This is a genomic window from Streptomyces sp. NPDC001100, from assembly GCF_053598575.1.
Map to the genome: position 1 here is coordinate 1 of NZ_JBSFKO010000006.1, position 56,863 is coordinate 56,863.

General features: G+C 70.6%; 48 protein-coding genes. 21 read left to right on the plus strand and 27 right to left on the minus strand.

All coding sequences use genetic code 11. The features are described 5' to 3' along the window. Window positions 1–299: 299 nt before the first annotated feature. The 4 genes from ACWDEW_RS10200 to ACWDEW_RS10215 form a co-directional block, all read right to left on the minus strand. On the minus strand, window positions 300–1,589 hold the full coding sequence (locus ACWDEW_RS10200; protein WP_450511408.1) for a citrate synthase: 1,290 nt from the start codon (window positions 1,587–1,589) through the stop codon (window positions 300–302). A 180-nt stretch (window positions 1,590–1,769) separates the two neighbouring features. Further along, window positions 1,770–4,058, minus strand: coding sequence for an SF1B family DNA helicase RecD2 (recD2, locus tag ACWDEW_RS10205; protein ID WP_450511410.1), 2,289 nt, complete (start codon window positions 4,056–4,058; stop codon window positions 1,770–1,772). A gap of 41 nt (window positions 4,059–4,099) precedes the next feature. Further along, entirely contained in the window at window positions 4,100–4,297 is a 198-nt protein-coding gene (locus tag ACWDEW_RS10210) for a DUF397 domain-containing protein (RefSeq protein WP_450511412.1), read from the minus strand. A gap of 8 nt (window positions 4,298–4,305) precedes the next feature. Continuing rightward, window positions 4,306–5,157: a helix-turn-helix domain-containing protein gene (locus ACWDEW_RS10215; protein WP_450511414.1), complete on the minus strand. Its 852-nt coding sequence runs from the start codon at window positions 5,155–5,157 to the stop codon at window positions 4,306–4,308. 232 nt (window positions 5,158–5,389) lie between these two features. Between ACWDEW_RS10215 and ACWDEW_RS10220 the strand changes: the two genes are divergently transcribed. After that, a complete protein-coding gene (locus tag ACWDEW_RS10220) occupies window positions 5,390–5,809 on the plus strand; it encodes an ATP-binding protein (protein WP_450511416.1) in 420 nt (139 codons plus the stop codon). An 88-nt stretch (window positions 5,810–5,897) separates the two neighbouring features. Here the strand turns inward: ACWDEW_RS10220 and ACWDEW_RS10225 are convergent, their stop codons facing one another. Then, complete coding sequence (locus tag ACWDEW_RS10225) at window positions 5,898–6,992, minus strand: ABC transporter substrate-binding protein (protein ID WP_450511418.1); 1,095 nt, start codon at window positions 6,990–6,992, stop codon at window positions 5,898–5,900. Window positions 6,993–7,373: 381 nt separating this feature from the next. On the opposite strand from ACWDEW_RS10225, the gene ACWDEW_RS10230 reads away from it, so the two are divergent. From ACWDEW_RS10230 to rbsD, 5 genes are read left to right on the plus strand one after another with little or no spacing between them, the layout of a single operon-like run. Then, on the plus strand, window positions 7,374–8,426 hold the full coding sequence (locus ACWDEW_RS10230; protein WP_450511420.1) for a LacI family DNA-binding transcriptional regulator: 1,053 nt from the start codon (window positions 7,374–7,376) through the stop codon (window positions 8,424–8,426). Continuing rightward, window positions 8,423–9,970 carry a sugar ABC transporter ATP-binding protein gene (locus ACWDEW_RS10235; RefSeq protein WP_450511422.1) on the plus strand — a complete coding sequence of 516 codons (1,548 nt, stop codon included), beginning with the start codon at window positions 8,423–8,425 and terminating at the stop codon, window positions 9,968–9,970. Before ACWDEW_RS10230 ends, ACWDEW_RS10235 begins: the two co-directional genes overlap by 4 nt. Further along, window positions 9,960–11,915: an ABC transporter permease/substrate-binding protein gene (locus ACWDEW_RS10240; protein WP_450511424.1), complete on the plus strand. Its 1,956-nt coding sequence runs from the start codon at window positions 9,960–9,962 to the stop codon at window positions 11,913–11,915. The genes ACWDEW_RS10235 and ACWDEW_RS10240 overlap by 11 nt, the downstream gene beginning before the upstream one ends. Window positions 11,916–11,962: 47 nt before the next feature. Beyond that, complete coding sequence (locus tag ACWDEW_RS10245; RefSeq protein WP_450511426.1) at window positions 11,963–12,865, plus strand: ribokinase; 903 nt, start codon at window positions 11,963–11,965, stop codon at window positions 12,863–12,865. Further along, a complete protein-coding gene (gene rbsD / locus ACWDEW_RS10250) occupies window positions 12,862–13,251 on the plus strand; it encodes a D-ribose pyranase (RefSeq protein WP_362969950.1) in 390 nt (129 codons plus the stop codon). The genes ACWDEW_RS10245 and rbsD overlap by 4 nt, the downstream gene beginning before the upstream one ends. 74 nt (window positions 13,252–13,325) lie before the next feature. Here rbsD and ACWDEW_RS10255 read toward each other — a convergent pair whose 3' ends face one another. The 3 genes from ACWDEW_RS10255 to ACWDEW_RS10265 form a co-directional block, all read right to left on the minus strand. After that, a complete protein-coding gene (locus ACWDEW_RS10255) occupies window positions 13,326–14,204 on the minus strand; it encodes a hypothetical protein (RefSeq protein WP_450511429.1) in 879 nt (292 codons plus the stop codon). A 75-nt stretch (window positions 14,205–14,279) separates the two neighbouring features. Then, a complete protein-coding gene (locus tag ACWDEW_RS10260; RefSeq protein WP_450511431.1) occupies window positions 14,280–14,690 on the minus strand; it encodes a hypothetical protein in 411 nt (136 codons plus the stop codon). A 250-nt stretch (window positions 14,691–14,940) separates the two neighbouring features. After that, window positions 14,941–15,936 carry an ArsR/SmtB family transcription factor gene (locus ACWDEW_RS10265; protein WP_450511433.1) on the minus strand — a complete coding sequence of 332 codons (996 nt, stop codon included), beginning with the start codon at window positions 15,934–15,936 and terminating at the stop codon, window positions 14,941–14,943. Between the two features lie 385 nt (window positions 15,937–16,321). Here ACWDEW_RS10265 and ACWDEW_RS10270 point away from each other — a divergent pair, with 385 nt between their 5' ends. Next, window positions 16,322–16,702 (plus strand): DUF937 domain-containing protein, encoded by a 381-nt coding sequence (locus ACWDEW_RS10270; RefSeq protein WP_450511435.1) that lies wholly within the window; start codon window positions 16,322–16,324, stop codon window positions 16,700–16,702. Between the two features lie 401 nt (window positions 16,703–17,103). On the opposite strand, the gene ACWDEW_RS10275 is transcribed toward ACWDEW_RS10270, so the two are convergent. From ACWDEW_RS10275 to ACWDEW_RS10285, 3 genes are read right to left on the minus strand one after another with little or no spacing between them, the layout of a single operon-like run. After that, window positions 17,104–17,904 carry a sugar phosphate isomerase/epimerase family protein gene (locus ACWDEW_RS10275; protein WP_450511911.1) on the minus strand — a complete coding sequence of 267 codons (801 nt, stop codon included), beginning with the start codon at window positions 17,902–17,904 and terminating at the stop codon, window positions 17,104–17,106. Window positions 17,905–17,939: 35 nt separating this feature from the next. Beyond that, the gene (locus ACWDEW_RS10280) at window positions 17,940–19,091 is read right to left on the minus strand and encodes a dihydrodipicolinate synthase family protein (protein WP_450511437.1); all 1,152 of its coding nucleotides are present in this window, start codon (window positions 19,089–19,091) and stop codon (window positions 17,940–17,942) included. Then, window positions 19,088–20,245, minus strand: a complete 1,158-nt coding sequence (locus tag ACWDEW_RS10285) for a Gfo/Idh/MocA family protein (protein ID WP_450511439.1) — start codon at window positions 20,243–20,245, stop codon at window positions 19,088–19,090. The genes ACWDEW_RS10280 and ACWDEW_RS10285 overlap by 4 nt, the downstream gene beginning before the upstream one ends. A gap of 227 nt (window positions 20,246–20,472) precedes the next feature. On the opposite strand from ACWDEW_RS10285, the gene ACWDEW_RS10290 reads away from it, so the two are divergent. Next, a complete protein-coding gene (locus ACWDEW_RS10290; RefSeq protein WP_450511441.1) occupies window positions 20,473–21,519 on the plus strand; it encodes a LacI family DNA-binding transcriptional regulator in 1,047 nt (348 codons plus the stop codon). Between the two features lie 239 nt (window positions 21,520–21,758). On the opposite strand, the gene ACWDEW_RS10295 is transcribed toward ACWDEW_RS10290, so the two are convergent. Beyond that, window positions 21,759–22,946 carry a serine hydrolase domain-containing protein gene (locus ACWDEW_RS10295; protein WP_450511443.1) on the minus strand — a complete coding sequence of 396 codons (1,188 nt, stop codon included), beginning with the start codon at window positions 22,944–22,946 and terminating at the stop codon, window positions 21,759–21,761. Between the two features lie 567 nt (window positions 22,947–23,513). On the opposite strand from ACWDEW_RS10295, the gene ACWDEW_RS10300 reads away from it, so the two are divergent. The 5 genes from ACWDEW_RS10300 to ACWDEW_RS10320 all read left to right on the plus strand — a co-directional run bounded on the left by ACWDEW_RS10300 (window position 23,514) and on the right by ACWDEW_RS10320 (window position 27,571). Beyond that, a complete protein-coding gene (locus tag ACWDEW_RS10300; protein WP_450511445.1) occupies window positions 23,514–24,563 on the plus strand; it encodes an NAD-dependent epimerase/dehydratase family protein in 1,050 nt (349 codons plus the stop codon). Between the two features lie 80 nt (window positions 24,564–24,643). Next, window positions 24,644–25,459 carry a DUF4253 domain-containing protein gene (locus tag ACWDEW_RS10305; RefSeq protein WP_450511447.1) on the plus strand — a complete coding sequence of 272 codons (816 nt, stop codon included), beginning with the start codon at window positions 24,644–24,646 and terminating at the stop codon, window positions 25,457–25,459. 30 nt (window positions 25,460–25,489) lie between these two features. Then, on the plus strand, window positions 25,490–25,720 hold the full coding sequence (locus ACWDEW_RS10310) for a zinc-binding dehydrogenase (RefSeq protein WP_450511913.1): 231 nt from the start codon (window positions 25,490–25,492) through the stop codon (window positions 25,718–25,720). A 97-nt stretch (window positions 25,721–25,817) separates the two neighbouring features. Next, entirely contained in the window at window positions 25,818–26,753 is a 936-nt protein-coding gene (locus tag ACWDEW_RS10315) for a bifunctional helix-turn-helix transcriptional regulator/GNAT family N-acetyltransferase (RefSeq protein ID WP_450511449.1), read from the plus strand. A 17-nt stretch (window positions 26,754–26,770) separates the two neighbouring features. Further along, on the plus strand, window positions 26,771–27,571 hold the full coding sequence (locus tag ACWDEW_RS10320; RefSeq protein WP_450511451.1) for a sugar phosphate isomerase/epimerase family protein: 801 nt from the start codon (window positions 26,771–26,773) through the stop codon (window positions 27,569–27,571). Window positions 27,572–27,590: 19 nt separating this feature from the next. Here ACWDEW_RS10320 and ACWDEW_RS10325 read toward each other — a convergent pair whose 3' ends face one another. From ACWDEW_RS10325 to aroA, 3 genes are read right to left on the minus strand one after another with little or no spacing between them, the layout of a single operon-like run. After that, window positions 27,591–28,160 carry an RBBP9/YdeN family alpha/beta hydrolase gene (locus ACWDEW_RS10325; protein ID WP_450511453.1) on the minus strand — a complete coding sequence of 190 codons (570 nt, stop codon included), beginning with the start codon at window positions 28,158–28,160 and terminating at the stop codon, window positions 27,591–27,593. Continuing rightward, window positions 28,157–28,786 carry a GNAT family N-acetyltransferase gene (locus ACWDEW_RS10330; RefSeq protein WP_450511454.1) on the minus strand — a complete coding sequence of 210 codons (630 nt, stop codon included), beginning with the start codon at window positions 28,784–28,786 and terminating at the stop codon, window positions 28,157–28,159. The genes ACWDEW_RS10325 and ACWDEW_RS10330 overlap by 4 nt, the downstream gene beginning before the upstream one ends. Window positions 28,787–28,796: 10 nt before the next feature. After that, window positions 28,797–30,038: a 3-phosphoshikimate 1-carboxyvinyltransferase gene (aroA, locus tag ACWDEW_RS10335; protein WP_450511456.1), complete on the minus strand. Its 1,242-nt coding sequence runs from the start codon at window positions 30,036–30,038 to the stop codon at window positions 28,797–28,799. A 421-nt stretch (window positions 30,039–30,459) separates the two neighbouring features. On the opposite strand from aroA, the gene ACWDEW_RS10340 reads away from it, so the two are divergent. Beyond that, window positions 30,460–32,244, plus strand: coding sequence for a glycoside hydrolase family 3 protein (locus ACWDEW_RS10340; RefSeq protein WP_450511458.1), 1,785 nt, complete (start codon window positions 30,460–30,462; stop codon window positions 32,242–32,244). Window positions 32,245–32,356: 112 nt separating this feature from the next. Next, entirely contained in the window at window positions 32,357–32,983 is a 627-nt protein-coding gene (locus ACWDEW_RS10345) for a hypothetical protein (protein WP_450511460.1), read from the plus strand. A gap of 36 nt (window positions 32,984–33,019) precedes the next feature. On the opposite strand, the gene ACWDEW_RS10350 is transcribed toward ACWDEW_RS10345, so the two are convergent. From ACWDEW_RS10350 to ACWDEW_RS10370, 5 genes are all read right to left on the minus strand, one after another. Then, entirely contained in the window at window positions 33,020–34,435 is a 1,416-nt protein-coding gene (locus ACWDEW_RS10350) for a S28 family serine protease (protein WP_450511462.1), read from the minus strand. Window positions 34,436–34,531: 96 nt separating this feature from the next. Beyond that, window positions 34,532–34,924, minus strand: coding sequence for a hypothetical protein (locus tag ACWDEW_RS10355; RefSeq protein ID WP_450511464.1), 393 nt, complete (start codon window positions 34,922–34,924; stop codon window positions 34,532–34,534). Between the two features lie 95 nt (window positions 34,925–35,019). Then, complete coding sequence (locus ACWDEW_RS10360) at window positions 35,020–38,754, minus strand: ABC transporter ATP-binding protein (protein ID WP_450511465.1); 3,735 nt, start codon at window positions 38,752–38,754, stop codon at window positions 35,020–35,022. A gap of 165 nt (window positions 38,755–38,919) precedes the next feature. Next, window positions 38,920–39,972: an esterase-like activity of phytase family protein gene (locus ACWDEW_RS10365; RefSeq protein ID WP_450511467.1), complete on the minus strand. Its 1,053-nt coding sequence runs from the start codon at window positions 39,970–39,972 to the stop codon at window positions 38,920–38,922. A 46-nt stretch (window positions 39,973–40,018) separates the two neighbouring features. Continuing rightward, on the minus strand, window positions 40,019–40,864 hold the full coding sequence (locus ACWDEW_RS10370; protein WP_450511469.1) for a serine hydrolase: 846 nt from the start codon (window positions 40,862–40,864) through the stop codon (window positions 40,019–40,021). Window positions 40,865–41,009: 145 nt separating this feature from the next. On the opposite strand from ACWDEW_RS10370, the gene ACWDEW_RS10375 reads away from it, so the two are divergent. Next, window positions 41,010–43,298, plus strand: a complete 2,289-nt coding sequence (locus tag ACWDEW_RS10375) for an ArnT family glycosyltransferase (RefSeq protein ID WP_450511471.1) — start codon at window positions 41,010–41,012, stop codon at window positions 43,296–43,298. 226 nt (window positions 43,299–43,524) lie between these two features. Continuing rightward, on the plus strand, window positions 43,525–44,316 hold the full coding sequence (locus ACWDEW_RS10380; protein WP_450511473.1) for an endonuclease I family protein: 792 nt from the start codon (window positions 43,525–43,527) through the stop codon (window positions 44,314–44,316). 56 nt (window positions 44,317–44,372) lie between these two features. Here the strand turns inward: ACWDEW_RS10380 and ACWDEW_RS10385 are convergent, their stop codons facing one another. After that, complete coding sequence (locus ACWDEW_RS10385) at window positions 44,373–44,915, minus strand: HXXEE domain-containing protein (RefSeq protein WP_450511915.1); 543 nt, start codon at window positions 44,913–44,915, stop codon at window positions 44,373–44,375. Between the two features lie 88 nt (window positions 44,916–45,003). Between ACWDEW_RS10385 and ACWDEW_RS10390 the strand changes: the two genes are divergently transcribed. Beyond that, window positions 45,004–45,846: a carbon-nitrogen hydrolase family protein gene (locus tag ACWDEW_RS10390; protein WP_450511474.1), complete on the plus strand. Its 843-nt coding sequence runs from the start codon at window positions 45,004–45,006 to the stop codon at window positions 45,844–45,846. Between the two features lie 227 nt (window positions 45,847–46,073). Next, window positions 46,074–46,856: a VOC family protein gene (locus tag ACWDEW_RS10395; protein WP_450511476.1), complete on the plus strand. Its 783-nt coding sequence runs from the start codon at window positions 46,074–46,076 to the stop codon at window positions 46,854–46,856. A 40-nt stretch (window positions 46,857–46,896) separates the two neighbouring features. Here ACWDEW_RS10395 and ACWDEW_RS10400 read toward each other — a convergent pair whose 3' ends face one another. The 3 genes from ACWDEW_RS10400 to ACWDEW_RS10410 all read right to left on the minus strand — a co-directional run bounded on the left by ACWDEW_RS10400 (window position 46,897) and on the right by ACWDEW_RS10410 (window position 51,079). After that, a complete protein-coding gene (locus ACWDEW_RS10400; RefSeq protein WP_450511478.1) occupies window positions 46,897–48,582 on the minus strand; it encodes a thiamine pyrophosphate-binding protein in 1,686 nt (561 codons plus the stop codon). Beyond that, window positions 48,579–49,547, minus strand: coding sequence for an agmatinase (gene speB, locus ACWDEW_RS10405; protein ID WP_450511480.1), 969 nt, complete (start codon window positions 49,545–49,547; stop codon window positions 48,579–48,581). The genes ACWDEW_RS10400 and speB overlap by 4 nt, the downstream gene beginning before the upstream one ends. Window positions 49,548–49,609: 62 nt before the next feature. Next, on the minus strand, window positions 49,610–51,079 hold the full coding sequence (locus tag ACWDEW_RS10410) for a sodium:solute symporter (RefSeq protein ID WP_450511482.1): 1,470 nt from the start codon (window positions 51,077–51,079) through the stop codon (window positions 49,610–49,612). A gap of 126 nt (window positions 51,080–51,205) precedes the next feature. Between ACWDEW_RS10410 and ACWDEW_RS10415 the strand changes: the two genes are divergently transcribed. Both ACWDEW_RS10415 and ACWDEW_RS10420 read left to right on the plus strand, forming a co-directional pair. Continuing rightward, window positions 51,206–52,723 carry a PucR family transcriptional regulator ligand-binding domain-containing protein gene (locus ACWDEW_RS10415; RefSeq protein ID WP_450511483.1) on the plus strand — a complete coding sequence of 506 codons (1,518 nt, stop codon included), beginning with the start codon at window positions 51,206–51,208 and terminating at the stop codon, window positions 52,721–52,723. An 80-nt stretch (window positions 52,724–52,803) separates the two neighbouring features. After that, complete coding sequence (locus ACWDEW_RS10420; protein ID WP_450511485.1) at window positions 52,804–53,592, plus strand: phosphatase; 789 nt, start codon at window positions 52,804–52,806, stop codon at window positions 53,590–53,592. A 22-nt stretch (window positions 53,593–53,614) separates the two neighbouring features. On the opposite strand, the gene ACWDEW_RS10425 is transcribed toward ACWDEW_RS10420, so the two are convergent. From ACWDEW_RS10425 to ACWDEW_RS10435, 3 genes are read right to left on the minus strand one after another with little or no spacing between them, the layout of a single operon-like run. Next, complete coding sequence (locus ACWDEW_RS10425) at window positions 53,615–54,586, minus strand: cation diffusion facilitator family transporter (RefSeq protein ID WP_450511487.1); 972 nt, start codon at window positions 54,584–54,586, stop codon at window positions 53,615–53,617. A gap of 5 nt (window positions 54,587–54,591) precedes the next feature. Next, window positions 54,592–55,464, minus strand: a complete 873-nt coding sequence (locus tag ACWDEW_RS10430; protein WP_450511488.1) for an acyl-CoA thioesterase — start codon at window positions 55,462–55,464, stop codon at window positions 54,592–54,594. Window positions 55,465–55,499: 35 nt separating this feature from the next. Next, the gene (locus ACWDEW_RS10435; RefSeq protein ID WP_093627016.1) at window positions 55,500–56,657 is read right to left on the minus strand and encodes an acyl-CoA dehydrogenase family protein; all 1,158 of its coding nucleotides are present in this window, start codon (window positions 56,655–56,657) and stop codon (window positions 55,500–55,502) included. Between the last annotated feature and the right edge of the window lie 206 nt (window positions 56,658–56,863).

The following is a 56,863-nucleotide window of genomic DNA, read 5'->3' on the forward strand; positions in this document are numbered from 1 at the left end:
GGGTGACGACGTCAAGGCCGGTCGTCGGTTCGTCGAGGACCAGGACCTTGGGGCGTCGTGGATCAGGCCGAGAGGCCGACCGTGCTCCGCCCTGCGAGCCTCCGCGCGCTCGGCCTCTCGACAACGACGCGCCCCTTCGGCTCACTCGCCGCTCAGCGGCAGGGAGTCAAAGGGGCGCCGTGTTGCAGCAGACCTGTCTTTTCAGGGGCGCGGGGCTGTGACATGTGCGGCTCCGCCGCGTGGGCGCGACCAGCCCCCGCCGGGCCCGCAGACAACAACCGGCGGGCCCGGCGGAGCGTCTAGCGACCCTCGACCGGCACGAAGTCCCGCTCGACAACCCCCGTGTAGATCTGGCGCGGGCGCCCGATGCGCGATCCGGGCTCCTTGATCATCTCGTGCCACTGGGCGATCCAGCCCGGGAGGCGGCCCAGGGCGAACAGGACCGTGAACATCTCGGTCGGGAAGCCCATGGCGCGGTAGATCAGGCCGGTGTAGAAGTCGACGTTCGGGTAGAGGTTGCGCGAGACGAAGTAGTCGTCGGAGAGCGCGTGCTCCTCCAGCTTCAGCGCGATGTCCAGCAGCTCGTCGGACTTGCCGAGGGCCGAGAGGACGTCGTGCGCGGCGGCCTTGATGATCTTGGCGCGCGGGTCGAAGGACTTGTACACCCGGTGGCCGAAGCCCATCAGGCGGACGCCGTCCTCCTTGTTCTTCACCTTGCGGATGAAGGAGTCGACATCGCCGCCGTTGGTCTGGATGCCTTCCAGCATCTCCAGGACCGACTGGTTGGCGCCGCCGTGCAGCGGGCCCCACAGCGCGTTGATGCCGGCCGAGATCGAGGCGAACATGTTGGCCTGCGAGGAGCCGACGAGGCGGACCGTGGAGGTCGAACAGTTCTGCTCGTGGTCCGCGTGCAGGATCAGCAGCTTGTCGAGCGCGGAGACGACGACCGGGTCGAGGTCGTACTCCTGGGCGGGGACCGAGAAGGTCATCCGCAGGAAGTTCTCGACGTAACCGAGGTCGTTGCGCGGGTAGACGAACGGGTGCCCGATCGACTTCTTGTACGCGTACGCCGCGATCGTCGGAAGCTTGGCGAGCAGCCGGATCGTGGAGAGGTTGCGCTGCTTCTCGTCGAACGGGTTGTGGCTGTCCTGGTAGAAGGTGGACAGCGCCGAGACGACCGACGACAGCATCGCCATCGGGTGGGCGTCGCGCGGGAAGCCCTTGTAGAAGTTCTTGACGTCCTCGTGCAGCAGGGTGTGCTGCGTGATGTCGTTCTTGAACACGGTGAGCTCGTCGACGGTCGGCAGCTCGCCGTTGATCAGCAGATAGGCGACCTCCACGAACGTGGAACGCTCGGCCAGCTGCTCGATCGGGTAGCCGCGGTACCGGAGGATGCCCTGCTCACCGTCGAGGTAGGTGATGGCGGATTTATAGGCGGCGGTGTTCCCATAACCGCTGTCCAGCGTCACCAGACCGGTCTGAGCACGGAGCTTCCCGATGTCGAAGCCCTTGTCGCCGACGGTGCTGTCGATCACCGGGTAGGTGTACTCGCCGTCGCCGAACCGCAGTACTACAGAGTTGTCGCTCACGTCATCCCTCACCGACGTTGTGCCTCTTCTTCGAGGTTGCCCTGACTGTCTCTACCATCCCCCATTTGGCGCAGGAGAGTGCACTCGGGGTCGACCATTGGGCCTATTGGCGGCACTCAGTGCCGCCAACTTCCCCATCCTGCCCCCTCCACCCCGGCAACTGGAAGTGCTGTGTGACCTTCACGACTCATTTGATCGATCATTTTTTACGGTCAGTCTGAAGTCCAGTGCCGTGCAGCGCCGCCCGGCCGACACGGTACGCACGGCCTGTCCGATCGCCTTGCGCGATCCGACCAGCACGACCAGCTGTTTGGCCCGGGTGACGGCCGTATACAACAGGTTCCGCTGAAGCATCGTCCACGCGCTCGTGGTGACCGGGATCACCACCGCCGGATACTCACTCCCCTGCGAACGATGGATTGTCACCGCATACGCGTGCGCCAACTCGTCCAGTTCATCGAATTCGTACGGAACCTCCTCGTCCTCGTCCGTCAGCACCGTGAGGCGCTGTTCCACCGGGTCGAGTGAGGTGACGACGCCGACCGTGCCGTTGAAGACGCCGTTGGCGCCCTTCTCGTAGTTGTTGCGGATCTGGGTGACCTTGTCGCCGACCCGGAAGACCCGGCCGCCGAACCGCTTCTCCCCGAGGTCGGGCCGACCGGGCGTGATCGCCTGCTGGAGCAGCCCGTTGAGGTTGCCCGCGCCGGCCGGTCCCCGGTGCATGGGCGCGAGCACCTGCACGTCCCGGCGCGGGTCGAGCCCGAACCTGGCCGGGATCCGGCGCGCCACCACGTCCACGGTGAGCCGGCCGACCTCCTCGGTGTCGTCCTCGACGAAGAGGAAGAAGTCCTTCATGCCGTCGGTGACGAGGTGTTGGCCGGAGTTGATCCGGTGGGCGTTCGTCACCACGCCTGACTGCTGGGCCTGACGGAACACGCGCGTGAGGCGCACGGCGGGGATGGGCCCCCCGTCGGCCAGCATGTCCCGCAGCACCTCACCCGCGCCGACGCTGGGGAGCTGGTCCACGTCGCCGACGAAGAGGAGATGAGCTCCCGGGGGAACGGCTTTGACGAGCTTGTTGGCGAGGAGGAGGTCGAGCATGGAGGCCTCGTCGACGACCACGAGGTCGGCGTCCAGGGGGCGGTCCTTGTCGTAGGCCGCGTCGCCGCCGGGCTTCAGCTCCAGCAGCCGGTGGACGGTCGAGGCGTCGGCGCCGGTGAGTTCGGCAAGTCGCTTGGCGGCGCGGCCGGTTGGGGCGGCGAGGACGATCTTGGCCTTCTTGGCGCGGGCGAGTTCGACGATCGAGCGCACGGTGAAGGACTTGCCGCAGCCGGGACCGCCGGTCAGTACGGCGACCTTCTTGGTGAGCGCGAGCCGGACAGCGGCTTCTTGCTCGGGCGCGAGCTCCACACCCGTCTTCCCCTTCAGCCAGCCCAGCGCCTTGTCCCAGGCCACGTCGTGGAAGCCGGGCATGCGGTCGGCCTGCGTGTGCAGGAGGCGGCGGAGCTGGGCGGCGAGGGAGAGTTCGGCGCGGTGGAAGGGGACGAGGTAGACGGCGGTGACGGGTTCCGAGTCGCCGTCGGGGCCGGGGACCTTTTCACGTACGACGCCCGGGTCGCCCGACTCCTCGTCCGGCAGGGCGAGTTCGGCGAGGCACTCGATGACGAGGCCGGTGTCGACTTGCAACAGCTTCACCGCGTCGGCGATGAGCCGTTCCTCGGGGAGATAGCAGTTGCCCTGGTCGGTGGCCTGGGAAAGGGCGTACTGCAGCCCCGCCTTGACGCGCTCCGGACTGTCATGGGGAATCCCGACGGACTGGGCGATCTTGTCGGCGGTGAGGAAGCCGATGCCCCAGACGTCGGAGGCGAGGCGGTACGGCTGGTTCTTGACCACGGAGATCGACGCGTCGCCGTACTTCTTGTAGATGCGCACCGCGATCGACGTGGACACCTCGACGGTCTGGAGGAAGAGCATGACCTCCTTGATCGCCTTCTGCTCCTCCCAGGCCTCGGCGATCTTCTTGGTCCGCTTCGGCCCGAGCCCCGGGACCTCGATGAGGCGCTTGGGCTCCTCCTCGATGATCTGCAGGGTGTCCATGCCGAAGTGCTGGGTGATGCGGTCGGCGAAGACGGGACCGATGCCCTTGACGAGGCCGGAGCCGAGGTAGCGGCGGATGCCCTGGATGGTGGCCGGGAGGACCGTCGTGTAGTTCTCCACGGTGAACTGCTTGCCGTACTGCGGGTGCGAGCCCCAACGGCCCTCCATCCGGAGGGATTCGCCGGCCTGGGCACCGAGGAGTGCGCCTACGACCGTGAGCAGATCGCCGCCGCCGCGGCCGGTGTCGACACGGGCGACCGTGTAGCCGTTCTCCTCGTTGGCGTAGGTGATCCGCTCCAGGACGCCTTCGAGGACGGCGAGGTGGCGCTCGCCTGTGGGGTTCCCCGGGGGTGTCGGCTGCTGCGTGGGCATGGGTCGACGGTATCGGGTGGGTGTGACAGTGGGGTGGGGAGTCAGGAGTGGGGGTGCTCCCGCTTCAGGGCTTCGACGAAGGCGGTGAAGGCGGGGGTGGGGAAGGTGAGGGTCGCGCGGGTCGGGGTCTTGGAGTCGCGTATGGCTATGTGAGTGGGGCGGGGGGCGATCTCTACGCAGGAGTCTCCGTCGCCCGCACCGGAGTAGGACGACTTGCGCCAGTTGTCGAGGGGGTCCATGGGGTGCCTCACAGCTCTTTGGCCAGCCTGTGGATGAATTCACGCGACCGTTCGGGATCGAGTGACACGGTTTCCACTTTACGAAAGAGCGTTCGGAAGACGCCGAGTTGGGCCTCGGAATCGATGAACGCCGCGCCATGGGGTCCGTCGCGTACGACCGTGTCCAGCCTGGCCACGGCTCCGCCTGCCAGCATCATGGCTGTCCATGATCCGCCGAAGCCGTCGAGGTCGAAGGGGATCACGCGCACGGTGACGTGGTTCGCCTCGGAGAACTCGACGAGGTGGACGAGTTGGGCTCGCGAGGCCTGCCGGTCGCCGACCCGGATGCGCAGTGCGGCCTCGTGGATCACAGCCTCGTACGGAGTGGGATCGGGTCCCTCGATGACAACCTTGCGCTGCATCCGATGCCTGACCCGCAATTCCAGTTCCTCACGAGGGAGTTCAGGGACCCTGTAGGCATAGAGAGCGCGGGTGTAGTCCTCCGTCTGGAGCAGACCCGGGATGTAGAGGAACTGGATCTCCCGCAGGGACACCGCGTGCTGTTCCAATTCGGCCAGGTCGCGGAACGGTGTTGGCAGCAGTCCTCGGTACTCCTCCCACCAGCCTCGGGTCCGGTCCGTCGCCATGGCCACCAGCGCCGAGATCAACTCCTCGTCGGTGCAGGCGTAGTGGACGGCGAGGCGACGCAGCCGCTTTTCGCTCACGCCCGCGAGGGCCGCCTCGATCTGACTGATCTGCGGAGGGCTCACGCCGAGCAGCGTCGCCGCCTCACGGGCCGAGAGGCCCGCCGAGTCGCGGAGCCTGCGCAACTCGACCGCCAACCGCATCTGACGTGCCGTCGGCTCGCTCCTCAGTGCCATTGACCGCTCCCCTCAACGCGCCTGGAAGCGCAACCCGTTCGAGGTCAGGTTACGCGATCAGCTTGCAGAGCCTTAATGATTAAGTCTACCTTCAGTGACGCGACGCACACACTGCGGAAACACCGGGACACCGGAAGCGCACCACTCCGTCCTGCCACGACGGCTGTGGCAATGCCACCGCCCGCAACCCCCGCGGCCCTCCGAATCCCCACCACCGAACCGGAGTTGACGCATGCCCGAAAGCCCGATCCCACCCAGCCCCTGGGAGTACTGCCTCCACGTCCCGAACGACCCGCGTGCCGTCACCGTCAGCCGCCGCACCCTCCGGCTGATCCTCACCATGCACGGCCTGATCCGGCTGGCGGACACCGCCGAGCTCCTCGCGACGGAGCTGGTCGCCAACGCCGTACAGCACACGAAGGGGCCCGCCGCCCTGCGAGTCGAATGGTCCGACGGAGTCCTCCGGCTCGGGGCCTGGGACGCCGACCCGGAACCGCCGGACCCGCCACGGTCGTTGGAGGAACTCGGCGACGCGGAGGACGGGCGCGGTCTCGCGCTGGTCCGAGCCTGCGCCGATCAGTGGGGCTGGCAGCCGGTGTCCAGAAACGGCAACCAGGGGAAGCTCGTGTGGTGCGAGCTCGGCGCGGCTTGAGGCGCTGGTCTGCCGGGACTGTCGGGACTGCCGCACAGGGCGCGCCAGTTCAGGGGACGGATCAGACGTTCACACCAGCCCGGCCTTCCTACAGGAGCGCACCCGAAGCCGGCCGGTATCCGCAACTCCGCGCCGCAGCGCGGTAATAGCCGAGGTCGTACAACCCGCCCCGCGGCGAGGCGAGCAGGTCGAGGTCCTCCGGAAGCTCGAAGCCGTTGAACTCGGCACGCAGTTCCAGCACGTTGCGGAAGCCCGCCGGGCTCAGGGCGGCGCGTCTGGAGAGACCGTCGGCGGCGACGTTGAGGTCGTAGATCTTCGCGGCGAGCTCGGGCGAGGTCTCGTCGTCCACCAGTAACTGAACGGCCGCGTCGCGGTGACGTCGGTCGAACACCCACGTCATGCCGCGAATGAAGGCGCGGAGGAAGCGGACGGCCGTGCCGGGGTTGTCCTTGAGCCAGCCGCGGCTCGACGCGAGCATTCCTCCCTGGTACGGCCGGATCGTGTCCGCCACGACCCCGATGACCGGCAGGCCGGCTTCCCGGGCGCGCACCACGCCTTCGGCGTTGATGACGGCCGCTTCCCACAGCCCGTCGAGCAGGCCCTGAAAACGTGCCGGCGTGCTACCGGCCGAGATCAGCGTGTAGTCGGTTCCGGCGACCAGACCGGCGTTGAGCATGATCTTCTCGGCGGGCAGTCCGAATCCGGAGTGCGGGACGTCGACCCCCACCCGCTGATGCCGCAGGCTCTCCGCCGTCGGATATCCGGCCGCCCCCACGAGCGCCAGCCCCAGGCCGAGGTCGTGCGCCGCGACGATGACGTTGTCCAGGATCCGCCCGGCCGGATTGCCCGGGTTCAGCTGGTAGTTGATGGCGTTGTCCGTCGCCGAGACGATGAACTCGATCTCGCGCTGGTCGACCTGGATGAAGGTGGGGCGGGACGACACGAACTGGGCGTAGTCGACGTCGAGGTTCTCCTCGACGAAGTACTGGTTGGCGATGGCGGCCAGAATCGGCAGCGATCTCGAAGCGGAGCGGACACGGACCAGGGGCGGGGGCGAATCGGCGAGTGCGGCCGGGTCGGCGGAGGGGCCGGCGGCCCATGCCTGCGAGCCCGGGACCAGGGCGCCCGCCGAAGCGGAGGCCAGCAGAACGAAGGATCGTCGCGAGAGATTTCCGAGCGCCATGCCAGCCGGCTCCTGTCGAGAGTGACTCCGCGATACGCGGAACAAATGCGCCCGTGCCAAGAAGGGATCGGGGGTGTCGCGCCCGTGTGTGCCCGCCAGGTTAGGAGAGCGGTTCGCCCCGGACAACAGGGCTGATTCGCCGTTCTGTTGGGCAAGTGGCGGCGCCGTTCCGGGCAGCCCGATCCGCACGACCGATCAGCACGACCGACCACCGCCGTGAGACACCCCGCAGGCCACCCCCGCGAGCCATCGGGCTCCACAAGGCTCCACCGAACTCCACCCGACACCGTTCATCACAATCCGGTCACGCCCCCTTGTTAACTCGCATGTAATCGATTCCAATCCTCCGTGTAATCGATTCCACGAGGAGGTGGAACGGCGATGGCGAGCATCAAGGACGTCGCCGCCGAGGCCGGGGTTTCCGTCGCCACGGTGTCGCGTGTCCTGAACGACCATCCGTCGGTCAGCGACGACGCACGAACCCGCGTCCTGGCCGCCGTAGAGGCGCTGGACTACCGTCCGAACGCCGTCGCCCGGTCGCTGCGCACCGATCAGACCCGCACCCTCGGGCTGGTCATCAGCGACGTGCTGAACCCCTACTTCACCGAGCTGGCCCGCTCCGTCGAGGAGGAGGCCCGCGCGCTGGGGTACAGCGTGATCATCGGGAACGCCGACGAGCGGCCGGAGCTCCAGGACCACCACGTACGGACGCTGCTGGACCGTCGTATCGACGGGCTGCTCGTGTCCCCCACCGACGGCGGGTCCCCGGGCATGCTGGACGCCGCGCGGGCCGGGACGCCCATGGTGTTCGTGGACCGGTGGATCCCGGGGCTCGATGTGCCCGTCGTGCGGGCCGACGGGCGGGCCGCCATCCGGGATCTCGTCGCGCATCTGCACGGGCTGGGGCATCGCAGGCTCGCCATCATCGCGGGACCCGCCGCCACCACGACCGGCAGTGAGCGCGTCGACGCCTTCCGGGACGCGCTCGCCGAGTTCGGCCTCCCCCTTCCTGAGGACTACATCGGGCAGGGCGACTTCCAGGCCGAGAGCGGGCGGCGGGCCACCGAGGGGTTCCTCGATCTGCCCGAGCCGCCCGAGGTCGTCTTCGCCACCGACAACCTGATGGCACTCGGGGCCCTGGACGCCGTACGGGCGCGTGGGCTGCGGGTTCCCGACGACCTCGCGCTGGCCGCGTTCGACGACATCCGGTGGTTCGTGCACACCGATCCGCCGATCACCGCGATCGCCCAGCCGACCCCCGAGCTGGGGCGGGCCGCCGTGCGCGCCCTGGTCGACCGGATCGAGGGGCGGGTGCCGGAGTCCGTCACCCTTCCCGCCCGGCTCGTCGTGCGCCGCTCGTGCGGTGAGCCGGGCCCCGGGCAACCCCCGGTTCCCACTGCCCCTGTTCAAACTGTTCGAAGGAGCAAGTCGTGAGCAACGACGACGAGTTGCTGCGCATCGAGGGCATCCGCAAGACCTTCCCCGGTGTCGTCGCGCTGGACGGCGTCGACTTCGATCTGCGCCGGGGCGAGGTCCATGTGCTGCTCGGTGAGAACGGCGCCGGCAAGAGCACCCTCATCAAGATGCTCTCCGGTGCCTACCGTCCCGACGGCGGCCGCATCCTGGCCGGTGGCGAGGAGGTGCGCATCCACAGTGCGCAGGACTCCGCCCGGCTCGGGATCGCCACCATCTACCAGGAGTTCAACCTCGTTCCCGATCTGACGGTCGCCGAGAACATCTTCCTGGGGCGGCAGCCGCGCCGGCTGGGGATGATCGACCGGAAGCGGATGGAGGCCGACGCCGCCGTTCTGCTGGAGCGGGTGGGTGTGCAGGTGTCGCCGCGCGCCCGTGTGCGTGAACTCGGTATCGCGCGGCTCCAGATGGTCGAGATCGCCAAGGCGCTCAGCCTCGACGCGCGTGTGCTGATCATGGACGAGCCGACCGCCGTGCTCACCTCGGAAGAGGTCGAGAAGCTGTTCTCCATCGTGCGTCAACTGCGCGCCGACGGGGTCGGGATCGTCTTCATCACCCATCACCTGGAGGAGATCGCCGCCCTCGGCGACCGCGTCACCGTCATCCGGGACGGGAAGAGTGTGGGGCAGGTGCCCGCCTCCACCCCCGAGGACGAGCTCGTGCGGCTCATGGTCGGGCGGTCCATCGAGCAGCAGTATCCGCGCGAACGGGCCGACACCGGGGCCGCGTTGCTCGCCGTCGAGGGGCTGACCCGGGACGGGGTCTTCCACGACATCAGCTTCGAGGTGCGGGCCGGTGAGGTCGTCGGTATCGCCGGGCTCGTCGGGGCGGGTCGTACGGAGGTCGTACGGGCCGTCTTCGGGGCCGACCCGTACGACCACGGGGCCGTGAAGGTCGGCGGCTCCGCGTTGCGCGGGCACGACGTCAACGCGGCGATGACCGCGGGGATCGGGCTCGTGCCCGAGGACCGCAAGGGGCAGGGGCTCGTCCTCGACCAGTCGGTGGCGGAGAACCTCGGGCTCGTCACCATGCGGGCCGCCACCAAGGGTGGTCTCGTCGACCTCAAGGGGCAGCGCGAGGCCGCGGCGCGGATCGCGAAGCAGCTGGGCGTGCGGATGGCCGGACTCGGGCAGCAGGTGCGGACGTTGTCCGGCGGCAACCAGCAGAAGGTCGTCATCGGCAAGTGGCTGCTCGCCGACACCAAGGTGCTGATCCTCGACGAGCCGACGCGCGGGATCGACGTCGGCGCCAAGGTCGAGATCTATCAACTCATCAATGAACTCACGGCCGCTGGTGCCGCCGTGCTCATGATCTCCAGCGATCTGCCCGAAGTCCTCGGCATGAGCGACCGGGTGCTCGTCATGGCCCAGGGGCGGATCGCGGGCGAACTCTCCGCCGAACAGGCCACGCAGGACTCCGTGATGGCGCTCGCCGTCAGCACACCCAGCACACCCAGCACATCAACCCAAGCAACTACCGCTGTGGAGGGCCACCGTGGCCACTGACACGCTCAAGAGCACGCCGGGGGCGAGTGGCGTCTCCGGGATCCGCCGACTCCTCCTCGACAACGGCGCGTTGACCGCGCTCATCGTCCTCGTCATCGCCATGTCGGCGCTCTCCGGCGACTTCCTGACCACCGACAACCTCCTCAACGTCGGTGTCCAGGCGGCCGTCACCGCCATCCTCGCCTTCGGCGTCACCTTCGTGATCGTCTCGGCGGGCATCGACCTGTCGGTCGGTTCGGTGGCCGCCCTGTCCGCCACCGTGCTCGCCTGGAGCGCCACGCAGCACGGCGTCCCGGTCGTCCTCGCCGTGATCCTCGCGATCGCCACGGGCATCGCGGCCGGTCTCGTCAACGGCTTCCTCATCGCCTACGGCAAACTGCCGCCGTTCATCGCGACGTTGGCGATGCTGTCGGTGGCGCGCGGGCTGTCGCTGGTGATCTCGCAGGGCTCCCCGATCGCCTTCCCCGACTCGGTCTCGCACCTCGGTGACACACTGGGCGGCTGGCTTCCGGTGCCGGTCCTGGTGATGATCGTGATGGGGCTCATCGCCGCCTTCGTCCTCGGGCGGACCTACATCGGCCGCTCCATGTACGCGATCGGCGGCAACGAAGAGGCCGCGCGGCTCTCGGGGCTGCGGGTCTCCAAGCAGAAGCTCGCGATCTACGCCCTGTCCGGTGTGTTCGCCGCCGCCGCGGGCATCGTCCTCGCCTCCCGGCTCTCGTCCGCGCAGCCGCAGGCCGCCGACGGTTACGAACTCGACGCCATCGCCGCTGTCGTCATCGGCGGCGCCTCCCTCGCGGGCGGCACCGGCAAGGCGTCCGGCACGCTGATCGGCGCACTGATCCTCGCGGTGCTGCGCAACGGCCTCAACCTCCTCTCCGTGTCGGCGTTCTGGCAGCAGGTCGTCATCGGTGTCGTCATCGCGCTGGCCGTCCTGCTGGACACCGTGCGCCGCAAGGCGGGCGCAACTCCCGTCGGCGGTACGGGCGTTGGCGGTGGTGGCAGCAGGGGCAAGCAGGCGACCACGTACGCCCTCGCCGCCGTCGTCACCGTCGCGATCGTCGGCGCGACCTCCTTCCTGCACAACGACTCCTCCACGACGGCCAAGCCCAAGCTCGGTCTGTCGCTCTCCACGCTCAACAACCCGTTCTTCGTGCAGATCCGCTCCGGTGCGCAGGCCGAGGCGAAGAAGCTGGGCCTGGACCTGACGGTGACGGACGCGCAGAACGACGCCTCCCAGCAGGCCAACCAGCTGCAGAACTTCACCAGTTCGAACTACGGCGCGATCATCGTCAACCCGGTGGACTCCGACGCGGCGAGCAACTCCGTGAAGGCCGCCGACAAGGCAAAGATCCCGGTGATCGCGGTCGACCGCGGCGTCAACAAGGCGGCCGTGGACACGCTGGTCGCCTCCGACAACATCGCGGGCGGTGAACTCGCCGCCAAGACCGTCGCCGAGAAGCTGGGCGGCAGCGGCAAGATCGTCATCCTCCAGGGCCAGGCGGGTACGTCGGCGGCGCGCGAGCGGGCCGAGGGCTTCGCCAAGGGGCTGAAGGCCTACCCGGGCATCCAGGTCCTCGCCCAGCAGCCGGCCGACTTCGACCGCACCAAGGGCCTCGACGTGATGTCGAACCTGCTCCAGGCGCACCCCGACGTCCAGGGCGTCATCGCGGCCAACGACGAGATGGCCCTCGGCGCCATCAAGGCGCTCGGTTCCAAGGCGGGCAGGTCCGTCTCGGTCGTAGGCTTCGACGGCACGCCCGACGGGCTGACCGCCGTGAAGCAGGGGACGCTGTACGCGTCCGTGGCGCAGCAGCCGAGCCAGTTGGGCAAAATCGCCGTGGACAACGCGCTGCGCGCGGCTCAGGGCAAGAAGGTGGAGACGACGGTGAAGGTGCCCGTGAAGGTGGTCACCCAGGAGAACGTGGCCGGTTTCACCGGCTGACGGCGGACCGGTCACCACACCAAGTCACCACTGTGGGGAGTCACTTCATGTACGACTACGACCTCCTGGTCGTCGGATCGGCCAACGCCGACCTCGTGATCGACGTCGAGCGGCGGCCGGGCGCCGGCGAGACGGTCCTCGGTTCCGACCTGGCCGTCCACCCCGGCGGCAAGGGCGCCAACCAGGCGGTCGCCGCCGCCCGGCTCGGTGCCCGTACGGTCCTGCTGGCCCGGGTCGGCGACGACGCGTACGGCAGGCTGCTGCTCGACTCGCAGCGGGCCGCCGGGGTCGACACGGTGGGCGTGCTGGTCGGCGGGGCGCCGACCGGGGTCGCGCTGATCACGGTGGACCCGTCCGGCGACAACAGCATCGTGGTGTCGCCGGGGGCCAACGGGAAGCTGTTCCCCGTCGACATCCAGGCCGCCGCCTGCCTCTTCCACGCCTCCCGCGTGGTCTCCGTACAGCTGGAGATCCCGCTGGAGACGGTCGCGGAGGTCGTACGGAGTCTGGCGCCCGACAGCAGGTTCGTGCTGAACCCGTCGCCGCCCCGGCCCCTCCCCTCCGAAGTCCTGGCCGCCTGCGACCCGTTGATCGTCAACGAGCACGAGGCGAAGGTGATCCTCGGGGACGCGTGTGTGAGCGAGCGGCCCGAGGACTGGGCGCGGATCCTGCTGGCGAAGGGGCCGCGTTCGGTGGTCGTGACGCTGGGCGCGGAGGGGGCGTTGGTGGCCTCCAAGGACGGGGTCACCCGGGTGCCGTCCGTGAAGGTGGACGCCGTGGACACGACGGGTGCGGGCGACGCGTTCACCGCGGCGCTGGCCTGGAAGCTCGGCACGGGCTCCGGCCTGGCGGAGGCGGCGGCGTACGCGGCCCGGGTCGGGGCGGTGGCCGTCACCAGGAAGGGCGCGCAGGAGTCCTTCCCGACGGCGGACGAGGTCTCGGCACTGTGAAGAAGGCAGGGATTCTCAACCGTCATCTCTCCGGCGCGCTGGCCGAGTTGGGGCACGGGGACGGGGTGCTGGTGTGCGACGCCGGGATGCCGATCCCGGCCGGGCCCCGGGTGGTGGACCTGGCGTTCCGGGCCGGGGTGCCGTCGTTCGCGGAGGTGCTGGACGGGCTGCTGGCCGAGCTGGTGGTGGAGGGCGCGACGGCCGCCCGCGAGATCCGCGGCGCCAACCGGGCCGCCACCGCCCTCCTCGACGCCCGCTTCCCCGACCTCGACCTCGTCTCCCACGAGAAGCTCAAGGAGCTGTCGGCGGGCGCGCGGCTGGTCGTACGGACCGGCGAGGCACGGCCGTACGCGAATGTGCTGCTGCGGTGCGGGGTGTTCTTCTAGAAGTGTGACAGTTCGGGCGAATGCGTAACGCTTTTGAATCCAAGGCCCCGCCGGTGAATCCAAGGGCCCGCCGGTCAGGGTTCCGGGAACACCAGGGTCAGCCCGTACTGGCGCTCGGCCCGGCGCACGGCCGGGAGGAGCTTCGTCCGGAGTGCGCGGATCTCGGCGGTGTGCTCCGTGAGAAATCCGGCGCGCAGGCGGAGCCGGGCGGGCGCGCGGACGGCCTCGACAGGGCGCATGCAGGTGGCGTAGATGCGACCCAACTCGCCTTCGACCGCGGGTAGTTCGGCCGCGGTGGCGGAGTTCTGACGGGAGTCCGCCACCGCCATGAAGGACTTCTCGTCGCCGGCTCGGACGCCATGCGCGGACAGGCAGCCGGAGAGCCCTCGTCGAGCCCGGACAGTGGCCGGATCGTCGTCCAGCGCGCCGAGTCGACCGAACCACCGCTGTTCGACCGGCAGGTAGATGTCACTCAGTGCGGCCGCGGCCTTCGCGCCCTCGGCCCGGCAGCGGCGTACCTCCGCCGCGGTCGCGGTGCGGGCCGTGGAGGGCGCGACCGCGGTGGCGGGGACGTCCGCGCTGGTGCTCAGGCCGTGCCGGGCGATGAAGTCCAGGTCGGGGAGGGCGAAGAAGCGGATGAACGCGAGGGGGATCTCCCGGGGCAGCGCGAACCCGCCCCGGCGCGCACAGCCGGCGGCGGCCTCGCGGGTCACCTGCTGCCCGAACACGTACAGCCCCTGGGTCCAGCGGGTCTCGGCGCCGGTGGCCGGCAGGACCATGCGCACGGGGTCGTCCGGCAGGGTGCGGCCGAGGCGGGCCGGGGTCACGGGAGCGGCGGCCCGGGTGCCGGACGGCTGACCGGCGACATCGGCGACCTGGGCGGAACACGCGGTGGCGAGCAGGGCGACGGCCGCCGCGAGGGCCGCACGCACCAGGACCGGGCGCCGGAGCATCCGGGCACTCCTCTCCTCCCGCCGACCGGCGGGCCGTCCGGTGCGGACGGCCCGGCGGCGGATGCGGGATCGGGGTCAGTGGACGACCTTGACGGTGTCGCCGCCGTTCGCGGCGCTGGCCACGGTGAACAGCGTGTTGTCGGAGACGTTGGTGCACAGCAGTTCGCTGTCGACGGGGTAGGTGCCGTCCTTCAGCCAGATGTAGCCCGCGTTGCAGGTGATCCACGAGCTGCTGGAGGTGTGGTAGAGACGGCCGGCGTAGCCGTCGTTGGCGTAGACCGTCTTGTCGTCGGTGTACACCAGGTTGAGGTCGCTGCAGCTGCTGGTCGACGACTTCCGTACCTGGGTGCCGACGCCTTCGTACGATCCGGTGGTCAGGGTGCTGGTCACACACGCGTCCGGCGCCGCGGACGCGGCAGGCGCCAGGACCAGACAGCCGCCCGCGGCGACGAGCGCGAGTGCGCCCGCCGCGATGGCGTTCTTCATGGGGTTCCCCCTTCGAGGGTGGTCACGGGCGGGACGGTTCGCTGCCCCGCCGGTGCTTCGCCGGACACGTTGGCAGCGCCGGCCCCCTGCGCACGACCACCTTCGAACCGGCTCGAAAGTCGCAGGCCGGGTGGCGGAGGCCGTTGCTCCGCCGGTGTCGGTGGGGCGTTCGGTACGGAGGAGGCGGGTGGCCCTCGGCGCGCGCGGGTGCCGGGTGACGCGAAAGCGACTGCCCGGGACCGGGACGGGACTACGACTCGACGGGTGCCGTGGGGACTCGCCGGCGCAGCAGTGCCGCGCCCAGCGGGGTGAGGGTGTGCAGGACGATGTTGCCAACGCGATGGCTGGAGGTCAGGCCGGAGTCGCGCAGGACCGTGGTGTGGTGGGTCGCGGTGGCGGGCGAGATGCCCAGGTTGCGCGCCAGTTCCGAGGTGGTCGCGCCGGACGCGACGCCACGCAGCGCCGCCGCCCGGGTACGGCCCAGCAGCGCGGCGAGGGAGGCGTCGGCGGGGCGGGCGGGGGCGGGCGGCCGTTTGTGGTGCAGGGGGTAGGTCAGCGTGGGCGGCAGCTCCGGGTCGGCCATGGAGACCGGCGACTGCCAGCAGAAGTAGGTGGGGACGAGGCGCAGTCCGCGGCCGGTCAGATACAGGTCCCGGTCCTCGACGTAGTCGATGTGGAGCACCGGCGGGTACCAGCGCATGGACGGTGAGAGGCCGGAGAGCAGTCCGTCGACACCGGTGTCGAGGACCTCGTGGGCGCGCAGGGCGCGTTCGCCGGTGAGTTCCGCGTGAATGCGGTCCTGGTGGGGTGCGATGACGGCGTCGTGGTAGGCGCGCAGGACCTTGGTCAGTTCCTCGCGGACCGGGCGTTCCACCAGACGCGCGGCCCAGTCGGGGGCGCCGCTCGAACTGCGCAGCAGGCCCAGCTCCCGGGCGACACGGATGGGCGGGACGTCGACGACCGCCGCGAGTCCGCGGTCCAGGCCCTCGGCCGATTCGGCGGGGGTGAGGAAGTCGGGCATGTAGCGCGCCCGCGGCAGCAGCGGGAGCAGCAGCCGGCGTACGGCCGCGCCGAGCGGGGTGCCGGCGAGGGTGGCCCGGGTGCAGCGGTGCCAGTCGGCGTAGGCCCAGCGTCCCTGGGTGGTCTGCAGCCGGTGCAGACTGGAGGCGATCTCCCAGAGCGGGTCGGGGGCGCTCGCGACGTGGAGGCGGGTCAGGTCCTCGGGTGTGAAGTGGATCCGCAGCATCGCTGGCGCTCCCGGCTCGGTCGTCCTTCGCCACACGATGGAGCGTGGGCGACGACCGTCACGGAATCAACGTGCGGATTCGGCCGCTCCGTCCTGTCACATTCGGCGCACGGGTTCCGGCCGGGCATCGGGCGGACGGGCACAGGGACCGCACAGGCTTGGCACACATTCGAGGGGGCCCGGTCCGTCGACCAAGCCCCCTCGGCTATTCCCCTCCAACATCAGGACCCCTCAAGATCCCCCCAGATCCCCCTCCAAGAGTCCTGATGCCAAGTAGGACCCGCGGACTGCGGGGAGGGTTGTACGCCGTCTTGAGAATTTTTCAAAACGGCTGTCGGCCTGGCTCCGGGTGCCGATGAAACGGGGCAGACGTAGCGTTTCAGGCATGAGCGAAGACTCTGCTACGGCCTTCCAGGGCGATGTCCTCGACGAGCTGGGCGACGACAGGGTCCAGGAGATCGCGGGCCTGCTGGGGACGGACGAGGCGGGCGCCAGGGAGGTCGTCGGTACGACGGTCTCGGCGCTGTCCGGCGAGGCGGCGGCGACCGTGGAGACGCCTCAGGAGGCTCCCCTCCAGGGCGTGGCCACGCTGGGCGGTTTCGCGACCGGCGGGCTCATGGCCGGGGTGCTGGCCAAGGCGGCCAAGCCGGTGGCGAACGCGGTGGCCAAGAAGACGGGGCTGCCGCCGGCGACCGTCGCGCGGGTCGTCGAGATGCTGGTCCCGGTGGTGCTGACCGTCCTGACCAAGCGGGCGGCGAAGAAGTAGGGCGGGCGGGTACGGCATACTCCTGACCTCCTGCCCCACCCCGGATCGAACGGGGTGGGGCAGGGCTCGCACATCGCACGGACCCTGATCTGCATGGATAAAAATGAGCTGTGTGAAGGTGATTCTCACATTCCGGCCGCGGCCGGACGCGGACATGAAACCGCCCCTTCGAGGACGAGGCGGGTCAGGGCCTGAGGCCGCCCAAGGGCCGCGCCTGGGGCCGCCGGGGCCACAGGCCGGCGCAAGGGCTTCACCGGGACCGATTACGGCCGCCCGCTCGATGTCCGGGACAACGCGAACACGCACGTCAGCAGCACCAAGCACGGCCTCGATCGGCTCGTACGAGCAGAACCGCGCGCTCACCGTTCCCGACCGGCGCGCGTGACCCCGCGAGGACGGGCTCAGCGGATCACGTGTTCGACGAACCTCGCGGCCGTCTCCGCCAGCACCTCCTGCCCGTCCCGTGCCCACAGCGCGTCGTTGAACAGCTCCACCTCGATGGGGCCGTCGTACCCGGCCGCCTCGACGTACGACTTCCACTCCCGCATGTCGATCGCGCCGTCCCCGATCTGTCCGCGGCCGTTGAGGACGCCCTCGGGCAACGGGGTGGTCCAGTCGGCGAGTTGGAAGGTGTGGATACGGCCGCCCGCGCCGGCCCGGGCGATCTGCGCCGGGGCCTGGTCGTCCCACCAGATGTGGTACGTGTCGACCGTGACGCCGACCTGCCGGGCGGGGAAGCGCTCGGCGAGGTCGAGGGCCTGGGTGAGCGTCGAGACCACGCAGCGGTCGGAGGCGAACATCGGGTGCAGCGGCTCGATGGCCAGCCGTACGCCCCGCTCCTCGGCGTAGGGCCCCAACTCCCCCAGCGCGTCGGCGATCCGCTCCCGCGCGCCGTGCAGGTCCTTGGAGCCGGCCGGGAGGCCGCCGGACACCAGCACGAGGGTGTCCGTGCCGAGCGTGGCCGCCTCGTCGACGGCCTTGCGGTTGTCCTCCAGGGCGCGGGCGCGCTCGGCCGGGTCGATGGCCGTGAAGAAGCCGCCCCTGCACAACGTTGTCACCGCGAGGCCCGCGTCCCGGACCAGCTTCGCGGTGGCCTCCAGACCGTACGACTGGACCGGCTCGCGCCACAGGCCGACGCCGGGGACGCCCAACTCCAGGCAGGCGTCCACCAGTTCGCGCATGCTCAGCTGCTTCACCGTCATCTGGTTGATGGAGAAGCGGGACAGATCCGGATTGCTCACTGGGTCACTCCGTACAGGGCGAGCAGGTTCTTCATCCGTTCCTCCGCGAGCTTCGGGTCGGGGAACAGGCCCAGGCCGTCGGCGAGTTCGTAGGCGCGGGCGAAGTGCGGGAGGGAGCGGGCCGACTGGAGGCCGCCGACCATGGTGAAGTGCGACTGGTGGCCCGCGAGCCAGGCCAGGAACACCACGCCCGTCTTGTAGAAGCGGGTCGGGGTCTGGAAGAGGTGGCGGGACAACTCGACCGTCGGATCGAGGAGTTCACGGAAGCCTGCCGTGTTCCCGGTGTCCAGGACGCGGACCGCCTCCGCCGCCAGCGGGCCGAGCGGGTCGAAGATGCCGAGCAGGGCGTGGCTGAAGCCCTGGTCGTCGCCCGCGATCAGCTCGGGGTAGTTGAAGTCGTCGCCGGTGTAGCAGCGGACGCCCTGGGGCAGCCGGCGCCGGATGTCGATCTCCCGCTGAGCCTCCAGGAGCGACACCTTGATGCCGTCCACCTTGTCGGGGTGGGCCGCGATGATTTCGAGGAACGTGTCGGTGGCCGCGTCCAGGTCGGACGAGCCCCAGTAGCCCTCCAGCGCCGGGTCGAACATCGGGCCCAGCCAGTGCAGGACGACGGGCTCGGTGGCCTGGCGGAGCAGATGGCCGTAGACCTCCAGGTAGTCCTCGGGGCCCTTCGCCACGGCCGTGAGCGCCCGCGAGGCCATCAGGATGGCCTGCGCGCCCGACTCCTCGACGAGGGCCAACTGCTCCTCGTACGCGGCCTGTACGTCGGCCAGGGTGCCGCCGGTGATCTGGTCGGTGCCGACCCCGCAGGCGATCCGGCCGCCAACGGCCTTGGCCTCGGCGGAACTTCGGCGGATCAGCTCGGCCGCGCCCGCCCAGTCCAGGCCCATGCCGCGCTGGGCGGTGTCCATCGCCTCGGCGACACCGAGCCCGTGCGACCAGAGGTGGCGGCGGAAGGCGAGGGTGGCGTCCCAGTCGACGGCGGCGGGCGAGTCGGGGCTCGTGTCGGCGAAGGGGTCGGCGACGACGTGCGCCGCCGAGAACACCGTACGGGAGGTGAAGGGGGTGCCGGTGGTGACGGCGAGGGGTTCGGACCGGGGCTCGTAGGCCCTCAAGGCCCCTCCGGCGTCGGGGAGTTGGATGGTCACAGCGAGATCTCCGGGACGTCGAGACGGCGGCCCTCGGCGGAGGACCTCAGGCCCAGCTCGGCGAGCTGGACGCCACGGGCGCCGGCCAGCAGGTCCCAGTGGTAGGGGGCGTCGGCGTAGACGTGACGCAGGAACAGCTCCCACTGCGCCTTGAAGCCGTTGTCGAACTCGGTGTTGTCGGGGACCTCCTGCCACTGGTCGCGGAAGACCTCGGTGGCGGGGAGGTCCGGGTTCCAGACCGGCTTGGGGGTGGAACTGCGGTGCTGGGCACGGCAGTTGCGCAGCCCGGCGACGGCCGAGCCCTCGGTGCCGTCGACCTGGAACTCGACGAGTTCGTCGCGGTTGACGCGGACGGCCCAGGAGGAGTTGATCTGGGCGATGGCGCCGCTGTCGAGCTCGAAGATGCCGTAGGCGGCGTCGTCGGCGGTGGCGTCGTAGGGCTTGCCGTTCTCGTCCCAGCGCTGCGGGATGTGGGTGGTGGCGATGGCCTGGACGGACTTGACGCGGCCGAACAGCTCGTGGAGGACGTACTCCCAGTGCGGGAACATGTCGACGACGATGCCGCCGCCGTCCTCGGCGCGGTAGTTCCACGACGGGCGCTGCGCTGCCTGCCAGTCGCCCTCGAAGACCCAGTAGCCGAACTCGCCCCGGATGGAGAGGATCCGGCCGAAGAAGCCGCCGTCGATGAGCCGCTTGAGCTTGAGCAGGCCGGGGAGGAACAGCTTGTCCTGGACGACGCCGTGCTTGATGCCGGCGGCGTCGGCGAGGCGGGCCAGTTCGAGGGCGCCCTCGAAGTCGGTGGCCGTCGGCTTCTCGGTGTAGATGTGCTTGCCCGCGGCGATCGCCTTCTTGAGCGCCTCCTCGCGGGCCGAGGTGACCTGGGCGTCGAAGTAGATCTCGACGGTCGGGTCGGCGAGGACCGCGTCGACATCCGTGGAGACGTTCTCGGGGTCCAGGCCGTGCTGCTCGGCAAGCGCCTTCAGCGCGTGCTCGCGGCGGCCGACGAGGATCGGTTCCGGCCACAGCACAGTTCCGTCGCCGAGGTCTAGACCACCCTGCTCGCGAAGTGCGAGGATCGAGCGGACGAGGTGCTGTCGGTAGCCCATGCGCCCGGTCACGCCGTTCATGGCGATACGCACCGTCTTGCGTGTCACGTGTTTCCCTTCGTCCGCATACGTTTCAACAACGCAGCAAGCGCTTTCTATATATGCAGAAGCTAGCCTTTGCACACAGGTCTGTACAAGACCGTGATGGGGTCGAGTTGTTCGAGGGGGCGAACGGCGGGGGTGTATGGCCTTATCGTCTGCTCGGACGGGGGCTTCCTTTGAGCAGCCTATGTACAACGTCGTACGACGAGATGCGCGACCGGAGGACGAACGACATGACGGTGACCCTGGCGGACGTGGCGGCCCGCGCCCAGGTCTCCCCCGCGACGGTGTCGCGCGTACTGAACGGCAACTACCCGGTCGCGGCCACCACCCGCGAGCGGGTGCTGCGGGCGGTCGACGAGCTGGACTACGTCCTCAACGGTCCCGCGAGCGCGCTCGCGGCGGCCACCTCCGACCTGGTCGGCATCCTGGTCAACGACATCGCCGACCCCTTCTTCGGGATCATGGCGAGCGCGATCCAGGCGGAGATCGGGGGGCCGGGCGGGCGTGCGGGCGGGGAGCGGCTGGCTGTGGTGTGCAACACAGGAGGCTCCCCCGAGCGCGAGCTGACCTACCTGACCCTGCTCCAGCGGCAGCGGGCGGCGGCCGTGGTCCTGACCGGCGGGGCCATGGAGAACGCGCCGCACGCGGCCGCCGTCGCGGCGAAGCTGCGGAAGCTCGGGGAGGCCGGCACGCGGGTGGTGCTGTGCGGGCGCCCGCCGGCGCCGGACACCGGGGCGTTCGCGCTGACCTTCGACAACCGCGGGGGCGGGCGGGAGCTGACCGAGCACCTGATCGGCCTCGGGCATCGTCGGCTGGGCTACATCGCGGGCCCCGAGGAACGCACGACCACCCGGCACCGGCTGGAGGGCCACCGCGAGGCGCTGGCCGCGCACGGCATCACGGAGGACCCCCGCTGGACCGTGCACGGACGCTACGACCGCCGCTCCGGCTACGAGGCGACCCTCGAACTCCTGCGCCGCGACCCGTCGTTGACGGCCGTGGTCGCGGCGAACGACTCCGTCGCGGTGGGCGCGTGCGCGGCCCTGCGGGAATCCGGGCTGCGGATTCCGGACGACGTCTCGGTCGCCGGCTTCGACGATCTGCCGTTCAGCGTGGACGCGGTGCCCTCTCTTACGACGGTGCGGTTGCCGTTGTCGGAAGCGGGGGCGCGGGCCGGGCGGATCGCGATGGGGCGGGAGGAGCCGCCGCCGGGCGGGATCGCGACGGTTCACGGGGAGTTGATGGTGCGGGGGTCTTCGGGGGTACCGCGGAAGTAACGGCGGCTGGGCGTGGGGGTGTTGGGGCGCGCCGGCGCTTCGGAACGCCGATGGGAACGCCGATGGGAAGCGGGGTGCCGTCGAGGATGACGAAGGCCTTGCGTGCGGCGGCGGGGTGGCCGCGGCGAGGTCCGGGTCGGCGGCTTCCAGGACCTCGACCGCCCCGGCGATGTAGTGGTGGACGGTGACGGTCCCGACGCCGACCCGGCTGCGAGCCGGCGCGGGTGGGACCGCGCCGGTCAGTCGAAGACCGCGCAGTTGACCGCGTCCATCAGGGCCGCGCCGGTCTGGTGCGCCTGCTTGGTGGGAAGAGTGGACGTGGCGAAGAAGAAAGAGGCCGTGCGACGGCCGGTGGAGTCGGTGACGTTGTAGGTCGCATAGCCCGGGACGATGCCGACGTGGTCCCAGACCGTGCCGCAGTCGGTCTTCGCCGTCTCGATGCCGAGTCCGTAGCCGAGCCTGTCCGGGTCCTCCGGCCCGCTCTCCGGCACGGTGGTGCGCATCTCGGCCAGCTGGGCGGCGGGCACCAGACGGCCCGACATCAGCGCGCCGTAGAAACGGGACCAGTCGCCGGCGGTGGACACGACCGCGGCGTCCGCTCCGTCGGCCGTGACGTAGTCGCCGGTGACGTCCACGTGGTCGTCGTGCTGCGGTCCGGCGTAGTTCCTGAACTCGTCGGGGACGTCCGGTGGCATGTGGGCGGCGTCAGGTTCGTAGCCGTGCGCGTGCCGGTCGTGCCAGGCGGAGCCGGTGGCGTAGAAGGTGTGCCGGAGCCCCAGGGGTCCGGCGATCCGGTCCCGCACCAGCGTCGCGAGGCTCTTGCCGGTGGCCTTCTCCAGGACGGCGCCGATCGCGATGTAGTTGGTGTTGCTGTACGACCACTCGGTGCCGGGCTCGAACAGTGCCGGGTGTCTCCTCACCAGGCTCAGGATGTCCGTCGACGTCCACACGTGGGTGTCATGGCCGGTGAGGGCCGGTGCGAGTGCGGGGTCGTCGGTGTAGTCGAACAACCCACTGGTGTGGTTGAGCAGCATGCGCAGGGTGATCGCTCCGCCGTCGCGCACCTGCCCTGGGAGCCACTTGTCGACCGGGTCGGTGAGGGCGAGTCTGTGCTCGGCGACCAGTTGCAGGACGAGGGTGGCCATCACCGTCTTGGTGTTGGACGCTTCTCGCACCTCGTCGTCCACGCTGAGCCGATGGTCCTTCTTCGTCCAGGCGGCCTGCTCGGAGATCTCGATGGGCCTGCCGTGCCCGTCGTCCACCCGCACAGTCACCCCGGGCACCCCCTCTTCCACCAACTTCCGCGCCAACTCCCGCAGTTGAGCGCGCGTCTCCGCGGTGCCGTCCTGTCGGACCGCCGCACTCCTGTGGACCGTGTTCGCACTCGACGGGGTCGCCGCGAGGGGCACGACGAGGGCCGCGGACACCGCGACTGCTGCCGCCGCGCGAAAACCCGTCCGTTGCGAGCGCCGGCGAACACGCACCTTCACACCCAATTCATGCTCCTTCGAGAATCCCGGAAGGCCGTCGGGCACGACCGGGGACGGGGAGGAGAACACGGGACTCCGCCTGGCGGGTTGTCGCCCGAACCTGGGGCGAGGCCGGTTCCGGCGGGCCCTGCACAGTCCTGGGAAATCCCTCGGAGGATAGCCGAAGGCGGGGTGAAAGAGATGACTGCCGGTCACCGCACCCACGGCGTCATCGACGCCCTGGCCGAGGCGGACGGATGGGCCGGCGGCGGATGACGCATGTGCCGGCGGCGGATCTCGTCGTCCTGGTGGGCAGACAGGAACGCGGGTGCGTCGGCTTCGTCCCAGGGGGCGCAGCGGCAAGCCCCCGGCGACGGGAAGCAGGGGTCGGGGCGAGCCACCGAGCAGACCGGAGACAATGACGGGCGGTGTCGACAGGGCGCGGGGCATGAGTCATGATCGCTCGATGTCGACCACCCCCGTCACCCTCGCGGGCGCAGCCCCGCACAGAGCGAGAATCCCTCAATGCCCCGTGCCCTGATCCTCGGTGGAACCGGACTCGTCGGGCGGGCTGCCGCGCTCCGGTTGGCGGCGGCCGGCTGGCAGGTGGACGTCGTCGGGCGGGACCCGGCGCGGATGCCGCCCGAACTGGTCGCCGCCGGTGGGAAGTTCATCGCTGCGGACCGTGCCGACGAGAGGCGGATGCGGGCCGCGCTCGGGGCCGGGGCCGATCTGCTCGTCGACTGTCTCTGTTTCACCGCGGCCGACGCGCGGTCGTTGGTGGCGCTGGCCGCGGATGCCGCGTCCTCGGTGGTGATCTCCAGCCGGGCCGTGTACGTCGACGCGGCGGGACATCACGTCAACTCCCCTGTGCCGCCTCGCTTCACGGGGCCGATCCGGGAGAGCCGGGCGACACTCGCGCCGAGGAGCGACATCGACCACCGCTCGCGTGAGGGGTACGGCGCGAACAAAGTCGCCGCCGAGCAGGTGGTGTTGGGGAGCGGGCTGCCCATCAGCGTGCTGCGGCCCTCGCAGATCCACGGGGTCGGGGCGTCGCCGGCGCGTGAATGGGCCGTCGTCAAGCGGGTGTTGGACGGTCGTACGGCCTTGCTGCTGGCCCACGGGGGCACCGGGGTCGTCCACGCCACCGCCGCCGCGAATCTCGCCGCGCTCATCGAGACGGTCGCCGGCCGACCGGGCACCCGTGTCCTCAACTGCGCCGATCCGGACACGCCGAGCGTGCGGGAGATCTGCCGGACGATCGCGGGACACCTCGGCCACGAGTGGGAGGAAGTCCTGTTGGACGCCACGGCACCCGCCGGCCTGGGCCGCACGCCCTGGGACTCCCCGCACTCGATCGTCCTCGACACCTCCGCCGCGACGGCGCTCGGCTACCGGGCGGCCGGGACCTACGCGACCACCATCGCGCCCGCCCTCGACCGGCTGGTGGAAGCGGCGAGGAACGGGCGGCCTCCCGTCGACGACGGGTACTTCGCGGAGTACGTCGACTATGCGGCCGAGGACGCGTTTCTCGCCGGGCGGGCGGGGCCTCCCCCGCAAGCCACCTCGTCCTGAACCGACTTGACTCCGCTCTGGCCTCTTGCCTCTCCTCCACACCGACTCCCGTTGTCAGTGGTCCCCCTTATCGTCCCCCCATGGTCTTTCCCCTGCCCGACGAGCCGTCCCTCCCCTCCGGCCGTTTCGAGACCCGAGGGGAGGTGGAGGTGTGGTTCTCCGACGAACTTCCCAAGGATCTCGCGGAGTTGTGGCCCCGGTTGCTGGAGTCGGCCGAAGTCACGGGGCTGTATCCGTTCATCTGTTGGCGGGATGATCCCTACCAGGCCTCGGACTTGAGCGAGGTCGACGCGATCCGGCTCGATGCCGTGCTCGCGGCGGACTTCGCCGAGTATCGGCGCCGACGGCTGCCGAGCTGGTCGAATCCGGTGTCGGACGAGGAATGGGCGGCGAGTGTGCCGGAGGACGTCCGGGAGTACGTCGCACCCTGGCCGCACGACCCGGGGCCGCCCTTCGAGAGCTGGCCCGGGCTCGCGGCGGGCGGGCCCGTCGTCGGCGCCGGGGTGAGTCCGGCGGAGGCCGCGCGGCGGGCCGTAGAGGATGTCCTCGGTACCGAACCCTTCGTGCACACCTGCCAGTTGGCCCTGGTGCCCGCCCGCCGCAGCGCCGATGTGCCGGCCATCGTCGGGTGGTCCTCCGAGGCCCCGATCCCCTTGCTGTGTGCGCTGCTGCGGAGTTGGGAGGAGCGGTTCGGGGCGCGGGTCGTGGCGGGGTTCGGGAGTGCGTTGACCGTGTCGGTCGCCCGGCCGCCTCTCGATGTCGCGCATGCCGAGCGGCTCGCGCTGGAGCATGTGCTGACGACCGCCGACAACATCGTGGACGATCCGCCGACACCGTTCCCGGAATACGCGAACGGACTGGTGGGGCAGTCCAGTTGGCGGTTCTGGTGGGACTGACGGCGTGCCGGCCCGCTCGTCGCAGCCGCGCTGTGGCCGGCCGGCGCCAAGGTCCGCCGTCGGGCCCGCATGGAGAAAGTCGGCTACCGGTTCCTGTTCACGCACCCCAGCGGAGTGGACCTCGACCTGGCGGCCGGACTGGTCGACAAGGGCGAGCTGCGGCCGGTGACCGACCGGGTCTTCCCGTTCGCGCGGATCGCGGACGCCTTCGCGTATCTCGAACAGGGCCACGCCAAGGGCAAGGTCGTCCTAGCGATGTGAGGCCACGCCATGGACGGACGGCGGCCCGCGTACTACGGTCGGAACCGCAATACCTCTGACTGAGTCAACTACCCTGAGCGAGCACCGGGGATCGATCATGACCGTCCAGGACATCCGCGCCTTCAACCGCTTCTACACGAACGTCATCGGCGCCCTCGACTACAGCCGCCACCTCTACGCCCCCTTCACCCTCACCGAGTCCCGCGTCCTGTACGAACTCGCGCACTCGCCGCACACGGACGCGGCCGACCTCCGTTCCGAACTGTCCCTGGACGCCGGGTACTTGAGCCGGATCCTGAACCGGTTCGAACAGGACGGGCTGATCGAACGGGCGCCCTCGCGGCGGGATCCGCGGCGGCGGCAGATCACGCTCACCGCGCGCGGCCGGGAGACCGCGGACCTGCTGGCCGAGCGGGCGGACGAATCCGTCGGCGCGCTGCTCGCGACCGTGCCGGCCACCGACCGGCCCCGGCTCTCCGAGGCGCTGCACACCGTACGCACCCTCCTGTCGAACGAGCCTCGACCCACCCGGCCCGAGGACGTCGTGCTGCGGGAGCCGGGGCCCGGTGACCTGGGGTGGATCGTGCAGCGCAACGCGGCGCTGTATGCCGCCGAGTACGACTTCAACGCCGACTACGAGGGGCTCGTCGCGCGGATCGTCGCCGACTTCGCCGAGGACCACGACCCGCATCTGGAGCGGGTGTGGATCGCCGAGCTCGGCGGGCGGCCGGTGGGGTGTGTGATGTGTGTGCGGGACGACGCCCCGGGGACCGCGCGGCTACGGCTGCTGCTCGTCGAGCCGGACGCCCGGGGGCTCCGTATCGGGGACCAACTGGTCTCCGCGGTGGTCGAGTTCGCGCGCGGTGTCGGCTACCGCGACCTCGTGCTGTGGACCAACGACATCCTCGGCGCCGCCCGCCGCATCTACCAGCGGCACGGTTTCGTCCTGGTCTCCGAGAAACCCCACCGCTCCTTCGGCCAGGACCTCGTCGGCCAGGACTGGCGTCTCGACCTGCACGGAACCGGAGAGTGACGAGTAGGGTCGTGACCATGAAGCTCGCCTTCTCCACCCTCGGTGTCCCAGGGCTCCCCGTGGCCGACGTGCTGCACCTCGCCGTCACCCACGGCTACCACGGCGTGGAGCTGCGCGCCCACCCGGAGGAGCCCGTGCACCCCGGCATCGACGCCGCCCAACGATCCGATGTGGTCGCCGAGTTCAAGGCGTCCGGGGTCGAAGTCCTGGGCCTCGCCGGGTACGCACGCGTGGCCGCGCCGGGCGACGACGCCCCCGTCCTCACGGAGATCCGCGAGCTCCTGGAACTGGCACGGGACTTGGGGGCTCCGTTCGTCCGGGTGTTTCCCGGCGGAAGCAGTGAGCAGCCTCCCGGGGAAGCCGACGCGACCGCCGCCCGCCGTCTGGGCACGGCGGCGGAGTGGGGCGCCGACCTCGGCGTACGGATCCTGCTGGAGACCCACGACTCCCACCGCACCGGCGCCGACGCACTCCGCGTGCTCGGCCCGGTCGGACACCGGCAGGTGGGCGCGCTCTGGGACGTCATGCACACCTGGCTGGGCGGCGAGCAGCCGGCGGAGACGCTGGCCGCGCTGGGTCCGTACCTCGGATACGTCCAGGTCAAGGACATCGCGTCACCCGACGACACCACCCCGCTGCCCCTCGGCGCGGGCGTCCTCCCCCTCGCCGAATGCGTGGAACTCCTGACCCGGCACGACTGGGACGGCTGGCTGTGCTGGGAGTACGAGAAGCGCTGGTACGAGACCGCCGCCCCGCTGCCCGGACTGCTGGCCGCCGGTCATGACCATCTGGCACGGCTGCTCAACGACTCGGCGTAGGCCCACCCCGAGGACGACGTCATCGCGCCGTGAGCCGCGCCGTCCCGTCCAGGCACCACTCCAGTACGGCCGGCCAGGACCCGTATCCCGCGTCCAGGTCCAGGTGGCCCGCGCCCGGGATGATCTCGGTGGGGATGCCGAGCGCGTCGCCGAAGACGGTCCGGGCGCCTTCGGGGCAGTACGGGTCGTCGTCGCCGGCGACCAGACGGGTGGTTCCGGGGAGCGTCAACTCGCCGGTGGGCGGAGCGAATCCGGCGATCTCCGGGTGCTGTACGACGACGGAGGCGGACGGCGGTGCGACGAGCAGCACCCGGTCCGCGTCACCGTCCCGGACCACCCCGCGGGCGACGGCGTGCAGCCAGAGCAGGGCGGAGGCGCTGTGCGCGAGGACGACCCGCGGCCCGTCCGGACCGTCCAGGTGGCGGCGCAGCTCCGTGAGCCATACGTCCAGGTCGGGGTCGTCGGCGTCGGGCAGCTGGGGGTACGTCACCTGGTGGCCGAGTGCGCGCAGCCGGTCGGCGAGCCAGTGCTGCCAGTGGCCCTCGGGGCGGTGGTTCTGCCAGCCGTGGAGGACGAGGTAGGCGGTCATGACGTCGATACTCCCCGTGCCACCCGCTTCTCCAACTCCGCCCTGCACTCCTCCCACTCCTCCGCCGTGATCGAGTAGATCGCGGAGTCGCGCAGCCGCCCGTCCTCGCCCGGTGCCCAGGAGCGGGACCAGTTGCGCAGGACGCCCTCGAAGCGGGCGCCGACGCGCTGGATCGCGGCGCGGGAGCGGTCGTTGCGGGCGTCGGTCTTGAGGTCGACCCGGGAGGCGTGCCACTCCTCGAAGGCGTGCCGGAACAGCAGGAGTTTGGCCTCGGTGTTGATGCCGGTGCCCTGTGCGGAACCGGCCAGCCAGGTGAACCCGACCTCGACGGCGTCGAGTTGATCGTCCGTCAGCCAGCAGCGGGGTTCCCAGTAGGCCGTGGCACCGACCGCCCGCCCGGTCGCCGTCGAGATCTGGGCGTACGGCGCGAGCATGCCCGTGGCCGCGCGGGCCAGCTGGGCGTCGATGTACGCGTTCACCTGGTCCGCCCTCGGCACCCAGGTGAACGCGTACGACCCCCGGTCCTCCTCCGCCGCCACCGCCAGATCGGCCGCGTGCCGGTGGTCGAGCGGCTCCAGCCGCACCGACTCACCGGTCAGGACCGGAGCCCTCAGTTCGAACGCCACTCTGCTCCCCTCATGCTGGCAACCGCCCCCGCAGCGCCGCGAACGCCCCGTGGAAACCCGGGAAAGTCTTGCGTACGCACCCCGGGTCGTCGAACGAAATACCCGGCACCCGCAGCCCGGTCACCGCGAAGGACATGACGACGCGATGATCGCCGTAGGACTTGATCTCCGCACCGACGGGGGTCTCCGAACCCGGGCGGATCTCGATCCAGTCGTCCCCCGTCGCCACCTCCACGCCCAGCCGCCGGAGGTTCTCCGCGCAGGCCTCCAGGCGGTCGCACTCCTTGACACGGGTGTTGCCGACGTCCTCGATGCGGACCGGGCCCGAGGCGAAGGGGGCGATCGCGGCCAGGGTCGGCATGGTGTCCGAGATGTCCCTCATGTTGACCGTGAGGCCGCGCAGTTCGCCGGTGCCGCGCACCCGGGTGCCGTGCGCGTCGGTCTCCACCTCCGCGCCCATGCGGCGCAGTACGTCGACGAATCCCAGGTCGCCCTGGAGCGCGCCGGTGCCGAGCCCGGGGACGGTGACCTCGCCGCCGGTCACGGCCGCCGCCGCGAAGAAGTAGCTCGCGGTGGAGGCGTCCGGCTCGATGTCGTAGGTGGTCGCGGTGTAGCCGCCCGGCGGGACGACGTAGACCGTGTCCTCCTTGCGCACCTCCACCCCGAACGCCCGCATCATGGCGATGGTGATCTCGACGTACGGCGCGGAGACGAGGTCCGTGACCCTGATCCGCAGGCCCTTCCTGGTCAGCGGGCCGAGCAGGAGCAGGGCGGTCAGGTACTGCGAGGACAGGCCGGCGTCCAGCACCACCTCGCCGCCCTCGACACCGGACGCCTCGATGCGCAGCGGGTGGTGGCCCTCGGCCTCCTCGTGGCGCAGGTCCACACCCAGGTCGCGCAGGGCTCGGGTCAGGGGCAGCAGGGGACGGCGGCGCATCTGCGGGGAGGCGTCGAAGCGGAAGCTGCCGTGGCCGGCTGCCGCGAGGGTGGGCAGGAAGCGGGCCGTGGTCGCGCCGTCCCGGCAGTACACGTCGGCCTCGGTGACCGCCGGTCCCTGCGGGCGGCCGTCGATCTGCCAGGCGCCGGGGGTCCGGCCCACCCGGTAGCCGAGCCGGGTCAGTCCCTCCGCGAAGCCCTCGGTGTCGTCCGAGCGGAGCGGACGCCGGAGGGTGGTGACGCCGTCGGCCGCGGCGGCCAGGAAGAGCGCGCGGGCGGTGACGGACTTGGAACCGGGAATGTCGACTACGGTCATGCCCTCATGATCGGGCGGCGACCGCCCACCGCGCCGGGACGTCCACGGGATGGACGACCGCCGTTCGCCCGCGCGTACCTGTGCGTGACCGCATCCGTCCCGTTTGTGCACGGGTTCACCAACTTCCGGGAATCCGCCCCCGGACGGGAACCCGGGCCCGTTCACCTCCGTCCAACCGGCATGCTGCCGGACGAGTCTCCGCGGTACGGCGTCGGCCTCGCTGCTGGCTGCGAACGCTGACCAACCCTCTCCTCCGTACCGCGGCCGGCGGCAGGCCGTCATCGGCGCGCCCCCCTCCAACTGCGTCGATGGCGGCCCCTCCTCAGGTTTACTGTGCGCTCCCTTGACTGACAGAAACTTCCCGGATACTGGTAAAAGCTCGGAAGTTTCCTTCATCGGATCACCTCCGGAAGGAGCGCACGTGCCCTCCAGACGCACCGTCCTCGCCGCGACCATGGGCGTCACCGCGTCCCTCGCGGTCGGCACCCCCGCCCACGCCGACGACACCGCACTCCGCTCGCTGATCTCCCGCATGCCCCTGGAGGAGAAGGTCGGCCAGCTCTTCGTGACGCGGGTCTACGGCCACTCCGCCACCGCCCCCGACCAGGCGGACGTCGACGCCAACCTGAGCGAGCTCGGGGTGCGCACGGCCGCCGAGCTGATCGCGAAGTATCGGGTCGGCGGGATCATCTACTTCAGCTGGGCGCACAACACCCGCGACCCGCACCAGATCGCCGAGCTCTCCAACGGCATCCAGAAGGCGTCACTCGGCCGACCGCGCGGGCTGCCCGTACTGATCGCCACCGACCAGGAGCACGGCATCGTCTGCCGGATCGGCAGGCCCGCCACCCTCTTCCCGGGCGCGATGGCGCTCGGCGCCGGCGGCTCCCGCGCCGACGCCCGCACGGTCGGCCGGATCTCCGGCGCCGAGCTGCGCGCGATGGGCGTCAACCAGGACTACTCCCCCGACGCCGACGTGAACGTGAACCCGGCCAACCCGATCATCGGCGTACGGTCCTTCGGCGCCGACCCGGACGCGGTGGCCGGGCTGGTCGCCGCCGAGGTCACGGGGTACCAGGACAGCCGGGTCGCGGCGACCGCCAAGCACTTCCCCGGGCACGGGGACACCGCCGTCGACAGCCACACCGGGTTCCCCGTCATCACGCACAGCCGCGAGCTGTGGGGCAAGCTGGACGCCGTGCCCTTCCGGGCCGCCGTCAGGGCCGGGATCGACGCGATCATGACCGCGCACCTCAAGGTCCCGGCCCTCGACGGCTCCGGCGACCCGGCCACCCTCTCCCACCCGATCGTCACCGGCGTCCTGCGCGGCGAACTCGGCTACGACGGAGTCGTCGTCACCGACTCGCTGGGCATGGCGGGCGTCCGCCAGAAGTACGGCGACGACCGCGTGCCGGTGCTCGCGCTGAAGGCCGGGGTGGATCAACTCCTCGACCCGCCTTCCCTGGACGTCGCCTGGAACGCCGTCCTCAAGGCAGTACGGAACGGGGAGTTGACCGAGGCGCGGCTCGACGAGTCGGTGCTGCGCGTGCTGCGGCTGAAGGCGCGGCTCGGACTCTTCGAGCAGCCGTACGTCAGCCGGGCGGGTGTGGACCTCGTGGTCGGCCGCGCCGAACATCTCGCCACCGCCGACCGCGTCGCCGAGCGGACCACCACCCTGCTGGTCAACCGGGCGGGACTGCTCCCGCTGTCCCGCCGTACGCACGGGAACGTCCTGGTCGTCGGCGCCGATCCGGCCTCCCCGTCCGGTACGACGGGCCCGCCCACCGGTGTACTGGCCGCCGCGCTACGGGAGTTGGGCTTCACCTCGACCGCCCTGTCCACCGGCACCGCCCCCTCCCCCGAGACCGTCGCCAGGGCCGTGGCGGCGGCGCGGGCGGCGGACGCGGTGGTGGCGGCGACCTACAACGTCACCGCGACCGACCCGCAGAAGACCCTGGTCGAGCAACTGGCCGCCACCGGGACACCGGTCGTGGCCGTCGCCGTCCGCAACCCCTACGATGTTGCCCAACTGCCCGCCGTCCCGGCGTACTTGGCGTCCTACTCCTGGACCGACGTCGAACTGCGGGCGGCGGCACGGGTGATCGCGGGCCGGGTGTCCCCGCGCGGGAAGCTCCCGGTGGCCGTGCAGCGCGCGGACGACCCGGCGCAGGTGCTGTATCCGGTCGGTCACGGACTGTCGTACTAGAGGTACGTTGCCCACCCTCCCCGCCCCCGCCAACTGACCCAAAGCCCCCCACACCGCTGGCGTGCGCCCGCCACCGAGGGTCACGCTGGGCGGGGGCAGTCCGGGGGGAACGATGGGTGTGAGATGGAGCGCCGGGGCGGTGTGCGCGCTGCTCGCCGCCCTGCTGGCCGGCTGCTCGTCCACGGGCGGCTCCGACTCCGGCGACGGCAGCCCCGGCGCCAGGTCGTCCGCGTCCTCGACCACCCAACCCTCCGGCTACGGCGCGGTGTTCCTCGGCGTCGACGAGTGCAGCTCCTTCGGTACGACGAGCTTCACCGAGGTGCCCTGCACCAGCGAACGGGCCGCCGCCCGGGTCATCGCCCGCTACGACGGCGACGTGAACAGCGGCCCCGCCTGCCCGGCGACCACCGACTTCGTGCTGCACATCAGCGCCCAGGGCACCCCGGGCACGGGCCGCGACAGCGCCGTACCGAAGGGCTACGCCTGCATGCGCAACCTCGAACCCCCGCACCCCGGCGACCCGGGCGGCGGGGGCGGGCCGCGCACGATCGTCGGCGACTGCGTCTACGGTTCGGGCAGCGGCCAGGTCCGGGAGACGGCGTGCGACGGCTCGGGGCGGAAGAAGCCGCAGTACAAGGTCGTCAAGGCCGTGCTCAAGCGCGCGAGTTGTCCGGCCTCTACCGCCCTGTACGTCCAGCTCGGCGGCAGCCGGCCGGTGGGCTGCGCCCGGCCGGTGTAGTCGAACGACCACCAACGGCCGGGCGCGGCAAGGGTGTTACGGACGCAGCGTCGGCTCGCGCTCGACGCTCTGCCGGTCCAGCCTCGCGTCGTACGGTGCCAGCGGCTTCGCCTGTGCCGTCGTCGCGGCGGGGACACCGGCCCAGGCCAGGATGCGGGCGGTGGCCAGCGCCTTCTGGTCGGCGGTCAGGGCCGCGACGTTCGCGCCGTGGTTGAGACCGGGCGCGGTGAAGACGTACGAGTCCTTCGCACCCTTGCCGACGGCGAACCGCTCGGCGCCCCACGGGTCGTTCTGGCCGTAGACGAAGAGCATGTGGTCGGCGTGGTGGCGGACCCAGCTGTCCACGTCACGCATCGCGCCCGGCTGGAACCTCATCGGGATGGAGCGGGGGACGAAGTTGCGGGGCGGCTGGTAGCCGTAGCGGACGTACTTCTTCTCGATGTACGGGAACTGGACGGTGGGCGCGCCGAGTTGGGTGCCCGCCTGGTAGTAGTAAGGGGTGTACGGGGACAGGCCCTGGTCGGTGTAGAAGGAGAAGCCCGAGATCGTGTCGACCGAGGTCCAGATCTCGTCGTCGGTGGCGGTCGCCGCGTTCGCGGGGATGGTGTCGCAGTCGGAGAGCAGGCTGTACTGCCAGAAGCCCCAGACGTAGTCGAGGACGACGGCCTCGTAGGCCTTGTCCAGGCTGCCGACGGTGGTGAAGGTGAACCCGTTCTCGGCCGCGTAGGCCGCGTACTTCTGCTCCAGCGGCTCCCGGCGCACCAGCGCCTCGCGCTGTACGGCGTCCAGGCGGTCGCGGCACTCCTTGGTGCCGACCTTGGTGAAGAAGCGGTCGTAGGCCGAATCCTCGTTGTTCACCACGTCGTTGGGGGCGACGTAGGCGACGACGCCGTCCATGTCGCGGGGGTAGAAGCGCTCGTAGTACGTGGCGGTCATGCCGCCCTTCGAGCCGCCGGTGGCGATCCAGTTCTGGGTGTAGATCGACTTGAGGGCCTTGAAGACGCGGTGCTGGTCGCTTGCCGCCTGCCAGATGTCGAGCTTGGACCAGTCGGCCGGCTCGGGCCGGGAGGGCGTGAAGTAGCGGTATTCCAGGGAGACCTGGTTGGCGTCCGCGATCCGGGTCGGTTCACTGCGGCTGGGGGTCGTGGAGACGTTGTAGCCGCTGGTGTAGAAGACCGTCGGGCGCGAGACGTCCTTGTGCAGCACGGTGATCCGCTGCTGGAACGTGCCCTTGGAGGGGTGCCGGTGGTCGATCGGCTGGGTGTAGTTCAGGACGAAGTAGCGGTAGCCGGTGTAGGGCTTCTCCTGGACCAGGCTCATGCCGGGTATCGCGAGCAACTGGTCCTTGATGTCAGTGACTTGGCCGGCCTGGGCGGCGGTGGCCACCCCGGCCGTGCTCAGCGTGCCTATGAGCACGGTGAGCGCCAGCAGCCATCTGAGCGCCTTGCGCATGCGGTCTCCCCTGTGAGGCAGTTGTGAACCGGAAGCTATCCGAGCAACTACCGTCACACCAGAGGGGGTTGTGCACTCAGGGCACTTGTCGGCGGTTCAGCACAGGATCCAGCCCGAACTCACCGAGCCGCCCGCGACCGCGCCCTTGATCCGCACGCACCGATGGCCGGCGTGCACGGTGACCGGTCCGGCCCGGCGGGTGTACCGCCCCTTGTCGACGACCGGGCGGCTGCCCCGGGCCTGGACGCTGACCGACATCGTGCGCTTGGCGCCGGGGTTCTTGGGGGCGGTGTACGCGCAGATGTAGTCGCCCCGTCTGAAGACATGGACGGTGCCGGTGGAGAAGGGCAGCGTCGCCACCTCCCGCCCCGGGCAGACCGTGGCCGCCTGGGCACTGCCGGGGGCCGCGAGCGCGAGCAGTCCGGACGCGGTGAGCACGGCCATGCCGAGCGCCACCCGCCGTCGTAGCGCACCCATCTCCACAGTCATCCCTCCCGCACAGCAGCCGAACAGCGTACTGATGTACGGACGCACGACGTATGTCGAACGGTTGCGCGGCCAGGGCCGGACATACCCGCCGCCCCTCAGCGGACCGTACCGACCGGCTCCTCGGACTCGGGCGCACCGACGAACGTCCGCCACAGCTCCGCGTAATACCCGCCGAGCGCGAGCAGCTCGTCGTGCGTGCCGTCCTCCACGACCCGGCCGTGATCCATCACGACGACCCGGTCGGCGCGGGCCGCCGTCGTCAGGCGGTGGGCGACGACGAGAGTGGTGCGGCGGCCGGCGAGGCGGTCGGTGGCCTGGTTGACCTGGGCTTCTGTGGCGAGGTCGAGGGCCGCTGTCGCCTCGTCCAGGAGGAGGATGTCGGGGTCCACCAGCTCCGCGCGGGCCAGGGCGATCAGCTGGCGCTGGCCCGCCGAGAGGTTGCGGCCGCGCTCGGCGACCTCGTGGAGGTAGCCGCCGTCCAGCGTGGCGATCATCTCGTGCGCGCCGACCGCGCGGGCCGCCGCCTCCACCTCGGCGTCGGTGGCCTCGGGGCGGCCGTAGGCGATGGCGTCACGGACGGTGCCCTGGAAGAGGTACGCCTCCTGGGGGACGACCCCCAGGTGGTGGCGGTACGACGTGATGTCGAGCGAGCGGAGGTCCGTGCCGTCGACCGTGACCCGGCCGCCCGTCGGGTCGTAGAAGCGGGCCACCAGCTTCACGAGCGTCGACTTGCCCGCGCCCGTCTCACCGACGAAGGCGACCGTCTGGCCCGCCGGGATCCTCAACTCGACGCCCCCGATGGCCTCTTCGTCGTCCCCGTACGCGAAGTGCACGTCCTCGAAGGCGATGTCGCCGCGCAGGGAGAGGACTTCGAGGGGTTCGTCGGCGGCCCGGGTGGAGGTCGGTTCCTGGAGGAGTTCCTGGATGCGGCCCAGGGAGACCGTGGCCTGCTGGTAGCCGTCGAAGACCTGGGAGAGCTGCTGGACCGGGGCGAAGAACAGGTCGATGTAGAGCAGGTACGCGACCAGGGCGCCTGTCGTCAGGGTCGCGTCGTCCACGCGTCCCGCGCCCGCGATCAGTACCGACGCCGCCGCCACCGACGACAGCAGCTGCACGAAGGGGAAGTAGATCGAGATCAGCCACTGGCCCCGGGTGCGGGCCGCCCGGTAGCTGCTGCTGCGCTCGGCGAACCTCCTGCCGCCGTCCCGCTCACGCCGGAACGCCTGCACGATCCGCAGCCCCGACACCGACTCCTGGAGGTCGGCGTTGACCAACGACACACGCTCACGGGCGAGTTCGTACGCCTTCACGCTCGCCCGGCGGAAGAAGAAGGTGGCGAGGATCAGCGGGGGCAGCGTCGCGAACACGACCAGCGCCAGCTGTACGTCGATCACCAGCAGGGCGACCATGATGCCGAAGAAGGTGACGACCGAGACGAAGGCCGTGACCAGGCCCGTCTGGAGGAAGGACGAGAGGGCGTCGACGTCCGTCGTCATCCTCGTCATGATCCGGCCGGTCAACTCCCGCTCGTAGTAGTCGAGTCCGAGGCGCTGGAGCTGGGCGAAGATCTTCAGGCGGAGGGTGTAGAGGACCCGCTCCCCGGTGCGTCCGGTCATCCTCGTCTCGCCGCGCTGCGCCGCCCACTGCACGGCCACGGCGACGAGCGCCAGCAGCGAGGCCGACCAGATCGCGCCGATCGCCATCTTCGTCACGCCCTGGTCGATGCCGTGCCGGATCATGATCGGCAGCAGCAGGCTCATGCTCGCGTCCACGGCGACGAGGCCGAGGCTGATGAGCAGCGGGGCGCCGAAGCCGCGCAGCAGCCGGCGCAGCCCGTACGAGTCCTCGGCACGCACCGCGCGCGCCTCGTCGATGTCGGGGGTGTCGGTCGCCGGCGGCAACGCGTCGACCTGGGCGAGGAGTTCGGGCGTCGCGGGCATCCCGGACAGCGCGGTGTCCTTGGGTTCGCGGTCGCCGGTCCACAGGCGGGGCGTGACCCCGCGCTCGGCGTCGAACTCCGCGTCCAACTCCGCGCGTACGGAGGTGTCTTCGGCCGGTTCGGCGGTGGGCAGGGCGTGGCCGGGCGAGACGCCGCCGAGTTCGTCGGGGTCGGTGAGGAGGCGGCGGTAGAGCGGCGAGCGCTCCTGCAACTCCTCGTGCGTGCCGATGTCCGCGAGGCGGCCCCCGTCGAGGACGGCGATGCGGTCGGCGAGGTTGAGGGTGGAGCGGCGGTGCGCGATCAGCAGCGTGGTCCGGCCCTCCATGACCTGCTTCAGGGCCTCGTGGATCTCGTGCTCGACGCGCGCGTCCACCGCCGAGGTCGCGTCGTCCAGGACCAGCAGGCGCGGATCGGTGAGGATCGCGCGGGCGAGGGCGACGCGCTGGCGCTGGCCGCCGGAGAGGGTGAGGCCGTGCTCGCCGACCGTCGTGTCGTAGCCCTCGGGGAGCTCCGCGATGAACCGGTCGGCCTGCGCGGCACGGGAGGCGGTGAGGATCTCCTCCTCGGTGGCGTCGGGGCGGCCGTAGGCGATGTTGTTGCGGACCGTGTCGGAGAAGAGGAAGGAGTCCTCGGGGACCAGGCCGATCGCGGCCCGGAGGGAGTCGAGGGTCAGCTCGCGGACGTCGTGGCCGCCGATCAGGACCGCGCCGTGGGTGACGTCGTAGAAGCGCGGGAGGAGGAGCGAGACCGTGGACTTGCCGGAGCCCGAGGAGCCGACGACCGCGAGGGTCTCGCCGGGGCGGATCTCGAAGCTGAGGCCGTCGAGGACGGGGCGGTCGTCGTCGTAGCCGAAGGAGACGTCGTCGAACTCGACGGTGGCCGGGGCGTCGGCGGGGAGTTCCTTGGTGCCGTCCGTCATCGAGGGCTCGGTGTCGATGAGCTCCAGGACGCGTTCGGTGCCGGCGCGGGCCTGCTGGCCGACCGTGAGGACGACGGCCAACATACGGACCGGGCCGACGAGTTGGGCGAGGTAGGTGGAGAAGGCGACGAACGTGCCGAGCGTGATGTGCCCGCGCACCGCGAGCCAGCCGCCGAGGGCGAGCATCGCGACCTGGCCGAGGGCGGGGACGGCCTGGAGGGCGGGGGTGTAGCGGGCGTTCTGCCGGATGGTGCGCAGGCGTCCCGCGTACAGCCGGCGGCCGACCTCCCGCAGCTTTCCGGTCTCCTGGTCCTCCTGGCCGAAGCCCTTCACCACGCGTACGCCGCTGACGGCGCCGTCGACGACTCCCGCGACGGCGGCGGCCTGGGCCTGCGCGTACCAGGTGGAGGGGTGGAGCTTGCTGCGGCTGCGCTTGGCGATCCAGCCGAGGGCGGGAGCGACGGCCAGCGCGATCAGGGTCAGCGGCAGCGACAGCGAGGCCATGATCGCGAGGGAGATCATGAAGAGCAGGACGTTCCCGATGGTCATCGGGAGCATGAAGAGCAGGCCCTGGATCAACTGGAGGTCGCTGGTGGCGCGGCCGACGACCTGGCCGGTGGAGAGCTCGTCCTGGCGGCGGCCGTCGAGGCGGGTGATCGTGCCGTACATCTCGGTGCGGAGATCGTGCTGGACGTCCAGGGCGAGGCGGCCGCCGTAGTAGCGGCGGATGTACGTGGAGACGTAGACAAGGAGCGCGGCGACGACCAGGGCGGCTGCCCAGGGGGCCATGGAGCGGGTGTGGCCGTCGATCACGTCGTCGATGATCACCTTGGTGACCAGCGGGACGACGGCCGTGACGGCCATACCGGCGAGGGAGGCGCCGAGGGCCAGGACCACGTCCTTGGGGTATCGCCAGGCGTATCCGGCGAGCCTTCTGGCCCAGCCCTGTGTCTCCCCCTGTTTCACTGCCACGCGGGTGCCTTCCGTTCGCCGTCTACGGAAGGCACCAACGCGGAACGGGGCGGATTTCATCCCTCCGCAACAAAACGCTCCGCTGGGTCGAGCGGGAACGTGCGGGTCCGTCGTGGCTGGTCGCGCCCACGCGGCGGAGCCGCATATCGATACAGCCCCGCGCCCCTAGGGGGTTACTCGCACCCGGAGGTAGTAGAACCGGGTCGTCTGGACCGCGTTCTGGTTGTCGTCGCTGACCAGCAGGACCTTCAGGCGGCCCTTGTCCCGGCCCGTGATCACCATGCCCTCGATGTTGTCGAGGAGGGGATTCGGCTGGGGCTGCTTCGCGGTGGCGCCGAGGGACGGGCAGTCGGCGATGTCGGCGAGGAGGGTCTTCTTGACGAGGCGGACGCCGGGCTGGCCGGTGAGGTGGTCGACGCCGCTCGTGTCCGTCGCGTGGCGCGGGTCGGCCAGGTAGAGGCGGACGGTGTTGCCGACGCCGCTGGTGAAGCCGCGCTCCAGGACGAGGAGGCGGCCGTCGGGAAGGGCCTGCACCTCGGGGACGCCGAGGAAGGTGGCGTCGGTCTTGTAGGCGTACTGCGCGGCGAGCCTGAAGTGGTCGCCCTTGGTCCGGGTCCAGGTCTGGAAGCGGACGGCGCCGGAGGTGTCGCCGGCGATCGGGTACTCCATCGACGCGAGGAGCGTGTGGCCGCCGGGCAGCAGGGTCAGGCCCTCGAAGGTCTGGTTGGAGACGGCCCGGCCTGCCGGGGCGACCAGCAGCGAGGACGGGACCGGGAAGCGGTCGAGGATCTTGCCGTCGGTGGAGTAGCGGCGGATGGACGGCTCGGTCTCGGAGGTGATCAGCCGGGTGCCGTCGCGGTCGATGGCCAGGCCCTCGGAGTCGAGGGCGGCGCCGTTCTCGTCGGCGAGCGGGACGACGGCCTTCGGCCGGAGGGTCTTCGCGTCGAGGCTGAACAGGGAGGAACGGTCCTCCAGCGCGGCGAGTGAGCCGTCCTTGTCCACCGCGAGCGCGGAGAAGTTGCCGACGAAGGTGCCGTCGTACGTCGTCTTGTCGAGCGCGTCGGAGAAGCGGTCGATCGAGACGGACGGCGAACAGGCGTTGGTGGTGAGGGAGTTGCTGGTACGGGAGCTGCTGGCGCTCGCGGGCCCGGCGGCGGTGAGGCAGGTGGCCGCCGCCAGGCCGGCGGTCGCGGTCGCGAGTACGGTTCTCAGGCGCATGGGCGCCACCGTAGGACGGGTGGGTGACGGGCGGGAGACCCGTCGGTTAAGCCAGGTCCTTGTGAATCGCCTTTGCGACGCCCTGGATCGTGGTGATGCCGTAGCTCATGGTGCTGTTGTCCTGGGTGAGGACGGACATCATGTAGTCGTGGCCGCCGCCGTCGAAGGTGCCCAGGCTGTGCACGCGCCAGCCGTGCGTGGAACGCTGCAGCCAGCCGTTCTTGACGTGCACGGTGACGGTCGACGGGGCGCCGTACGGCGTGCCCCAACGCTGGCTGGAGATCACCTGGTTCATCAACTTAAGGATGTACGCACGGGAGTTGTCGCTCAGCACGGTGTTCTTGGCGGTGACCAGCTTGAGCAGCTTCTGCTCGTCGGTCACGGTCTCCTGGGTCAGACCCCAGTAGTTGTCGGCGCCCGGCTTGGTCTGCGTCATGCCGGCGGCGGCGAGGAAGCCCTTGATCTTCGTCAGGCCCAGCTGCCTCCACAGGGTGGAGGTCGCGTCGTTGTCCGACTTGGTGATCATGGCCGTGGCGAGCGTGGTCTCCCGCGTCGTCAGATAGCGGTTGTGCTTCTTCGCGTCCCACAGCAGCGTGGCGAGCACGGTCACCTTGACGGAACTGGCCGAGTCGTAGGCGGTCGTCGCCCGCAGGGTGCAGGTGGTGTTGGTCTTGCGGTCGTAGAGGCCGACGGCGACGGTTCCCTTACGGGTCGCGAGGGCGGCGGTGATGTCCTTCTTCAGCTTGTCGGCGAGGCCGGCCCTGGCGGACGTACAGCTGACCGTCGGAGTGGCGGCGGCAGCGGGCGTTGCGGCGGCCAGCACGGGTATGAGCACCCCGGCGCCCGCGCCGGCCGCCAGCACTCTGGCCCGGCGGGATATCCATTGAGTCATGCATGACATGACTCACAGGAAGGCGTGAAAGGTTGTACGGGTTGGGGAACGGTTGTACGGCCCGTTACCCGGGCCTTTGCGAATTCACAGCCGAGTACCAGGTCCGGCACAGCACGCACCCACCCTGCCTTCGCACGATGGCCGGGTGACATCTGCCACCGATCCACACCCCCACACCGAACCCGCGTCCGCCGACTGGCCGCCGCCGGCCCCACCCGAGACGGCCCCGCCCGAGAAGGCGCCCCGCTGGTCGCTGCCCGCGCTGGTCGCGATCATGGTGCTCGCCGCCGTGCTGTACTCCTGGAACCTGACCGGTTCCAGCCTCAACAGCTTCTACAGCAGCGCCGTCTACAGCGGCACACAGAGCTGGAAGGCATGGTTCTTCGGCTCGCTGGACGCGGGCAACTTCATCACGGTCGACAAGCCGCCCTTCTCCCTGATGGTGATGGGCCTGTCGTGCCGGATCTTCGGCTTCGGCACCTGGCAGATGATGCTGCCGGAGGTCGCCGCCGCGCTCGGCACGATCTGGATCCTGCACTCCTCCGTGAAGCGGTACTTCGGCCACGTGGCCGCGACCATCGCGGCGCTGGTCCTCGCCCTCACCCCGATCACGGTCGCCATCAACCGCGACAACAACCCCGACACCCTCCTCGTCCTGCTGATGGTGGCGGGCGCGGCCCTCGGCCTGCGCGCCGTGCGCACCGAGCGACTGCTGCCACTGGTCGGCTCCGCGGTCTGCTTCGGCTTCGCCTTCAACACCAAGCTCCTCCAGGGCTACATCGCGCTGCCCGCCGTCTTCGCCGTGTACCTCTTCGCGTCGAAGCTCGGCTGGAAGAAGAAGCTCGTCCAACTCGCCGTGGCCACGGTCGCGTTGGCCGTCTCCAGCTTCTGGTGGGCCACGGCCGTCTCCCTCGTCCCCGCCTCCGACCGCCCCTACATCGGCGGCTCGACAGACGGCACGGCCTGGGACCTGATCATGGGCTACGACGGCTTCGGCCGCGTCTTCGGCGGCGAGGGCAACGGCGGCGGAGGTGCGGGCGGTGGCGGAGGCGGCGGTACGTTCGCCGGCACCGCCGGCATCGGCCGTATGTTCAACGACATCCTCGGCGGCCAGATCTCCTGGCTGCTCCCCTTCTCCGCGATCGCCCTGATCGCCGGCCTGGTCCTGGTCGGCCGCGCCCCGCGCACCGACGCGACCCGCGCCGCGCTGGTCATGTGGGGCGGCTGGACGCTGCTGCACTACGTCACGTTCAGCATGGCCCAGGGCACGATGCACCCGTACTACACGACCGCGCTCGCCCCGGGCATCGCGGCGCTGTGCGGTGGCGGCGGCGTGATGCTGTGGCGCGCCTTCCGCGGCGGCGACGCGCGCTGGTCCTGGGTCCTCCCGGCCGGCCTCGCGGTCACCGGCATCTGGGCGATCGTCGTCCTGCGCCGCGCCTCCGGCTGGAACACCTGGCTGTGGCCGACGGTGGGCGTGCTGATGGTCCTCGCGATCGTGGGCCTGTTCGTCTTCCGCTCGGGCTCCGGCAACCGGGCCCGGCTGCTGACCGCGTCCGTCGTGGCGGCGATCATCGCCGCGCTCGCCGGTCCGACGGCGTACGCCGTGACCCCGGCCGCGTCCAGCGGTTCCGGCGGCGGCATGGGCGGTACGAACCCGACGGCGGGTCCCTCGACCGGCGGCGGCTTCGGCGGCGGCGGTCCGGGCGGCGGCAACCGCGGCGGCTTCGGCGGCCAGCGGGGCGGCGAGATGCCCGGCGGCACCCAGGCGGGCGGCCAGGCCGGCGGCGAACTCCCCGGCGGCGGCACGGCTCCCGGCGGGATGACGCCGGGTGGCGGCGGCACGGGTGAGGTACCTCAGGGCGGCGGAGCGCCGAGCGGGGCGCCGACCGGCGGTACGACGGGTGGCGCGGCCGGTGGCCAACAGGGCGGTACGACCGGGGAGTTGCCCGGCGGCGGTACGGCTCCCGGCGGGACCGGGACCGGTGGTACGCGCGGCGGGTTCGGCGGTGGCGGCATGGGCGGTACGACGTCCAGCGCGCTCGTCTCCTACCTGGAGAAGCACCAGGACGGCGCCAAGTGGCTGCTCGCGGTGTCGAACTCGCAGAGCGCGGGCCAGCTGATCCTCAGCACCCACAAGCCCGTCATCTCCATGTGGGGCTTCACCGGCTCCGACAAGGCGATGACCCTCGCCAAGCTCAAGGAGCTGGTGAAGAAGGGCGAGTTGCACTACATCCAGCTCGGTGGCGGCGGGATGGGCGGCAACAGCACCCTGAACACCGAGATCACCGCGTGGGTGCAGAAGAACGCGACGGCGGTGAAGGAGAGCGCGTACGACAAGAGCGCGGCGACGGAGTCGAGTTCTTCGTCCTCCACCAGCTCGACTACCAACACGTCGACGCTGTACAGGCTGGACCCGTCGGACGTGAAGTAGCACTGACGCAGACAACGCCGAACGGCCCCCGACCTACCCGGTCGGGGGCCGTTCCCGTGCGCCTCCGCACAGTCAACTCGCGTAGACACGAGGCAAATTGTCGCGCCCGGTCACCTGATCGACACGTCTCGTTTATTTACAGGACCGCATGTGCATGTCACGCTCCCGTTTGCCGCCCCATTCAACCCGCGTAGATGGGACACTCTTTATGTTGTTGGTGACTCGCATGCACCGCTGGAAATCGGTGGCGTTGACCACCGCCGCGGTCCTGGTGGGCCTCGCGGCCCCGGCCCTGACGGCGACTCCGGCCTCCGCCACGACGACGGCGTACGACTCGACGTACTACAAGAACGCGGTCGGCAAGACCGGTACGAGCCTGAAGTCCTCGCTGCACACGATCATCAGCACCGGCGTCACGAAGATCTCGTACGCGGCGGTCTGGGACGCGCTGAAGGCCACCGACCAGGACCCGAACAACAGCAACAACGTGATCCTGCTGTACAGCGGTGTCTCCCGCGCCAAGTCCCTCAACGGCGGCGACGTCGGCGACTGGAACCGCGAGCACACCTGGGCCAAGTCCCACGGCGACTTCGGCGAGGTGGTCGGCCCCGGCACGGACCTGCACCACCTGCGTCCCGCCGACGTCCAGGTCAACAGCATCCGCGGCAACCTGGACTTCGACAACGGCGGCAGCGCGGTCACCAACGGCGGCGGCTCCACCGTCGACTCCGACTCCTTCGCGCCGCGCGCGGCGGACCGGGGCGACGTGGCCCGCATGATCCTCTACATGGCCGTCCGCTACGAGGGCGACGACGGCTTCGCCGACCTGGAGCCCAACGAGAAGGTCAACAACGGCAGCAACCCCTACATGGGCAAGCTCTCCGTCCTCAAGGCCTGGAACGAGGCGGACCCGCCGAGCGCCTTCGAGGAGAACCGCAACAACGTCATCTACAACACGTACCAGCACAACCGGAACCCGTTCATCGACCACCCGGAGTGGGTGGAGGCGATCTGGTAGGCGGCAGTGCTCTGTCGAACTCCCCCTGATTCAGGGGGAGTTCTGCCATCTCCCGATCAGCTCCGGCGCAGCAGCCGCCGCGCCACCACATGCGCCCCGACCGTCGCCGCCACCGCGACGGCCGCACCCCGCGCCACATCACCCGGTCGCGTGGGCCGCAGCGCACCGGCCCGCCGCAGCCGCCCCCGCGCCCACAGCGTGAACGGCACGACCACCAGCGGCGAGGTCACCACCCCGGGTGTGTATCCACGGACGGCGGCGGCCTGGGCCATATGCGCCAGGGCGTGCAGCCCGAAGCCGTTGAGGGCCGCCTGGTAGAAGCCGGAACGGCCGCCCGTGCGGTGTCCGTCGGCGGCGGCGAGCGCGACCATCCCGCCCATCACGGCGACGGCCGTCGCGAACTCCCGCCCGTCCATGGCCTCCAGCTGCCGCCACACCCGCTCCGGCACCCGCGGATACCGCTCCCGCAGCCCGGGCACGTGCTCGCGGGCCCAGCCCGGCATCGCGGCCACCTCCTCCAGATCGTGCACCGCCCAGGCCGCCAACAGCCCGAAAGTCACGCCGACTTCGACGGCCCGGCCGCCCTCGCCTGCGCCCATCTCGCGTCCGCCCATCTCGCGTCCACTCATGCGCGGGAGTCTGCCAGCACGGACGCGTGCCGCAGCCCCTCATGTCTACGATGGATCCGTGGCCTCTTCGTCGTCCCTTCGCATTGCGACAGCCCAGGTGATGATCAGCGACGACGCCCGCCGGAACGGGCCGGTGATCCGACGGCTGATGCGGGAGGCCGCCGAGGCGGGTGCCCGCCTGATCCTGTTCCCCGAAGGCTGTCTGTCGGGCTACGCCAAGGAGCAGATCCAGGACTGGGACCAGGTGGACTGGCCCGCGGTCGAGGAGGAACTCCGCCAAGTGGCCGCGCTGGCCGCCGAGTTGCGGCTGTGGGTGGTGCTGGGCAGCGCCCACCGGCTCACCCCGCCGCACCGCCCGCACAACAGCCTGTACGTCATCGCCGATGACGGCCGGGTGGTGGACCGCTACGACAAGCGCTACTGCTCCAACACCGAGATCCTCCACTACTACACACCGGGGTTCACACCGACCACCTTCACGGTCGACGGGTACCGGTTCGGCTGTGCCATCTGCATCGAGATCAACTTCCCGGAACTGTTCGTGGAGTACGAACGCCTCGGCGTGGACTGCCTGTTGCTGTCGGCCTACCCGGTCAACTCGGTCTTCGAGGTCAAGGCCCGGGCACATGCCGCGATGAACAACTACTGGCTGGCGATGGCCACACCGGCCCAGACCACCGCTCTCCTCAACTCCGAACTGATCAGCCCGGACGGCACCGTCCTGGCCCAGGCCGACGCCACGACCGAGCTGATCATCGGCGAACTGGACCGCGACGCCCCCGAGTTCGACATCGCCCTCAACAAGGCCCGCCCCTGGCGAGCCGGCGCCCGCCAGGGCGACATCTACCGCAGCCGCCGCGTCTTTGATCCACGGAGCGACAGTCCGGCCGACTTCGTCTGACGGGGCGGCTTCGTCTGACAGGACGGCTTCGTCTGACGGGGCGGGCGGCTGCGGATTCGAAGTCCCAGCGCCGGACCCCGTACCACGTCACCCGGCGACCATTCGCCCGTTCGGTGGAAACCGGAGTCCTCTCGGTGCTCGTACGCGGACGGCGACGCTCTGGACGGCATCGTGGCACCCGTCCCGGCCCACCCGGCCCACCCGCCCCCGCACTCCAGGAGGACTTCATGCTCGGCACCGACTTCGTCACCGGATCGCCCAACTGGCTCGACCTCGGCAGCCCCGACACCGACGCGGCCGCCGCGTTCTACGGCGCCGTCCTCGGCTGGCAGTTCGTCTCCGCCGGGCCCGAGACAGGCGGATACGGCTTCTTCCAGGTGGACGGCAAGACCGTCGCGGCGCTCGGACCGCTCACCGAGGAAGGAGCGCGCTCCGCCTGGATGATCCACTTCAAGACCGAGGACATCGCGGCCACCGTCCAGGCAGTCACCGCCGGTGGCGGCACCGTACGGATGGAGCCCATGGACGTCATGGGCGAGGGCATGCTGGCGCAGGCCACCGACCCGCAGGGCGCGCAGTTCGCGCTCTGGCAGCCCGGCAGGACGGCGGGTCTGGAACTCACCTCGGCCCCCAACACCCTGCTCTGGGTGGAACTGCACGCCACCGACCCGGAGGCGGACATCGTCTTCTACCAGGGCCTGTTCGGCTGGCGCAGCCAGGACATGCCGGCCCCCGGCATGACGTACCGCGTACTGAGCACCAGCGCCGGCGACCAACAGGACGCCTCCTTCGGCGGGGTCGCACCGCTCAACGCGGGCGAGGGCGAACAGCCGCGCTGGGTACCGTACTTCCACTCGACGGACGTCGACGCCACGATCAACTCGGCGACCTCCAACGGCGGTTCCGTACTGATGCCGGCGGCGGACGTACCGGAGGTCGGCCGCATCGCCTGGCTCGCCGACCCCTTCGGCGCGGCGTTCGCCCTGCTGAAGCCCGATCCGCAGATGTGACGAAGAACGTGGAAGGGGGCGGCGAAGATGGCCGCCCCCGTCACCCCAAGTGCGTAGCCGCGAACATCCGCAACACAGCCGGGAGTACGACCACGGAAGGTCCCGGTTCCCCCAACGCCTTCGCCAGGTCCGACTCCAGCGCCTCCGGCGACGTCCGTACCCCCGGCACCCCGAACGACTCCGCCAGCGCCACGTAGTCCGGCCGGGTCAGTTCCGTAGCCGTCGCCTCGCCGAACGCGTCCGTCATGTACTCGCGGAGGATGCCGTAGCCGCCGTCGTCGACGATGAGCCACGTGACGTTCAGGTCGTACTGTCGCGCCGTCGCCAGCTCCGCGATCGAGTACAGCGCGCCCCCGTCGCCCGACACCGCCAGCACCGGCCGCGTGGGGTCCGCCGCAGCCGCGCCCAGGGCCGCAGGGAAGCCGTAGCCGAGGCCGCCCGCGCCCTGGGCGGAGTGGAGGTGATTGGGGCCCTTCGCGTCGAACGCCGACCAGGCCCAGTAGGCGAGGATCGTCATGTCCCAGAAGGAGGGGGAGTCTGCCGGCAGCGCCCTTCGTACCGACTCCAACACGCCCTGTTCCAGGGTCAGTTCCTGAGCGGCGATACGTTCCCGGACCTTCTCCAGAACACCCCGTACCCGCTCCTCCGCCGTCGGATCCGTCCGCTCCGTCACCGTCTCCAACAGCGCCTGCACCGCGTGCCACGCGTCCGCGTGGATGCCCAACGCCGGGTGGTTCGACTCCAGTTTGCCGAGGTCCGCCTCGATCTGGATCACCCGGCCACGCGGCCTGAACGTGTGGTAGTTCGACGACAGTTCGCCCAGACCCGAGCCCACCACCAGCAGGACGTCCGCGTCCTCCAGGAAGTCCGTCGTGTGGCGGTCCTCCAGCCAGGACTGGAGGGACAAGGGGTGCGTCCAGGGGAACGCGCCCTTGCCGCCGGGGGTCGTGACCACCGGCGCCCGGAGCTTCTCCGCCAGCTGCCGCAGCTTCTTCGACGCGTCCGCCCGTACGACTCCCCCGCCCGCGATGATCGCCGGACGGGAAGCCCTCGACAGCAAGTCGGCCGCTACGGCGGTCAGTTCGGGGCGCGGGACCAGGTCCTCCGGGGTCGCGTCCACCGCCGTCACCACGGGCAGCAGGGTCTCGGCCAGCAGGACGTCCTGCGGGATCTCCACCCATACCGGGCCGTGCGGGGCCGTGAGTGCCGACTTCCACGCCTCCGCGATCGCGGACGGGATCTGTGACTGCGTGCGGACCGTGTGGACCGACTTCACCACGCCCCTGAACGAGGCCGACTGGTCGGGGAGTTCGTGCAGATAGCCGTGACGGCCGCCGCCCAGGCCCGCCGTCGGGATCTGGCTGCTGATGGCCAGGACGGGGGCCGAGGCCGCCCGCGCCTCCTGGAGTGCCGCCAGTGACGTCAGCGCGCCGGGGCCCGTGGACAGCAGCAGCGGCGCCGCCTCGCCCGTGATGCGGCCGTACGCGTCCGCCGCGAACCCGGCGTTGTTCTCCACCCGCAGGCCGATGTACCGCAGGTCGGAGCGGCGCAGCGCGTCGAACATGCCGAGCGCGTGCTGCCCGGGCAGCCCGAAGACGGTCGTCGCGCCGAGCCCGGCCAGGGTCTCCACGACCAGGTCGCCGCCGTTGCGCCCGGGGGGCGGGTTCAGCGCGGCGGTGATCTGCGCGGCCGTGGGGCGGAGTTCCAGGTCGTGGTCGTGGGTCACTTCGAACGGGCCTCGGCAATCTGACGGGACATGATGGTGATCAGGTCGTACGCGGTGTGGGACGCGGCCACCGACGTGATCTCGGCGTGGTCGTACGCCGGTGCCACCTCGACGACGTCCGCCGACACCAGGTTGCAGGATGACAGGCCGCGCAGGATCTCCAGAAGTTCGCGGGAGGTCAGGCCGCCGGCCTCGGGTGTGCCGGTGCCGGGCGCGTGGGCCGGGTCGAGGCAGTCGATGTCGATGGAGATGTAGAGGGGGCGGTCGCCGATGCGCTGGCGGAGCTGGTCGGCGACCTCGTCGGCGCCGCGCCGGTAGACGTCGGCGGACGTGACGATGCCGAAGCCCATCTTCTCGTCGTCCTTGAGGTCCTGCTTGCCGTAGAGCGGGCCGCGGATGCCGACGTGCGAGAGCGCCTCCGTGTCGAGGATGCCCTCCTCCACCGCGCGCCGGAACGGCGTGCCGTGCGTGTACTCGGCGCCGAAGTACGTGTCCCAGGTGTCGAGATGGGCGTCGAAGTGGAGCAGCGCCACCGGGCCGTGCTTCTTCGCGACGGACCTCAACAGCGGCAGCGCGATGGTGTGGTCGCCGCCCAGGGTCATCAACCGGGCGCCGGCGCCCAGGAGTTGGTCCGCGGCCTCCTCGATCGTCTCGACGGCCTCGTTGATGTTGAACGGGTTCGCCGCGATGTCACCGGCGTCCGCGACCTGCGCGAGGGCGAACGGGGACGCGTCCTGCGCCGGGTTGTACGGCCGCAGCAGCCGGGACGCCTCGCGGATCGCGTTGCCGCCGAAGCGCGCGCCCGGCCGGTAGGAGACACCGGCGTCGAACGGCACCCCGACCACGGCGACGTCCGCGCTGCCGACCTCGTCAAGACGCGGCAGCCGGGCGTAGGTCGCGGGGCCGGCGTAGCGCGGGGTGCGCGAGGAGTCGACAGGGCCGCGGGGCGTCTCGTTGCTGGTCATGGGGGCTGCCTTCTTTCCTACGCTTCGTCGCGTATGGGCTTCTTTGTGCGTCTGCTACGACTCTACTGGTGGGCGGCGACCGGTTCGGACGCCAGTTCGGGGGTACCGCGCCCGGCGAGCCGCTCCCGCCACGCGGCCAGCACCGCCGCGTCGGTCGCCGGCGTCACGAGCGACACGGCGACGTAGGCGACGAGGGACGACAACAGGCCGTAGTAGACGGGCTCGTTGGCGAGGATGCCGTAGGTCGCCATCAGGCCGACGACCGCGAGGCCGCCGACGGCGACGGAGGCGAGCGCGCCCTGCGCGGTGCCGCGCTTCCACAGCAGGCCTCCGAGGATCGGGACGAGGAGGCCGCCGACGAGGAGGTTGTACGCCACGGTCAGCGCCTCGACGACGTTGTTGAGCGCGATCGCCGTGACGATCACCGCGACGCCCATGACGAGGATGAAGGCACGGTTGCCCCGCACCTCGTCATGTTGCTCCTCCTCGCCGTCCCGCCGGACGGCTCCCCGCAGTTTCGACCAGATGTCGTTGTTGGCGACCGTGGCGCAGGCGATCAGCGCGCCGGAGGAGGTCGACATCACGGCGGCGAGTGCGGCCGCGAGCACCAATCCCCTTACGCCGACCGGGAGTTCGTCCTTGACGATGGTCGCGAAGGCGTCGTCCGCGCTGCCGAGGTCGGGGTAGAGGACCTTGGCCGCCGTGCCGATGACGGCGCCGGCGAGGGCGTAGACGAGACAGTAGGTGCCGGCGACCGTGCCGCCCCACTTGGCGGTCCTGTCGCTGCCGGCCGTGAACACGCGCTGCCAGATGTCCTGGCCGATGAGCATGCCGAACGTGTAGATCAGGACGTACGTGAAGATCGTCTCGCCGCCGATGCCCAGCGGGTCGAAGTACCCGGTGGGCAGCTTCGCCTTCATCTCGCCGAACCCGCCGGCCTTGACGACCGCGATGGGGAGCAGGAGCAGCAGCACGCCGATCGTCTTCACCACGAACTGCACCATGTCGGTGAGGGTGATGGACCACATGCCGCCCAGCGTCGAGTACGCGACGACGATCGAGCCGCCGAGGACGATCGCGACCGTGCGGTTCATGTCGAAGAGGACGTCGAAGATCGTGGCGTAGGCGATGGTCGAGGTGACCGCGAGCATCAGGGTGTAGGCCCACATGACCACGCCGGAGATCACGCCCGCGCGGCCCCCGTACCGGAGATCGAGCATCTCGGAGACGGTGTACACCTTCAGGCGGGCGATGCGGGCGGAGAAGAAGACGGAGAGGGCGAGCAGGCCGAGACCGATGGTGAAGACCATCCACGCCCCGGACAACCCGTACTGGTAGCCGAGACCCACGCCACCGATGGTGGACGCGCCGCCGAGGACGATGGCGGCCATGGTGCCGGAGTACATGACCGGGCCCAGGCGGCGGCCCGCGACCAGGAAGTCGCTCTTGGACCTGGCGCGGCGCATGCCCCACCAGCCCATGGCCAGCATGCCGGCCAGGTAGACGACGATGACGGTGTAGTCGACGGCCATACGGGGGCCTCCTTCGCGCGCTCTCGGGATCTCGGGGTTTCCCGGGGGTGGCTTGCGTCGCGACCGACCCTAGGTGGCCGGAAAGCGGCTGCGAAGTGTACGTTTCATCCATTCGAGCACGAGGTGATGGAGGAAACGTCCACCATGCCGGACCTCACGATTCCCCCTGCACCCCCTACGCCCCCTACGCCCCCTACACCTCCCGTACCCCTCGCCGCCCTCCTGGCCCGCGAGGACCTGGGACTGCGGCAGATCGCGGGCCCCACCGACCCCGACACCGTCATCCACTGGGCGCACACGTCGGAGATGCCGGACCCGTATCCGTATCTGCTGGGCGGTGAGCTGCTGCTGACGGCGGGCGTCCACATCCCGGAGGCGGCGGGCTCCGGCACGTACTTCGCCGACTACGTCTCCCGGATCGTCGAGGCGGGCGGTGTGGCCCTCGGCTTCGGCGTCGCGCCGGTCCACGACACCGTGCCGAGGGCCCTGGTCGCGGCCTGCGACCACTACGACCTGCCGCTCCTGGAGGTCCCGCCGCCGACCCCCTTCTCCCGCGTGGCCCGCGCGGTCTGGCAGCTGATGGCGCAGGCCCGCCTCGCCGAACTCCGCCGCGTCACCGAGGCCCAGCAGAGCCTGGCGGCAGCGGCCTCCCGCCCCGACCCGGTCCCTTCGGTGCTGCGGCAACTAGCCCAGCGCGTGAGCGGCCGGGCCGTGCTGTACGGGCCCGACGGCACGGAGATCGCGGCGGCGGGGCGGAACACGACGGGAGCGGACGAGCTGGCGGGGCTGGCACGGGTGGTGCGCCCCGCGGAAGCACCCGCCTCCGCGTCCCCCGCCTCCGCCACCGACACCGTCCCCGGCGCCCATCTCGCGGCCTACGCCCTGGGTACCGGTCAGGGTTTCGTCCTAGGGGTCGCCGCCCCGCACCGCGACCCCGGCGATCACACCATCGCCTCCGTCGCCGCCGTACTGCTCTCCCTCCTCACCGGCGAACACCAGAGCCGCACGGGAGCGAACCGTTCGTCGGCGCTCGTACGACTGCTGCTGGGCACCCCGCCGGAGGACGTGGCGCCGCTGCTCGGCGCGGACCGGTGGGTCGTCGTGCACGCGGCGCCCGACACCCCTGTTTCCGACCCCGTCGCCGCGTCCGCGCTCGGCGCCGCCCTGGGTTCCGCGCTGATCGACCTGACGCCGGAGGTAGTACGGGTACTGGTCCCCGCCGAACGCGAACCCGGCCCGCAAGCCGGCTGGACCCTGGGTGTCAGTACCCCCGTAGCTCCGCAGGACTGGTCCGCCGCCGACACCCAGGCGGCCCGTGCCCTGGCGCGGGCCCGCGCGACCCGTGCCCCGCTGGTCCGGCACGGCGCCGCCGGCCGCCCCGGCCTCGCCGGACTCGTCCCCCACGGGGAGGCCGAGGCGCACGCCCGTATCCTTCTCGCCCCGCTCGCCGCGAACCCGGCGCTCACCGAGACGCTGCGCACCTGGCTGTCCCTGCACGGGAGTTGGGACCGTACGGCGGTCGCGCTGGCCGTGCACCGCAACACCGTGCGGCAGCGGATCGCCCGGTGCGCGGCGCTGCTGGACGCGGACCTGGACGATCCGGACGTACGGATGGAGCTGTGGTTCGGGCTGCGTCACCTGTGAGCGGCCGGCCGTGAGTGATCCACATCCCAGCGTTCGGGACGTCGGGCAGCGGCACAGCCCGCTGCTCCACAATGGGAACCATGCCGATACCCGGGACCCCAAGCCGCGCCGAGCTCGTCGATCACCTTGTGAAGACCCGTATCGCGGGCGACGTAGCCACCCCCCGCGAGAACAACCTCTCCCACTACCGCAAGCTGGCCAACGGCGACCGCCACTACTGGCTCGGTCTGGAGCTCGGCAACCGCTGGTCCGACGAGCAGGACGTGCTCGCGGTGATGGCGGAGCGGGTGGGGGTGAACGACGATCCCGAGTACCGCTACGGCCAGGACACCATCGACCCGGAGCTGACGGTCGCGGCGCTCGACCGTCTCGCCGCGCGGCTGCGCAAGGCGGCCGACGGACAGCAGCGGGTGCTCTTCGCCACCGGTCACCCGGGCGGTCTGCTCGAAGTGCACCACTCCACGGCCGCCGCGCTGCGCACGGCCGGCTGCGAGATCGTGGTGATCCCGGAGGGGCTGCAGACGGAGGAGGGGTACGTCATGCAGTTCGCGGACGTGGCCGTCCTGGAGCACGGCGCCACGCTCTGGCACACCCACTCCGGTGAGCCGATGAAGGCGATTCTGACCGCCCTGGAGCGCGAGGGCCGCCCGCTGCCCGACCTGGTCGTCGCCGACCACGGCTGGGCGGGCTACGCGGGCCGCCACGGCGTCGACTCCGTCGGCTACGCGGACTGCAACGACCCCGCGCTCTTCCTCGCCGAGTCCGAGGGCACCCTCCAGGTGGCCGTCCCGCTCGACGACCACGTGGTCAGCCCCAGGTACTACGACCCGCTGACGGCGTATCTGCTGGCGGAGGCGGGACTGAGCTGAGGGACAGCGGCCAACTCCCTTGTCACGGCCAGGGGTTGAGCCCCTCCGCCCGCCGTTGCGCATAGCCCGGCGTCGGGTCCAGATACACCCGGTTCACCGACGGGAACGCCTCCCGCAGCCGCTGTTCGGCCTGTTCGCAGGCCCACTCGATCTGCGCGGCACTCGACCGGTCCCTGAAGTCGATCTTCGCGGCGACCAGCGCCTCGCGCGGGCCCTGCACGAGGGTCGTCAACTCCAGTACGGCTTCGATGTGTTCGACTCCGAGCAGCTCTTCCCGGATGCGGTCGCGCATGGCCTTGGGCAGGGGGCGGCCGATGAGCAGTTCGGCGTTGGAGCGGCCCAGCACCCAGGCGACGTAGAGCAGCAGGAGGCCGATGCAGAGGGACGCGAGGCCGTCCCAGACGCCGGAGCCGGTGAGCTGTCCGCCGAGCAGGCCGCCGGCCGCGAGGACCAGGCCGACGAGGGCGGCGGAGTCCTCCAGTACCACGGCCTTCACCGCGGTGTCGGGGGTGTAGCGGAGGTAGCGCTTGAAGGAGGCGTCGAAGCGGGCTGCCTCGCCGCGCGCCTGGCGTACGCCCGTCCGCAGGGAGTAGCCCTCCAGGAGGAAGGCGACGCCGAGCACGATGTAGGAGATGAGCGGGTCGCCCAACTCCTCGCCGGCGACCAGGGTGTGGATGCCGTCGTAGATCGAGAAGACGGCGCCGCCGACGAAGGTGGCGACGGCGGCGAGCATCGCCCAGATGTAGCGCTCGGGGCCGTAGCCGAGGGGGTGGTCCTCGTCGGCGGGTTTCTCGCTGCGCTTGAGGGCGGTGAGGAGGAGGAGTTCGGTGACCGTGTCGGCTACGGAGTGCGCGGCCTCGGAGAGCATCGCGCTGGAGCCGCTGATGACGCCCGCGACCGCCTTGGCCAGCGCGATCCCCAGGTTGGCGACGGCCGCGACGATCACCGTGAGGATGGACTCGCCGCCGCCCTCGTCTTCCTCTGCTTCTGCCATGCCCCTCAGTGTTCCCGAGGAACCCGGACGACACCCTCCTGGATGACGGAAACGGCCAGCCGACCGTCCTGGGTGTAGATCCGGGCCTGCCCGAGCCCGCGCCCGCCGTACGCCGACGGGGACTCCTGGTCGTAGAGCAGCCACTCGTCCGCGCGGAACGGCCGGTGGAACCACATCGCGTGGTCGAGCGACGCCCCTACGACATCCCCCACGGCCCAGCCGCCGCGGCCGTGCGCGAGGAGGATCGAGTCGAGGAGGGTCATGTCGGAGACGTAGGTCGCGAGTACTACGTGGAGCAGGGGGTCGTCCACCAGCTTGCCGTTGGTGCGGAACCAGACCTGGGAGTGCGGTTCGCGCGGCTCGCCGAACCTGCCGTACGGCGGGTCGTCGACGTACCGGAGGTCGATCGCCTCGCGGGTCTCCAGGAATCGTTCAACGATCCTCTGGTCGAGGTGGTCGTAGCCGAGCAGCCGCTCGCGGCCCGTGGGGACCGTCTCCGGGTCGGGCGCCGGCGGCATGGGCGTCTGGTGGTCGAGGCCTTCCTCGTACGCCTGGAAGGACGCCGACAGCGCGAAGATCGGCCGGCCGTGCTGGACGGCGAGCACGCGGCGGGTGGTGAAGGAACGGCCGTCGCGGATCCGCTCGACGGTGTAGACGATGGGCGCACCCGGGTCGCCCGTGCGCAGGAAGTACGCGTGCAGGGAGTGCGCGTACCGGTCGGCGGGGACCGTCCGTCCGGCGGCGACCAGGGCCTGGGCCGCCACCTGGCCCCCGAAGACGCGGGGGACGACGGCGGAGCGGGACTCGCCGCGGAAGATGTTCTCCTCGATCTGCTCCAGGTCGAGCAGATCGAGGAGATCCTGTAGTGCCTGGTTCATGGGGTTAGTTGTACCGGGCAGTAATTGCCGGGACCTTACAGACCCATGTCCTTGGCGATGATCGTCTTCATGATCTCGCTGGTGCCGCCGTAGATGCGGTTGACGCGGTTGTCCGCGTACAGGCGGGCGATCGGGTACTCGTTCATGAAGCCGTAGCCGCCGTGCAGCTGGAGGCAGCGGTCGATCACGCGGTGCGCGACCTCGGTGGTGAACAGCTTGGCGCTGGCCGCCTCGGCGGGGGTCAGCTCGCCGGCGTCCAGGGCCTCGGTCGCGCGGTCGACGACGGCCTCGGCGGCGTCCACCTCGGCCTGGCATGCGGCCAGTTCGAACTTGGTGTTCTGGAACGCGGCGACGGGCTGGCCGAAAACCACGCGGTCCTGCACGTACTGCTTGGCGAACCGGACGGCGGCCTTGGCCTGCGCGTAGGCACCGAAGGCGATGCCCCAACGCTCGGAGGCGAGGTTGTGGCCGAGGTAGTAGAAGCCCTTGTTCTCCTCGCCGAGGAGGTCCTCGACGGGCACCTTGACGTCGACGAACGCCAGCTCGGCGGTGTCGGAGGTCTTCAGGCCGAGCTTGTCGAGCTTGCGGCCGACCGAGTAGCCCTCGGCCTTGGTGTCCACCACGAAGAGGGAGATGCCGTGGCGGCGGTCCTCCTTGGTGGACGGGGAGGTGCGGGCGCAGACGATCATGCGGTCGGCGTGCACACCGCCGGTGATGAAGGTCTTGGCGCCGTTGAGGACGTAGTGCGTGCCGTCCTCGGAGAGCTTGGCGGTGGTCTTCATGCCCGCGAGGTCGGAACCGGTGCCCGGCTCCGTCATCGCGATGGCCCACATCTCCTCCCCGGAGACGAACTTCGGGAGGTACTTCTTCTTCTGCTCCTCGTTGGCGAGCAGCTTGATGTAGGGCAGGCCGAGCAGCACGTGCACACCGGAGCCGCCGAAGGAGACACCCGCGCGCGCGGTCTCCTCGTAGAGGACGGCCTCGAACTTGTACGAGTCGATGCCCGCGCCGCCGTACTCCTCGTCCACGCGGATGCCGAAGACGCCGAGCTCGGCGAGCTTGTAGTAGAACTCGCGCGGCGCCTGGCCGGCGGCGAACCACTCGTCGTAGACGGGGACGACCTCGGCCTCGATGAAGGCCCGCAGGGTCTCCCGGAACGCCTCGTGGTCCTCGTTGAACACAGTACGGCGCACCGCCGCCACCTCCGCATGGATACCTGACGCATGTCTAAGCGCTTGCTCAGGACATCACGGTACCGGCGAGTAGGGGGAGCGTCCAGCGGAATGGGCACGTAACGCTCGTCACGCGCCTTGCCCACCCACCCGCCCGACTCGGTAGGCCGAGAGGCCCCGACACGGGGCTCCGCCCCGGACCCCGGGGGGCGACTCGACCGCGCCCG

What these genes read in the sequence shown, in the direction of transcription:
- ACWDEW_RS10425 (WP_450511487.1), bottom strand. Translation starts at nt 54,586, where the DNA reads ATGGCAGAAGCAGAGGAAGACGAGGGCGGCGGCGAGTCCATCCTCACG.
- speB (WP_450511480.1), bottom strand. Translation starts at nt 49,547, where the DNA reads ATGACCAGCAACGAGACGCCCCGCGGCCCTGTCGACTCCTCGCGCACC.
- ACWDEW_RS10350 (WP_450511462.1), bottom strand. Translation starts at nt 34,435, where the DNA reads ATGCGCAAGGCGCTCAGATGGCTGCTGGCGCTCACCGTGCTCATAGGC.
- ACWDEW_RS10230 (WP_450511420.1), top strand. Translation starts at nt 7,374, where the DNA reads ATGGCGAGCATCAAGGACGTCGCCGCCGAGGCCGGGGTTTCCGTCGCC.
- ACWDEW_RS10420 (WP_450511485.1), top strand. Translation starts at nt 52,804, where the DNA reads ATGCCGATACCCGGGACCCCAAGCCGCGCCGAGCTCGTCGATCACCTT.
- ACWDEW_RS10320 (WP_450511451.1), top strand. Translation starts at nt 26,771, where the DNA reads ATGAAGCTCGCCTTCTCCACCCTCGGTGTCCCAGGGCTCCCCGTGGCC.
- ACWDEW_RS10365 (WP_450511467.1), bottom strand. Translation starts at nt 39,972, where the DNA reads ATGCGCCTGAGAACCGTACTCGCGACCGCGACCGCCGGCCTGGCGGCG.
- ACWDEW_RS10415 (WP_450511483.1), top strand. Translation starts at nt 51,206, where the DNA reads ATGGAGGAAACGTCCACCATGCCGGACCTCACGATTCCCCCTGCACCC.
- ACWDEW_RS10345 (WP_450511460.1), top strand. Translation starts at nt 32,357, where the DNA reads ATGGGTGTGAGATGGAGCGCCGGGGCGGTGTGCGCGCTGCTCGCCGCC.
- aroA (WP_450511456.1), bottom strand. Translation starts at nt 30,038, where the DNA reads ATGACCGTAGTCGACATTCCCGGTTCCAAGTCCGTCACCGCCCGCGCG.
- ACWDEW_RS10385 (WP_450511915.1), bottom strand. Translation starts at nt 44,915, where the DNA reads ATGGGCGCAGGCGAGGGCGGCCGGGCCGTCGAAGTCGGCGTGACTTTC.
- ACWDEW_RS10245 (WP_450511426.1), top strand. Translation starts at nt 11,963, where the DNA reads ATGTACGACTACGACCTCCTGGTCGTCGGATCGGCCAACGCCGACCTC.
- ACWDEW_RS10210 (WP_450511412.1), bottom strand. Translation starts at nt 4,297, where the DNA reads ATGGACCCCCTCGACAACTGGCGCAAGTCGTCCTACTCCGGTGCGGGC.
- ACWDEW_RS10225 (WP_450511418.1), bottom strand. Translation starts at nt 6,992, where the DNA reads ATGGCGCTCGGAAATCTCTCGCGACGATCCTTCGTTCTGCTGGCCTCC.
- ACWDEW_RS10220 (WP_450511416.1), top strand. Translation starts at nt 5,390, where the DNA reads ATGCCCGAAAGCCCGATCCCACCCAGCCCCTGGGAGTACTGCCTCCAC.
- ACWDEW_RS10430 (WP_450511488.1), bottom strand. Translation starts at nt 55,464, where the DNA reads ATGAACCAGGCACTACAGGATCTCCTCGATCTGCTCGACCTGGAGCAG.
- ACWDEW_RS10370 (WP_450511469.1), bottom strand. Translation starts at nt 40,864, where the DNA reads ATGACTCAATGGATATCCCGCCGGGCCAGAGTGCTGGCGGCCGGCGCG.
- ACWDEW_RS10255 (WP_450511429.1), bottom strand. Translation starts at nt 14,204, where the DNA reads ATGCTCCGGCGCCCGGTCCTGGTGCGTGCGGCCCTCGCGGCGGCCGTC.
- ACWDEW_RS10215 (WP_450511414.1), bottom strand. Translation starts at nt 5,157, where the DNA reads ATGGCACTGAGGAGCGAGCCGACGGCACGTCAGATGCGGTTGGCGGTC.
- ACWDEW_RS10275 (WP_450511911.1), bottom strand. Translation starts at nt 17,904, where the DNA reads ATGACGGTGAAGCAGCTGAGCATGCGCGAACTGGTGGACGCCTGCCTG.
- ACWDEW_RS10325 (WP_450511453.1), bottom strand. Translation starts at nt 28,160, where the DNA reads ATGACCGCCTACCTCGTCCTCCACGGCTGGCAGAACCACCGCCCCGAG.
- ACWDEW_RS10260 (WP_450511431.1), bottom strand. Translation starts at nt 14,690, where the DNA reads ATGAAGAACGCCATCGCGGCGGGCGCACTCGCGCTCGTCGCCGCGGGC.
- ACWDEW_RS10380 (WP_450511473.1), top strand. Translation starts at nt 43,525, where the DNA reads ATGCACCGCTGGAAATCGGTGGCGTTGACCACCGCCGCGGTCCTGGTG.
- ACWDEW_RS10265 (WP_450511433.1), bottom strand. Translation starts at nt 15,936, where the DNA reads ATGCTGCGGATCCACTTCACACCCGAGGACCTGACCCGCCTCCACGTC.
- ACWDEW_RS10300 (WP_450511445.1), top strand. Translation starts at nt 23,514, where the DNA reads ATGCCCCGTGCCCTGATCCTCGGTGGAACCGGACTCGTCGGGCGGGCT.
- ACWDEW_RS10395 (WP_450511476.1), top strand. Translation starts at nt 46,074, where the DNA reads ATGCTCGGCACCGACTTCGTCACCGGATCGCCCAACTGGCTCGACCTC.
- ACWDEW_RS10305 (WP_450511447.1), top strand. Translation starts at nt 24,644, where the DNA reads ATGGTCTTTCCCCTGCCCGACGAGCCGTCCCTCCCCTCCGGCCGTTTC.
- ACWDEW_RS10410 (WP_450511482.1), bottom strand. Translation starts at nt 51,079, where the DNA reads ATGGCCGTCGACTACACCGTCATCGTCGTCTACCTGGCCGGCATGCTG.
- recD2 (WP_450511410.1), bottom strand. Translation starts at nt 4,058, where the DNA reads ATGCCCACGCAGCAGCCGACACCCCCGGGGAACCCCACAGGCGAGCGC.
- ACWDEW_RS10290 (WP_450511441.1), top strand. Translation starts at nt 20,473, where the DNA reads ATGACGGTGACCCTGGCGGACGTGGCGGCCCGCGCCCAGGTCTCCCCC.
- ACWDEW_RS10270 (WP_450511435.1), top strand. Translation starts at nt 16,322, where the DNA reads ATGAGCGAAGACTCTGCTACGGCCTTCCAGGGCGATGTCCTCGACGAG.
- ACWDEW_RS10355 (WP_450511464.1), bottom strand. Translation starts at nt 34,924, where the DNA reads ATGACTGTGGAGATGGGTGCGCTACGACGGCGGGTGGCGCTCGGCATG.
- ACWDEW_RS10315 (WP_450511449.1), top strand. Translation starts at nt 25,818, where the DNA reads ATGACCGTCCAGGACATCCGCGCCTTCAACCGCTTCTACACGAACGTC.